Here is a 57,365-nt window from a genome sequence, read left to right on the forward strand (position 1 = left end):
GACGGTGCTGCTGGGGACGTCCGCGCAGCTCATGATGGTGATGGCGAGCTGCTTCCTCCCCGAGGAGGAGCGGCTCGCGGACTACCTCGACTCGTACTACGCCTTCTGGCACCGGCTGTTCCCGGGGACCGGCTTCATCGGGTCCACCGAGTACGAGCGCACGTACGAGCGGATGGCGCCCGCCCTCGGGGCCCGGTTCGCGCGGATCAGGGAGGCGGTGGCGGGCGGCGATCCGTCCGGGCTCCCGGTGTTCCTGCGCCGCTGGGCCGAGCACTGCCTGGAGCTGCGCGAGCGGGTGGTGGACCTCGCCGGGCGCGGCGAACTCGCCTTCCCCGCCTGGGAGGGGCCGGCCCGCGAGGACACCGGCCAGGAGCGCGCCGAGGACCCGGACGCGGCTCCCCTCGTGCCCGTCACGCACGTGCCGGCGGTGCTGCCCCGGCTCCTCTCGCCGTACATGCACATGACGAACAACCGGCTGCACGTGACGATCCGGGACGAGGCGTACCTGTCGTTCGTCCTGGGCAGGGTCCTGCGGGAGGCCGACCACGGGAAGCGGGGCGTCTCTTGAGCGCCGTCGACCGAGCGAGCGACGACCGTTCCGCCGCGCGCGCCTACCGGCCCGCGATGCGGCCGGGCGTGCTGGTCGGTCCTGCGGTGCTGCGCGGCCCGCGCACCGTCCACCTCGTCAAGCACCCGGTGAGCGGCGCCGCGTTCGAGGTCGGGCCCAGGGAGCACTTCGTCATCGGGCTGCTGGACGGCACCCGGGACGTGGACGACGTCGTGGCCGCGTACGCCGAGCGGTTCCGCCGCCGGCTCCCCGAGGAGCAGTGGACGCGGCTGCTCGGGCTGCTCGGGGCCCGGGGGCTGCTCGCCGGGTCCCCGGATCCGGACCCGCCGGAGCCGCCGCCCGCCCGTACCGGCACCTTCTGGAAGGGCAGCCGGCGGACCGTGGCCGACGCGCACGCGACCGCCGGGCGCCTGCACCGGCTGCTGTCGCCGCTGCTGCGGCCGTGGGTCCAGCTCCCCCTGGCGGCGGCGTCCCTGCTGATGACCGTCGTCGTGCTCGCGGATCCGGCGGCGCTCCTCGACGGCCTCGCGGCCCTGCTCGCCCGCCCCCCGGTCCTCGTCCCGTTCGCCGTCCTGCTCTGGTTCAGCGTCTGTCTGCACGAGCTCGCGCACGGCGTCGCGGCCCGGCACTACGGCGGGGTGGTCACCGAGATCGGGCTGCGCTGGCGGTTCCCGGCGATGATGATGTACTGCACGGTCGACAACTACCCCTTCCTGCCGGGGCGTCGGGCGAAACTGGTGGTCGCGGCGGCCGGCGCCCACGTCAACCTGCTCCTCCTGCTGCCCCTCGCGCTCTGGTGGGCGCTCCTGGACGCGGCGGACCCGGCGCGGCCGGTGCTCACCGGGATGCTCTTCGTGGGGATCGTGCAGGCGCTGGGCAATCTGGTCCCGCTGCCGCCGCTCGACGGCTACCGGATCCTCAGCCACCTCCTGGGCACCACGCACCTCGCCCCGGAGACCCGGACCTATCTGGCGCTGCGCCGGCGGGGGCGGGAGGCGGTCGCCGCCTATCCGCCGCGCGCCCGCCGCGTCCACACGGCCTACGCCGTCGCGTCGGTCGCCCTGGTGCTGCTCGCCGCCGGCGGCACCTGCGCGGTCGTCGTCCTGCTGCTGCTCCGCTGACACGCCCGCCCCTGTCCACCACGCCCCCGCTCCCGCGGAAGACCACGAGATCCACGAATGAGGTACTTGGATGAGCTCCTCCTCCCCCACCCCCGACCCCGCCGGGCCGCCCCCGGCCGTCGAGGTCACCGGCGTGACCAAGAGCTACGGCGGCCGGAAGGCCGTCGACGGGGTGTCCCTGGGCATCCGGCGCGGTGAGTTCTTCGGGTTGCTCGGGCCCAACGGGGCGGGCAAGTCCACCCTGGTGGAGATCATGGAAGGGCTGCGCAGGGCCGACTCCGGCACGGTCTCGGTGTTCGGCGAGCCGCCCTGGCCGCGCAACACCGCCCTGCTGCCGCGCATGGGCGTGCAGACCCAGTCCTCCGCGTTCTTCGTGCGGCAGACCGTCCACGAGCACCTGCGGACCGTCGCCGCGCTGTTCGGGGCGGACCGCGCGGCCGTCGACGCCACCCTGGAGTCCGTGGGGCTCGGCGGGCGGCACGGCGTCCGGGTGGACGACCTCTCCGGCGGGCAGCGGCAGCGGCTCGCCATCGCCTCGGCGCTGGTCCACGGCCCCGAGCTGATCTTCCTGGACGAGCCGACGGCCGCGCTCGACCCGGAGGGCCGGCGCGATCTGTGGGAGGTCCTGCGGGGCCTCAAGGCGGCGGGCCGGACCATCGTCTACACCACGCACCACCTGGACGAGGCGGAGGCGCTCTGCGACCGCGTCGGCATCCTGGTGGCCGGCCGGCTCGTCGTCACCGACGCGCCGCAGCACCTGATCGGCACCTTCGGCGCGAGGAGCCGGCTGCTCGTCCCGCTCGGCCGGATCGACGAGGAGCGGGCCAGGGCCCTGCCGGGCGTGGACGGCGTCGCCGTGCAGGGCGGGCACCTCGTCCTGGAGACCCGCTCCACCGGCAAGGTGCTCTCCGCCCTCGACGCCGTGACGGGCCTCGACGGCGTGCAGACCCGTACGCCCAGCCTCGAGGACGTCTACCTCGAACTCACCGCCCGGCGGGACCCCCTCGCCCCGAACACCCAGGAGCAGCAGGCATGAGCGCCTACTCCGCGCTGACCGCGGCGGGCTACCGCGCCCAGGTTCGGGACAGGACGACGGTCTTCTTCACCTTCGCCTTCCCACTGCTCTTCCTCGTCGTCTTCGGGCTCGTCTTCCGGGGGAAGGCCGTCGAGGAGAGCGGGTTCTCGTACCTCTCGTACACCGCTTCCGGGGTCCTCTCCTGGGGCGTCGCGAACGCCGCCGTGTTCGGCATCGCGTTCACCCTGATGCAGTGGCGCGCGGACGACATCCTGCGGATGATCCGGATGTCGCCCGCGCCGCTGTCCTCCGTCATCGGGTCCCGCTACGTCCTCGCGCTCGGCGTGGGGCTCGTGCAGTCGGTGCTGTTCGTCGGGGTGGCGATGCTCCCGGGGTTCGGGCTCGTGCCCGCCTCGCGGTGGCCGCTGCTGGTCCCGGTCCTGGTCCTGGGCATCACGACCTTCCTGCTGCTCGGGGTGATCATCGGCAGCATCGCCGACACCCCGGAGTCGGTCGCGGGCATCGCCAACTTCCTGATCCTGCCGATGGCGTTCCTCTCCGGGTCGTTCTTCCCGCTCGACTCCATGCCGGAGTGGCTGCAGAACGTCTCGCGGGTGCTGCCGCTGCGCTACCTCAACGACGCGGTGTCGGCCGCCCTGACCGGACGCGGCGACCTCTCCGACATCGGGGTGGGGTGTGCGGGGCTCGTGGTGTTCGGCGTGCTCTTCGGGGCCGTCGCGGTGCGCTTCTTCCGCTGGACGAAGAGCTCATGACCGCCGTCGCGCTCCCGCAGCCGCTGGCGGAGGCCCGCGACGCCCTCCAGGCCTTCCTGGACGGGCGGTTCGGCGCCGGCGCGCCCCGGGTCGTGCCGGTCGGGGCCGTCGGTGCCGGGGGCGGCCGGGCCCCGGACCCGTGGGCCGCCGAACGGCCGGCGGCCCTCGTCCACCTCAGCGCCTCGGCGGTGCTGCTCGGCCCCTGGGGCGGCGACGGGAGCGCGCCCGCCTGCGGCCGCTGCCTGGCCCTGCGGTGGCAGCGGCTGCGCAGCCGGAGCGAACGGGACGCCCTGGAGACCGGCGGCCCGGACGGGCCCCGCCCGGCCGCCGCCTGGCCGCCGCTGACCGGGCACGTGCACGACACGGTGGCCGCGCTGTGCGAGGCCCTGCTGCGCGGGCCGCTCCCGGCGCCGCCCGCCGCGCTCCCGGCGGACCGCGCCCTGCCGCAGGTGACCCGGGTCGACCTGGCGAACCTGCTCGTCAGGACGTACCCGCTGCTCGCGGACCCGCTCTGCCCGCACTGCGGTCCGGGAGGACGGGACGGCGACCCGCCGCTCGACCTCGTACCGCGTCCCAAGCCGGATCCGGACGGCTACCGGCTGCGGTCGGCCTTCTCGTACCCGCTCCCGGTCGACGCCCTGGCCAATCCGGTCTGCGGCGCGCTCGGGGCCGGGACCTGGACGGACGTCACCTCGTCCACGACCGCGCCGGTGGCCGGGAGCGTGTTCGTCCGGGGGTACGCGGGGCTCCACGACGTGACCTGGAGCGGGCAGGAGAACTCCTTCGCCACCAGCCGCCGGCTGGCCTTCCTGGAGGGGTTGGAGCGGTACGCGGGGACCCGCAGGCGCACCGGCCGGGCGCCGGTCGTCGCCGCGTACGACGCGCTGGGGGACGAGGCGGTCGACCCGGCGGTGTGCGGTCTGTACGCCCCGGAGACGTACCGGGACGATCCCATGGTCAGGCCCTTCGACCCCGGTCGGCCCATTCCCTGGGAGCGGGGCCGGTCGCTGCGGGACGGGCGTCCGGTCCTGGTGCCGTCGCGGCTGGTGTACTACAGCATCCCGACGGCCGACGACGACTTCGTCTTCGAGTGCTCCAACGGCTGCGCCATCGGCGGCTGCCTGGAGGAGGCGGTCCTGGGCGGTCTGCTCGAACTCGTCGAGCGGGACTCCTTCCTGAACGGCTGGTACGGGGCGGCCCGGCTGCCCCGGATCGACCTGGCGACGGTCGGCGGTCCCACGGTCGCCGCCATGGTGGAGCGGGCCGCGCTCCAGGGCTACGACGTGCACGCCTTCGACAACCGGATCGACCTCGCGGTCCCGGCGGTCACGGTGGTGGGCGTGCGCCGGGACGGCGGTCCGGGCACGCTGTCCTTCGCGGCGGCGGCCTCGCTGGACCCCCGGTCGGCCGTCGAGGGCGCCCTGTCGGAGGTGCTGAGCTACATCCCGCACCTGGCCCGCCAGACGGCCGAGCGCCGGTCGGAACTGGAGGCGATGGCCGACGACTTCTCCCTCGTACGGCACCTCAAGGACCATCCGCAGCTCTACGGGCTGCCCCGGATGTCCGCGTACGCGCGCGCGTACCTGGAGCCGTCGGAGGCCCGCCCGTTCGGCGAGGTCTACGGGGAGTGGGAGAGCGGCGGGCGGCCCCGCACCGGGGACCTGCGGGACGACGTGGCCGTGGTCGTGGACGAGCTGGTCGGGGCGGGCCACGACGTCGTGGTCGTCGACCAGACCACGCCCGAGCAGGAGCGGGCGGGGCTGCGGACGGTCGCCACGGTGGTGCCGGGGCTGCTGCCGATCGACTTCGGCTGGAACCGGCAGCGGGCCCTGCTGATGCCCCGGCTGCGCACGGCCCTCCGCCGGGGCGACCACCGGTCCCACGACCTCACGGACGCGGAGCTCCTGCGGGCTCCGCACCCGTTCCCCTGATCCGCCGGCCCGGTCGCCCGGCAGACCCTAGCGGGCTGTTCCGTGGGAGCGGGCCGTGGCAGTGGCGGAGGCCCGGGACAGCTTCACCGCCCTGCCCCGGGCGGTCTCGAAGGCCGCCTTCGGGTTCCCTTCCCTGCGCCAGGGCTCGGCACCGCACCACGGACCGATCAGACGGAACTGCTCCAGGGCGGGCCCGTACATCCTCGACCGGAGCATGTAGTGCGCGAGGAGGTGGCGCAGGGCGGGCAGGCGCTCGTCGTCGGGGTCGACCTCGGCGAACGAGGCCGCGACCCGCTTCAGGTGTCCCCTCACCAGGGGCGTGGAGGAGAGCGCGGTGGCCGGACGGCCGGCCAGCTCCTCCAGTGCGTGCAGGTACATGCCGGTGAGCGGGCTGCCCTGCGGGGCCTTGCGGACCGCCTCCCGGGCGAAGCGCATCATCAGCCTGTCGCTGCCGAACCACTTGGCGCACCAGTACTGAAGGGCCTGCCAGTGCCCCTCGTAGTGGTGCGGCGCCCGGGCGACGAGGCCGTCCCAGAGCGGCCGGAACCGGGCACGTCCGTACTGTGCGCCCCGGGCGGCGGTGACCATGACGACCCAGGGGCCCGGGTGGGCGGGGTCGAGCAGCGCGGCCCGCTGCGCCTCCTCGATCGCGGCCGGGAGCATGGTGCGGAAGCGGTTCATGCTGTCCGCCGAGACCTCGTGGGCGAAGCCGCTGCCCCGGATCTCCCAGGCCCGCTGGACCATGATCCGGACGTGGAGGGTCGCCGCGTCGCAGTTCCCGGGCTCGGCCGCGCGCCACGCGTCCAGCCAGGCGTCGTCCTCGCGGGCGATCTCCTGGAGGAGTTCGGTCCGTGACCAGCGCTCGTCCCAGTCGTCGCCCGCCGCCCGGACGTAGGCCTCGGCGGCCCGCCAGTCCCCGTTCCACGCGGCGTCGGCCACGGCCTGCCTTTCCTGACGCCGGTGCGGCGGCGGGGGCGGGCCGGGACGGCTGGAGTCGAGCTGTTCGCGGGGGGCGAGTCCGTAGTCGGAGGCCACGAAGTGCTTGCGGACCCAGCGGTCGGCCAGGTCGGGAACGATGACACAGGGGTAGAGCCCGCAGAGAAGCACGCCGGTCAGGACGGCGAGGGAGATCGTCACGACCGGGATCATTCCTCACCCGGTCACTCTCAGCAATAACAAAGGCCAACGATATGACGAGGTCAGGGGCGGGACGCACGGGAATCGGCACCCCGCGCCCGGCCCCGTGTTTTCCCCCGGAGACGTAGGGCAGGCGCTTTCGTGCCGGTACTTCCGCCGACATTTCCGTCAGTGCTCCTACGTGCTCCCGAGGAAGGGACCCAGGCGATTCCCATGACCACAGCACGCGAGATGATGACGCCGGACGCGACCTGCGTGAAGGCGAGCGAGACCGTGCGCGACGCCGCGCGGAAGATGGCCGAACTCGGCGTCGGCGCCCTGCCGATCTGCGGCGCCGACGAGAAGCTCAAGGGCATGCTGACGGACCGCGACATCGTCCTGAAGGTGGTGGCCAAGGGCCTCGACCCGGCGGAGTGCCGGGTGGGCGACCTCGCCCAGGACGAGATCGTCTACGTGCGGGCCGACGCCGAGGCCGACGAGGTCCTCGACGTCATGAGCGAGCACAAGGTCCGGCGCGTGCCCGTCATCGACAGCCACGTCCTCGTCGGGATCATCGCCCAGGCCGACGTGGCCCGCGCCCTGCCCGACCGCAAGGTGGGCGACCTGGTCGGGGCCGTCTCGGCGGACTGACCGAAGGCACCGCACGACCCCGTACGGCAGGCCCTGTGGCAGGCTGGCCGCGTGACCTCGGAGACCGCACAGCCCCTCGCCCCGGACGACGACGCCGACGTCTCGGCCGCCGAGTTCACCGTCCACCGGCCCAGGATGTTCGGCCTGGCCTACCGGCTGCTCGGCTCCGCCGAGGAGGCGGAGGACACGGTGCAGGACGCCTATCTCCGCTGGAGCGGAGCCGACCGCGCGGCCATCGCCCACCCGGCGGCCTGGCTCGCCACGGTCGTCACCCGCCTCAGCCTCAACCGGCTCTCCTCGGCCCGCGCGAAGCGCGAGGAGTACGCGGGACCGTGGCTGCCCGAACCGGTCTTCACCCGCGACGGCGCACTCGGCCCCCTGGAGTCCGCCGAGCGGCGCGACGCCGTCTCGACGGCCCTGCTCGTGCTGCTCGAACGGCTCACCCCGACGGAGCGGGCCGTCTACGTGCTGCGCGAGGCCTTCGCGTACACCCATCGCGAGATCGCCGGGGTCCTCGAACTGGGCGAGGCCAACTGCCGCCAGGTGTACGGCAGGGCGGTCCGGCGCCTGGAGCGGCCCGAGGCGCGTTTCGCACCGGCGGAGGAGCAGCGGCACCGGCTCGTCGAGTCCTTCGTCTCCGCCGCGCGCGAGGGCGATCTGGCCGGCCTGGAGCGACTGCTGGCCGAGGACGTCGTCTGGTGGAGCGACGGCGGCGGCAAGGTCTCGGCGGCCCGGCGCCCGATCGTCGGCCGGGACGCCGTGCTGCGCTTCCTCGCGGGCGTCGCGCGGCGGGCGGAGGAGGGCACGGAGGTCGCGCTCGCCGAGGTCAACGGGGCGCCCGCGCTCGTGAGCCACCGGGAGGGGAGGCTCCTCGCCGTCACCGCCTTCGAGGTGCGCGACGGCGCCATCAGCCGTGTGAGGGCCGTGACGAACCCGGACAAGCTCGCCTTCGCGGGCCGGCAGCTCGCCGGGGGAAGCGTCCTGGGATGAGGACGCGCGGGGCCGGCTGTCACATTTCCGGGGGCCGGCCGGTTCTCAGCTGACGACACGCGTTCCACCGGGGAGCGCGCACCCTGCGGAGGGAAGAAGCACGATGACCACGATCCTGGTGACCGGGGGTACGGGAACGCTCGGACGGCTCGTCGCCGAGCGCCTGCGCGAGGACGGCGCCGAGGTGCGGGTGCTGAGCCGCCACGCGCGGCCGTACGCGGTGGACCTGCGCGAGGGCACGGGCCTGGACGCGGCCGTCGAGGGCGTGGACACGGTGGTGCACTGCGCCAGCACACCGCGCGGGGGCGACGACCGGGCGGCGCGCCACCTGATCGAGGCCTCGCGCCGGGCCGGGGTCCGGCACCTGGTCTACATCTCGATCGTCGGCGTCGACCGGGTGCCGCTCGGCTACTACCGGACGAAGCTGGCCGTCGAGAAGATGATCGAGGGGTCCGGGCTCGGGTGGACCGTGCTGCGGACCACGCAGTTCCACGACCTGGTGGTGGAGTTCCTGCGCAACGCGGCCAGGGTGCCGGTCGTGCCGCTTCCGGCCGGCGTCTCGGACCAGCCGATCGAGGTGGCGGAGGTCGCCGCCCGCCTCGCCGAACTCGCGGCCGGGGAGCCCGCGGGCCGGGTGCCGGACATGGGCGGCCCGGAGGTGCGTACGCTCGCGGAGCTGGCCCGGACGTACCTGAACGCGATCGGCCAGCACCGCCGCCTGCTGAACGTGCCCCTGGCCGGAAAGGCCTACCGGGGGTTCCGGGCGGGCGGACACCTGACGCCGGAGCGGGCCGTGGGCAAGGTGACGTTCGAGGAGTTCCTCGCGAAGCGCCTTCCGCGACGCGGCTGACGCGCGCCCGGGGCGCACTCGGCCCCGCACACCGACAGGGCCCGGTCCACCGGGCCCTGTGGCACGACTCCGAGGGAACGGGCCGCCGGACTACCGGTGGCCCGTTCGGGCGTTCGGGCGTTCGGGCGTTCGGGCGTTCGGGGGCGAGCGTGGCCGTCACCGCAAGGCCGGCACTGCAAGGCCGGCACCACGCGGTCGGCACCACACGGTCGGCACCACACGGTCGGCACCACACGGCCGGCACCACGTGGTCGGCGTCCGGGACCGTCACCGCGAGACCGGTGACCGCTGGCGTGTTTTTGGTATGGACCTGCCAAGTCAATGCCGCTAGCGTAACGGCCGATGCTCCGTGAGAGCGCTCTCAAGCGTTCTACACCCCCACACCAGGAGGCTTCGTGAAACGCACCACTCCCCTGGGCTCCGCCCTCGCGGCCCTGTTGCTGGCACTCGGTCTCGGCGCCGCCCACGTCGGGGCCGCGAACGCCGCTCCGCTCCCCGAGCCGCCCGCCGCCCCCTCCGCCTCGGCCGGACTGCTCGACGCCCTCCAGCAGGACCTCGGCCTGACCCGGCCCCAGGCCGAGGAGCGGCTGCGCGCCGAGAAGACCGCGACGGAGGTCGAGAAGGCCGCCCGTCAGACGGCCGGAGGCGCGTACGGAGGCTCGTGGTTCGACTCCTCCTCGGGGCGGCTCGTCGTCGCCCTCACCGACCGGGCCGAGGAGGCCGAGGTGCGCGCGCTCGGCGCCGACACCCGGGTGGTCCGCCACAGCGCCGCCGCCCTCGACCGGGCCAAGGCCCGCCTCGACGGGCTCTCCGCGCCGAAGGGCGTGGCCGGCTGGCACGTCGACCCGAGGACGAACAGCGTCGCCGTCACGGTCGTCCGGGCCGAGCGGGACGTCCCCGCCGTGCGCGCCTTCGTCGAGAAGGCGCGGGCGAACGGGCCGGTCACCGTCACCGAGACGGCCACCGCGCCCCGCACCTACGCGGCGGGGACCGTCGGCGGCGACCCGTACTACACCGGCAACGTGCGCTGTTCGATCGGCTTCTCCGTGCACGGCGGGTTCGTGACGGCCGGTCACTGCGGCCGGGCGGGCGCGGCGGTGCGCGGCTGGGACGGCTCGGCCATGGGCACCTTCCAGGGCTCCTCGTTCCCCGGTGACGACTACGCGTACGTGAGCATCCACAGCGGCTGGTGGACCGTGCCGGTCGTCCTCGGCTGGGGCGTCACCCCGGACCGGCTGGTGCGCGGCTCCGCCGAGGCGCCCGTGGGCGCGTCGATCTGCCGCTCGGGCTCCACCACGAAGTGGCACTGCGGCACCGTCCTCGGCAAGAACCAGACGGTCAACTACAGCCAGGGCGCCGTGCACCAGATGACGAAGACCAGCGTCTGCGCGGAGGGCGGCGACTCCGGCGGCGCGTTCATCAGCGGCGACCAGGCCCAGGGCGTCACCTCCGGCGGCTGGGGCAACTGCTCCTCCGGCGGCGAGACCTGGTTCCAGCCCGTGAACGAGATCCTCGGCCGTTACGGCCTCACCCTGCACACCGCCTGACCCGCCCGACGGGAGCCGGTGCGCGGCCGTTCCCGGCGGCCGCGCACCGGCGCTCCCGCGTCCCTCCCCGTTCCTCACCGGTCCCGCCCCGCAACGGTTCCTCCCCGCCCCGCGCCGGTTCCTCCCCGCCCCGTGCCGGGCGGCGGTGTCCCGGTGACGCCCGTTATCCTGGAGACGCGACCGTCCCCCGGGCCGTCGCGCGGCGGTGGGGCCCGCCGTACCCGAACCGCGGCACGCGCTGTCGCCAACGGTCCCTACTCGTGACCCGTCCCCGCCCGCATCCGCGCGAGCGGGGGACCACGCGTAGGGAGAGGCATGCGTTCCGAAGAACCCCCGCAGACCACGGCCTCCGAGCCGGTCGATCCCGACGTCACTCCCGCGGACGTACGTCGGCGCCGGGCGTCCCGGCGTGCGCGCCACGGCACCCTCGCGGTGGTCGCGGTCGTCGCGGTGGGCGGCTCGCTCGGCGCCCTGGCCCGTTTCGGGGCGTCGCTGCTGTGGCCCACGCCCACGGGCGCCTTCCCCTGGACGACACTGACGGTGAACGCCGCCGGCTGTCTGGTGATCGGCGTCCTCCTCGTCGCCGTCACTGAGGTCTTCACGGCCCACCCCCTCCTGCGCCCGTTCTTCGGGACCGGGTTCCTGGGCGGGTTCACCACCTTCTCCACGTACTGCGTGGACATCGAACGCCTCGTCGACGCGGGCCGCGCCACCACGGCGCTCACGTACCTCGTGGCGACCGTCGCCGCCGCGACGGCGGCGGTGACCGCCGGTGCGTTCGGCACGCGCCGCCTCCTGTCGCACCGGAGCACGTCATGACCTTCCGTACGGATCCGGCGGTCCGCCCGACCGTCCTCGTCGTCGACACCGAGGAGCGCGTCCGGGCGTTCCTGCCACGGCTGGAGGAGCTCGGCATCGAGGGGCCGATCACCCTGGAGCCGGTCGAGACCGTCCGCTTCGACGACGCCGGGGAGGGCCCGCGGTGAACGACGTCCTCCTGGTGGCCGCCGGCGGCGCCGTCGGCGCGCCCCTGCGCTATCTGACCGACCGCGCCGTCCAGGCCCGTCACGACACCGTCTTCCCGTGGGGCACCTTCACCGTGAACGTCGTGGGCTCCCTGGTCCTCGGCCTGCTCACGGGGGCCGCGCTGTCCGGCGCGGCCGGACACGCCGTACAGCTGCTCCTCGGGACCGGGCTGTGCGGCGCGCTGACGACGTACTCGACGTTCTCCTACGAGACGCTGCGGCTGGCCGAGTCCGGCGCGCGGTTCTTCGCCGTGGCGAACGTCGTCGCCTCCGTCGTCGCCGGGCTCGGCGCCGTCTTCGTCGGCCTCGCCCTCGCCCGGGTCCTCTTCCCCTGAACCGCCGGACGGGCCCGGGCCTGTCCGGCGGATCGGGTTCCGGGGCCTGATCCGAAGGTCAGGCCCTAGCGACCCTGGAGCGCCTTGACGTTGTCGCCGAAGGTCCAGCCCCTCGAGCCGTCCCAGTTCGCCGACCAGGTCATCAGGCCCTTGAGGGCGCCCTTGTAGTGGTTCCACGCCTGGGCCACGGCCGACGGGGCCATGTGGCCGCCGCCCGCGCCGGGCTGGGCGGGCAGGCCGGGCACCTGCTTGTCGTACGGGACCTTGATCGTGGTGCCCTGGATCACCAGGCCCTTGTTCAGGCAGTCCGTCTGGGCGACGAACCCGGCGACGGTGCCGGCGGAGTAGGAGTCGCCCGAGCAGCCGTACATGCTGCCGTTGTAGTACTGCATGTTGAGCCACCACAGGCGCCCGTTGTCGGCGTACTTCTTGATGACCGGCAGGTAGGCGCCCCAGATCGAGCCGTAGACCACGCTGCCGCCGGTGACGTACGCGGTCTCCGGCGCCATCGTCAGGCCGAAGCCGGCGGGCATGCGGGCGAGGACGCCGTCGATGATGCGGATCAGGTTGGCCTGGGAGGTGGAGAGGGTGGTGATGGAGCCGCTGCCGACCAGGCCGGTCTCGATGTCGATGTCGATGCCGTCGAAGTTGTACTTCTTCAGGATCGGCACGATGGTGTCGACGAACCGGTCGGCGACGGCGGTGGAGTTCAGGTCGATGCCCGCCGTGGCGCCGCCGATCGACATCAGGATCGTCGCCCCGGCCGCCTTGGCGCGACACATCTCGGCGGGGGTGGCGACGCGGACGGTGCTGTCCATGCCGTCCTCCCACAGCACCGTGCCGTCCGAACGGATCACGGGGAAGGCGGCGTTGACGACGTTGTAGCCGTGGGCGGCGAAGCGCGGGTCGTCGATGGGGGCCCAGCCGAAGGGCGGGTGGACGCCGTTGGCCGCGCCGTCCCAGTTCTCCCAGTACCCCTGGAGCACCTTTCCGGCGGGCTTCGGCTTGAGGGCGCAGGTGTCGGCGGCGGCGCCGGTTCCGGAGGCGGGGGCAGGGGCGGACACGGCGGTCCGCGCGGGCTTCGCGCCTTCGGCGGCGGCGGGCGCGGCGAGGGCGGCGGCCGTGAGCAGGGCGGTGAGACCCGCTCCGAGGACACGGGTGATCCTGGGGCCTGGCATGCGTGCTCCTTGGGACGTGGGGGGATGGGTCCTGGGGGTGGCGCGCGCTCCAGCAGACCGTAAGTTGGTCCAGACCATTCGTCAACCATGCGTGTGCCCGGGGAAGTTGACCCCCGTCCGCCGAAGCGCCGCACGCGACCGGCTACCTCGTGAACCGCCGGCCTCCCGCACCGGCTGCCTCGTGAACCGGCTACCTCGTGAACCGTCGGCCTCCCGCACCGGCGGCTTCGTGCGCCGGCGGGTGCCGTGTACACCCGTAAGGATGAGACCCCGCCGGGCCCCGCTCCGCTTCCCCTCGTCGAAAGGGAGCGCGTAGGAAAGTGGTCGGACGATCCGCCGGCCTCTTCCAGCAGGGAACCACATGGGCAGTCGCCTGATCCTCCGATGCCGTCACGTCCTCGTCCTCGTGGTGCTCGTCGTCGCGACGGCGGTGGCGCCCGACGCGCTGTCCCCCCGGGGCGGGACCGCGTCCTCCGCCGCCGCGCCCGCCTTCGACCCGGCACCCGCGCGGGCGAGCCTGGAGCGCCTGCTGTCCTCGCGGGCCCGGCAGTTCACCCTGGTCCCCGTCGAGAGGCCGGAGTCCGGCGACTACTTCGCGGTCTCCGGCGGAGCGGGCGGGATCCAGGTGCGGGGCACCTCGCCGGCCACGCTGCTCGCCGGGGCGGGCTGGTACCTGGAGCGGGTCGCCGGGGTCGACATCGGCTGGCCGGGCGACAGCCTCGGCCGGCTGCCCGCCGTGCTCCCCGCGGTCTCCGGCACCCTCACCCGGTCGGCGAGCGTGCCCCACCGCTACGCCCTGAACGACACCGACGAGGGCTACTCGGGCGCCTACCGGGACTTCGAGACGTACCGCCGCGACATCGACCTGATGGCGCTGCACGGCGTGAACGAGGTCTTCGTGCCGACGGGGGCCGAGTACCCGTACTACCGGGCCCTCCAGGAGTTCGGCTACGACGCCGCCGAGCTGCGGAACTGGATCCCCGCCCCCGGCCACCAGGCCTGGTGGCTGCTGCAGAACATCTCCGGCTTCGCGGGCCCGGTCTCCGAGCGGCTGATCGAGGCCCGCGCCGCGCTCGGCGCCCGGATCGCGCGGCAGCTCCGCTCGCTCGGCATGACCCCCGTCCTGCCGGGCTACTTCGGCACGGTGCCGCCGGGGTTCGCCGAGCGGAACCCGGGAGCGGTCACCGTCCCGCAGGGCAAGTGGGTGGAGTTCGAGCGGCCCGACTGGCTGAACCCGACCGGTCCGGTCTTCGACCGGCTCGCCGCCACTTACTACCGGGTCCAGCGGGAGCGGTTCGGCGACAGCGACATGTTCAAGATGGACCTGCTGCACGAGGGCGGCGCGGCGGGCGGGGTCGACGTGGCCGCGGCCGCAGGGGCCGTCCAGCGGGCCCTGGAGGCCTCCCACCCCGGTGCCACCTGGGTCCTGCTCGGCTGGCAGCGGAACCCGACGCCCAAGCTCCTGAGCGGGGTGGACCGCGAGCGGGTCCTGATCGTCGACGGCGTCTCCGACCGCTACAACGGCCTCGACCGCGAGAAGCAGTGGAACAGCACGCCCTACGCCTTCGGCACGATCCCCAACTTCGGCGGCCACACCAGCATCGGCGCCAACACCGCCCTGTGGGGGGAACGCTTCCACACGTGGCTGACCAAGCCGGGCTCCAAGCTGCGCGGCATCGCCTATCTGCCGGAGGCCACCGGCGGCAACCCCGCCGTGTTCGAGCTGTTCACCGAACTCGCCTGGGAGCCGGGCCCGGTCGACCAGCGGGCCTGGTTCGCCGACTACGCCGCCCGCCGCTACGGGGGCGCCGACCCGCACGCCGCCGCCGCGTGGGAGCAGCTGCGCCTCGGCCCGTACAGCACGCCCGCGGGGACCTGGGGCGACCCGCAGGACAGCGTCTTCGCCGCCCGGCCGAGCCTCACGGCGACCACGGCCGCGCTCTGGAGCCCGCCCTTCTCCCGGTACGACGCCACCACGGTGGAGCGGGCGCTGTCGGAACTGCTCCGGGTCGCGCCCGCGCTGCGGACCACGGACGCGTACCGCCACGACCTCGTGGACGTGGCGCGCCAGGCGCTCACCAACCGCGGCCGGGTGCTGCTGCCGAGGATCAAGGCCGCTCACGACGCCGAGGACCTGGAAGGCTTCCGGACGCTGGTGCGCGAGTGGAACTCCCACATGGAACTGCTCGGCCGGCTCGTCGGCTCCGACCGGCGCTTCATGCTCGGCCCGTGGCTGGAGAGCGCCCGCTCCTGGGGCGCCGACCCGGCCGAGCGCGACCGGCTCGAGTACGACGTGCGCTCGATCCTGACCACCTGGGGCGGCCGGGGGCCGAGCGAGGGAGGGCTGCGCGACTACGCCAACCGCGAGTGGGACGGACTGGTCCGCGACCTCTACGCGCCGCGCTGGGCCGCGTACTTCGCGAGCCTCGACACCGCCCTGGCGACCGGCCGGGCGCCCGTCGCCGTCGACTGGTTCGCGAAGGACGACGCCTGGGCCCGTGACCACCGGCGCTACCCGACCGCGCCGACCGGCGACTTCCAGGCGCTGGCGGAGGAGGTGCGGACGGTCCTGACGGAGGCGCCCGCGGCCTGAGGGACGCGTCCGGGCACCGGGGCGCGGCCCGTCCGCGTAGGCTTCGACCGGTACGACGGACGGGGCAGGGGGCGAGGCGCATGTCGGAGGAGACGGCCCGGAGGTGGGAGTCGACCCTCGATTCGGTCGTGGTGTACGCGCAGGGGGCGGTCTGCCGCCGTCTGGCCCGGGGCGTCGTGCCCCGGGACGGGCGGGTGCGGGTCGCGGGACTGCCCCGCACCCTGGACCCGGGCTCGCTGCGGGCCCGCGTCCTGGGCCCCGCCGGCGTCCGGGTCACCGAGGCCCGGGTGGAGGTCGCGTCCGAGCCGCTCGACGGCGGCGCGCCCGACGAACTGCGGCGCGAGGTCGAGCGGCTGCGCGACGCGCACGCGGCGGCCGAGGGGCGCCGGGACCGGCAGCGGACCCTGATCGCTGAGGTCGAGGGCCTGCACCCGGTCCCTCCGGCCCGCAGGCGCGAGGACCCGCACCGCCGCACCGCGGTCGACGCCTGGCTGGAACTCGCCGACTTCGTCGACGGGCGGCTGGCCCGGCTGCACGCGCGCCTCGCCGAGCTCGAGGAGGAGCTGCGCCGGACCGGGCACGCGCTCTCCGTCGCCTTCGACCGGCTCGACCGGGCCTCCACCGACGCCCCCGCCGAGCACGTCGAGACCAGCGTCCGCGCCGTCCTGACCCTCGACGGCGCGGTCGGCGGGGAGGCTCCGGCGGAAGTGGAACTGGAGCTGGAGTACGGGGTGCCGGGCGCCGTCTGGGTGCCGGCCTACCGGCTCTCCCACCGCCGGGACGAGGACGGCGGGCAGTTGGTGCTGCGCGCCTCGGTCGCCCAGCGGACCGGCGAGGACTGGACCGGGGTGCGCCTCGCCCTGGCCACCGCCGACCTGCGGCGGCGCACCGACCTGCCGCGCCTGCGTTCGGTGCGGATCGGGCGCCGGCAGGCGGACCCCGCGCCGTCCGGCTGGCGCGAGCCCCCGGCGGGCCTCGCCGACCTCTTCGGCGGGTACGAGGCGGCCGGCCCCCGGCCCGTCCCGGCCTCCTCCCTGGTCGGCGGCGCCGCGGCGGGCTCCGCGGCCGTGCCGGTCGCGGCCGCTCCCGTACCGGCGCCGCCCCCGGCCCCGGCTCCGCCGGGCTTCGCCGGGCCGCCGGCCCTCACCGGAGCGCCCCCGCCGCCCGGCGCCGCGTACGGCTTCGCCCCCGAGGCCTTCGGCGGGGCGCCCGGATCCGCGCCGCAGGGCTACGGCGCCGCGCCGGGCTCCGCGCCGAGGTCCGCCCGGCGCTCCATGGCGCCCGCGGTTCCCGGCGCGCCCGCCCCGGCCGCGCCGCCCCCGTCGCCGTCCGGTCCGCCGCGGCCGGACGGCGACGAGCTGGACTACGCCTCCCTCGTCCTGTCCGGACCCGAGGACCAGGGGGCGCGCCGGGGAAGGCTGTTCCCCGGCTCCTCCTTCGACGCCGTGGCGACCGAGTACCGCCGCCGCGCCGAAGGGGTGGCGGCGCTGCCGCTGCCCCGGCACGCCGTCCGCCCCCGCGAGTCGGCGGGTTCGTTCGACCACCGCTTCGACGCGGACGCCCGCGCCGACGTCCCGTCGGACGGCACCTGGCACACCGTCACCGTCGGCGGGATCCCGGTCGGTCTGCGCACCGAGCACCTCTGCGTGCCGTCCGTGGAGGAGACCGTGTACGCGACGCTCGTGGTCTCCAACGCGACCGGCCAGGCCCTGCTCGCCGGCCCGGTGGAGGTCACCGTCGACGGCGAGTTCCTGCTGACGGCCGCGCTCCCCACGCTCGCCCCCGGCGGCGTCGGGCGGCTGGGCCTGGGCCCGGCCGAGGCGATCCGCGTGACCCGCCGCACGCACCTGCGGGAGTCGACCGCGGGCTTGCGCAACAACGTCACCGTGCTCGACCACCAGGTGCGCGTGGAGCTGGTGAACCGGCTCGCGGCGCCCGCCGTCGTGGAGGTCCGCGAGCGGGTGCCGGTCACCTCCGAGCCCGATGTGCGGATCGAGGAACGGCCCGGCTGGGCGGTGCCCGAGGACGGGCCCGAGGAGCACGCGGCGGGCACCCGCGTCCGGCGGGTCGAACTCCCCGCCGGCGGCACCGCCGTCCTCGAAGGCGGCTACGAGATCCGCGTCCCGGCCGGCAAGGCCCTGGTCGACGGCAACCGCAGGAGCTGACCCCACCATGACCACGGAAACCCGACCGATCGCCCTTCCCGTCACCGCCGTCACCTGCCTGGAGGACCGCGCCCACGTCGAGCGGACCGCCGGCCTCGATCTGGCGGCCGGTGTCCAGCGGCTGCGCCTCGGACCGGTCAGCGCGCTCGCCGTCGACCGCACCCTCCACGCCGAGCTGGTCTCCGACCGCCCGGCGACCGTGCTGGGCGCGCGGATCGTCCGCACCTGGACGCCGCGCGGCCCGGTTCCCTCCGCCGACGACGACTCCGCCCTCCGGCTGCGCGCGCACGCCCTCGAAGAGGAGCGGCACGGCGCGGAGCGGGAGCGCGACCGGCTGCGCGTCCGGCTCGACCTGCTGGGCCGGCTCGCCGCCGACCTGCTGCGGGAGATCCGCGAGGGCGTCGGCTCCGGTGAGAGCGAGGGGGAGCGCTGGGGCCGGGAACTGGACCGCGTGGACGCCGAGCGCGACACGTACGCCGAACGGCTCCGTGCCGTCGAGGTCCGGCTGACCGACCTCGACGCCGAATACGGCGCGACCCTGCGGGCCCTGGAGGAGGCCGAACAGGAGCCGCCCGAACTCGTCGCCCACGTGGAGCTGACGGTGGAGGCGGCGGAGGCGGGCCCGGCCCGGCTGCGGCTCGGCCACCTCACCCCGTGCGCGCTGTGGCGGCCCGCCTACCGGGCCGTCCTCGACGGCGGCTCGCTGACCCTGGAGACCGAGGCCGTGGTCTGGCAGCGGACCGGCGAGGACTGGTCGGACGTGCGGCTGACGCTGTCGACGGCCCGTTCGGCGCTCGCCACCGAGCCGCCGCGTCTGGTCGAGGACCGGCTGACGCTCAGGGACCGCTCCGCCGCCGAGCGCCGCACGGTCGACGTCGAGGTGCGCGAGGAGCTGATCGGTGACCTCGGGCCGGTGCCGGTGCTCGGGCTGCCGGGGGTCGACGACGGCGGCGAGGCGCGCGTCCTGAACGCCCCGGCGCCGGTCTCCGTGCCGGGCGACGGCCGCGCGCACCGGGTGCCGCTCTCCGTCTTCACGACGGACGCGAGCGGCGAGTACGCCTGCTCCCCCGAGCTGTCCCCGCTGGTGACCCAGGTGGTGCGGTTCGACAACCGGTCCGGCCACGCCCTGCTCGCGGGGCCGGTGGACCTGGTGCGCGGCAGCGGCTCCGCCGGCCGCGGCGCGCTGGACTTCACCGCTCCCGGCGCCCCCGCGGAGCTGGCCTACGGCAGCCGCGACGACATCCGGGTCGTCCGGTACGCCGAGGAGTCCCACGACACGGCCGGACTCACCCAGCGGGCCGTGACCACCCGCACGGTCCGGCTGCACCTGTCCCGGTTCTCCGCGCCCGGCGAGGACGGCGAGCGGGTGGTGGCCCTGCGGGAGCGGATCCCCGTCTCCGAGGTCTCGGCGGTGGAGGTGCGCCTGCGCAAGGAGTCCTGCTCCCCCGCGCCCGCCACGGTCGACGCGGAGGGCATCGTCCGCTGGGACGTCTCCCTGCCGCCGGGCGGCCGCCGCACGGTCACCCTGGTGTACGAGGTGTCGGCGGCCGCCAAGGTCGTGGGGATCTGAGGGCGGGGCCTCCGGGACGGGGCGGCCGGCACGGAGGCCCCGCGCCCCCGACCCGGCGTCGCGGACGGTCACGCCGAAGTGACTCGGCGTGGCCGTGGGCGTACTTGCGCAGGTTGCTTCCGCATGCCTGATGCACTGTGGCCTCTTCCGGTGCAGACTGTGCAGCAGATGGCGTCACATCCTGTCTGGAGGCCGAAAGAGTGAACGGCGGGAGCGACAGGCGGCGCCTGACCAGCCGCGCCTCGACCGGGAGCAATCCGTCGGCCCACCACCCGGCCGGCGCGGGCGCGCGGTTCCGCAGGAGCAGGGGTCTGCTGCCGCCCGACCGGTTCACCACCCGCAGTCAGCTCGCATGGCTGAATTCCGCCACCTCCAGGATCGGCACGACGCTGGATCTGGAGCGCACCGCGCAGGAACTGGCCGAGTTCACCGTGCCCCGGTTCGCCGACGGCGCCGCCGTGGACGTCCTGGAGAGCGTCCTGCGCGGCGAGGAGGGGGCCCGGTGGACGGGGGAGGGCATCCCCCTGCTGCGGGCCACGGCGCTGTGCGCCATCGAGGAGCTCTCCTCCCTGGAACCGACCCCGGTGGGCGAGACCTACGTCCAGACCGAGGAGCAGCACGAGACGCTGCTGCACCGGTACTGCCTCCGGCAGGGCAAGCCGGTCCTGCTGAGCCGGATGCGGGGCGACGACTTCTCCCGCGTCGCGCCGACGGCGAGCGCGGCGTTGCAGATGCGCGCCGCCGGGGTGCACAGCTATCTGGCCGTGCCGCTGATCGCCCGCGGGCTGCTGCTCGGGAGCGCCGACTTCGTGCGCGGTCGCGGGACGCCGCCGTTCTCGTCCACGGACCTGGCCCTGGCGGAGCAGCTCGCCTCGAAGGCCGCCGTCTTCATCGACAACGCGCGCCTGTACGGGCGCGAGCGCGAGCACGTGGTCTCGTTGCAGCGCAGCCTGCTGCCGCGCGCGACCCCGGTGACGCCGGGGCTGCGGCTGCACTCGGAGTACGTGCCCTCGACGGCCGGCCACGGGGTGGGCGGGGACTGGTACGACGTGATGGCACTGCCCGGCGGGCGGACGGCCCTGGTGGTGGGGGACGTGATGGGGCACGGGCTGCCCGCCGCCGCCACGATGGGCCGGCTGCGTGCCGTCGCCCGCACCCTGATGACCCTGGACATGGCCCCGGAGCGGGTCCTGGCACGGCTCGACCTGGCCACCCGCGACCTGGAGGACGAGCAGGTCGCCACGTGTCTGTGCGCGGTCTACGACCCGGCGGACTCCAGCTACACGCTGGCCAGCGCCGGGCACCTGCCGCCGCTGCTCCTCGACGGGCGGGGCGCGGCGGACTTCGTGGACGTGCCGGCCGGCGCGCCCCTGGGCGCGGGGGTGATCCCGTACGACCCGATCCGGCTGAAGGTCCCCGACGGCGGGCATCTGGTGATGTACACGGACGGGCTCATCAAGACCCGGACCGAGGACCTGGACGAGCAGTTGGAGCGGCTGCGGTCGGCCGCGCTGGACCTCACCCCCGGGGCTCTGGAGGCGGGCGGGCTCGTGGAACGCGCTCCGGCCGGGGCCGAGCGGTTCGACGAGGCGGTGCTCCTGGTCGCGACGGACTCGCCGTCCCCGCGCCGCGACCTGCGGGTGTGGGAGCTGCCGAAGGACGGGCGGGCGGCCTCGGTCGCGCGGAACCTGGTGACCGGTCAGCTCTCCGCGTGGGAGCTCGACGAGCTCGCGGACGTCTGCGAGCTGGTGGTCTCCGAACTCGTGGGCAACGCGCTGCGGTACGGCAACGGGCCGGGCGAGCTGCGGCTGTGGCGCGGCGAGCGGCTGGTCGTGGAGGTCTCGGACACGGGTCCCGACCTGCCGCAGATCCAGCACGCGGACCTCAGCGACGAGGGCGGGCGGGGGCTCCAGCTCATCAACATGCTCTGTCGCCGCTGGGGTTCCTGCCGCACGGTCACCGGCAAGGTGGTCTGGGCGGAGCAGAACATGCCGGGTGCGCAGGAGTTGTAGCGAACCGGGCACGATATCAGCGCGGTGCCGTTCCCGTACGAAGTACGCACACTCTCCACACACGCGCGAACACATGGGGTAGTCATGGAGGCCGGGAGGGAACACCTTGGTCTTCAGTCTGCGCCGTCGACGGAAGTCGGCCTCCGTCGACGTCTGTCCGTTCACGTCCGACGTCACCCCCGGCCCCCAGGGGCCCCCACGACCGCGCGAGGCGGAGCCGCACGCCACCGACCGGCGGGAGGCGGAGCGCTTCGTCCGGCAGTTCCACCGGGAGGAGCCGCGGGCGGGTGACGCGGAGCTCCGGGTCCGTGAGGTGCTCGCCGAGATCGACCGGACCGGCACGTACGCACACACTCCGGACGAGCTGGCGTTCGGCGCCCGTGTCGCGTGGCGCAACGCGGCCCGCTGCATCGGCAGGCTCTACTGGCGCAGCCTCGTGGTGCGCGACCTGCGGCACGTCTCCTCGGCCGACGGGATCGCCGAGGCCTGCTTCGAGCACCTGCGGCTGGCCGGCAACGGCGGGCGGATCCGTCCGGTGGTCTCGGTCTTCGCGCCGGACCGGCCCGGCCGCCCCGGGCCCCGGATCGTCAACGACCAGCTGGTGCGCTACGCGGGGCACCGCACTCCGGAGGGGCGCTGGGTCGGCGACCCGCGCGGCGCGGAGCCGACCGCGCTCGCACGCGAGCTGGGGTGGAAGCGGTCCGACGACCCCTTCCAGATACTGCCGTTGATGGTGCGGGAGCGTCCGGACGCGCGGCCGGAGTGGTACGAGCTGCCGGACGGCTGTGTCCTGGAGGTGCCGCTGCGGCATCCGGACCACCCGTGGTTCGCGGAGCTCGGGCTCCGCTGGTACGCGGTGCCGGCGATCAGCGGCATGCCGCTGGAGATCGGCGGGGTCCGCTATGCGGCGGCGCCGTTCAACGGCTGGTACATGGGGGCGGAGATCGGCGCGCGGAACCTCGGCGACACCGACCGCTACAACCTGCTGCCGGTGGTCGCCGACCGTCTGGGCCTGGACCGCTCGTCGGAGCGGACGCTGTGGCGGGACCGGGCGCTGGTCGAGCTGAACGTGGCGGTGCTGCACTCCTTCGGGGAGGCCGGGGTGACGATGGCGGACCACCACACGGAGTCCGAGCGGTTCCTCCGGCACATCGACCGGGAGACCCGCCACGGCAGGCCGACCCCCGCCGACTGGAGCTGGATCGTCCCGCCCGTCTCCGGCTCGGCCACCCCGGTGTTCCACCGCTACTACGACCCGGTCGACGACTCCCTGCGGCCCGCGTTCGTCGAGCGCGAGCGGTAGGGCGGGCGCCGGTCGTAAACCGGGGGCCGCGGCCCGGCGGTTCCGTCCAAGGTGCGGCGACGGCGGGACGAAGGGAACACGTGGAACAGCGGGTGCGGGTGCACAGGGTCGGTCTGGACGGGCGCGAGCTCCGGGTGGTGCGGTCGGCCCCCGGGCCGGACGCGACGGGGCCGGCGCTGCGCGACGACGGGCACCGGCTGTCGATGTACGCCGACCGGGACGGCGCCGACCGGCTCGCCGCCCTGTGGGCGCTGGCCGCCCGGTCCGCCCGGTCGCTGGTGTACCTGCCCCTCCGGGGCCATCCGGCGCCCCACGACGGCGCCGGCGAGACCGAACCGGTCGCCCTCGACCTGGTGCTGGTCCATCACAGCCTGCAGTTCCCGGCCTCGGCGTGGAAGGGGGTCAGGGCGCGGCTCGGTGCGGGCGTGCCCGGCACCGTGTCCCTGCCGGACGACGACCTTCCGGACGAGGACGCCGTCGACCACGAGCGGCTGTACCACCGGACGTACCGCGACCACCTCGCCTTCGACATCGCCGCGCACACGCTGTTCGTCGTCGGCAGCTCCACCGCGTTCCGCGAACAGGGCGCCGCGCTGCGCCGGTTCGTCGAGCAGGCTCCTTCTTACGCACGGCGCCACCCGGAGTCGGGGCACTTCTGCGTGGAGTTCGCTCCGGGCCCGTGGGGCCGGGGGCGGACGCGTCGGCACGTGCCCGGCAGCCTGCACATCGAGTACCTCGACGCCTGACGGCCGGCGGCCTGAGTGCTCGACAGGGCGCGGAGGCAGCGCGGTACTTCGGTGAACCCTGAGTAAATTCGATCACTCTTGATCGCATAAAAGGGACAGTTGAACCTTTACCTGCGTACCGATCCGATCAAGCCAGTTCCTAACTGATCAATAACGCCTCTATAGTGCCGTCGTTGCGACTCCCTTCCCGCGTGCCCGTTTCTGAGAGTCTGGTTGATGTCGGCGCCGTCCACCCCCTTCCGCCCCGCCCTGCTCGCCTCGTTGCTGACAGCCGCCGCAGGTGGTGCGCTCGCCGCGGCGGCGACCGCCGCGGCGCCGGCCGGGGTCCGTCCCGCGCTCGCCTGGTTCGCCGTCTGCTGCGTCCTGCTGCTCGCCGCCTCGGCCTTCGCCGTCACCTGGTACGGGCGCTCCTCGCGCGCCCTCGGCCGCAGGGTCGAGACGCTCACCGCCGAACTCGCCTCCCGTGACGCGTACGCCTCGGCGGCCGCGGCCTCGGCCGAGCGGGAGACCGCGTCCCTGAGGGAGCGGTACGCGGCGGACACCGCGGCCGCCGAGGCCGCCCGCGCCGCCCGGACCGAGGAGCTGGTCCGCGCCCACGCGGCCGAGACGGCGGAGCTGTCCCGGGCCCGGGCCGCCGACGTCGCGCGCCTGGAGGAGAGGCTGCGCCGCGCCGAGTCGGGCCGGTCCGCCGCCATGGCCGCCGCCGCCAACGCGGCCGGCCGCATGCAGGCGCTCGCCACGAGCATGCTGGCCGACCTGCGGGAGATGGAGCACCGGCACGCCGACGAGGACGTCCTGACCGACCTCCTCCACCTCGACCACCGCACCGCCCAGGCGGGCCGGCTCGCCGACTCCATCGCCGTGCTGACCGGAGCGCGCTCCGGCCGCCGCTGGGCCCGCCCGATCGTCATGGAGTCGATCCTGCGCGGCGCCATGGGACGGATCGGCGGCTACCAGCGGGTGCGGCTGCACTCCAGCAGCGACGCGGCCGTGGCGGGGCACGCCGCCGAGGGCGTCATGCACGCCCTGGCCGAACTCATGGACAACGCGGCCAACTTCTCGCCGCCCACCGCCGAGGTCCACGTCTACGTGGAGGAGGTCCCCGCCGGCGTCATCATCGCGGTGGAGGACAGCGGCCTGGTGATGAGCGACGTGCAGCTCCGCCGCGCCGAGGCCGCCGTGAGCGCGGAGACCCAGGACCTGGCCGGTCTGTCCGGCACCCGGCTCGGCCTGGCCGTCGTCGGCCGGCTGGCGCGCAAGCACGGTCTGACCGTGTCGTTCCGTCCCTCGGCCCGCGGCGGTACCGGCGCCCTGCTGATGCTGCCGCAGGAGCTGATCAGCCACGTGCCCGCCGAGACGCCGGCCGCGCCCGGCGCCGTGCTGCCCCCCGTGTCCGGCCGCGGTCTGTCCGCGCCCGCTCCCGACCGGGCACCGGCCGAAGCCCCGTCGCCCTCCCCCGCCGGCGCGCGGGTCCGGGAGCCCGAGACCGTGCACGAGCCCGACACGGCCCCGGACACCACCGGTGAGGGCACCGGCGAGCACCCGCAGTTCGGCGAGAGCGGCCTGCCGCGCCGCCGTCGCGGCCGTGCGCTCGCCGCCGCCCACCCCGAGGGGCCCGAGGCCGCCGCGAAGCCCCGCGCGGCCGGCCCGCGCAGCGGCGCGGCGGCCGGGGCGGCGTCCCGCTTCGGCACCTTCCGCCGGGCGGTCCGCGACGCCGCCGACCGGCCCGAGGCCGGCACCGAGACCTCCCCGGCGGCGGACGGCTCCCCGGCCGTCCCGCCCGTCCCGTCCGACCAGGCCGGCCGGACGTCCGCCCCCCGGACGTCGCCGTTCTCGAACTCCCCGCACCCGGAAGGCACCCCGTAAATGACCGGCACCACCACCGACGAGAAGCTGAGCTGGCTCCTGGAGGGCCTGCTGGAACGCACCCCGGGCACCCGACACGCCCTGGTGCTCTCCCGTGACGGCCTCAAGCTCTGCCGTACCCCCGAGCTCTCCGTCGACCAGGCGGACCAGCTCGCCGCGATCGCCGCCGGCATCCAGAGCCTGTCGCACGGTGCCTCCGTGGAGTTCGGCGACGGCACGGGCGGCGTCCGTTCCGCGATGGCCGAGTTCTACGGCGGCATCCTGTTCATCGTGGAGGCCGGCGAGGGCGCCCACCTCGCGCTCGTCGCCGACGAGGACGCCGACGCCGGACTCGTCGGCCACAACATGTCCGAGCTGGTCGAGCAGCTCGGCGAGTACCTGGTCGCGAGGCCCCGGGGATGAGCCGACCCAGGCCGGGCAGGGACGAGTCCCCGGACCGGCTCTACACCCTGACCGGCGGCCGCAGCCGTGCCGGGTCCGACGCCTTCGACCTGGTGACCCTCGTGGTCGCCGAGAGCGACCCGGCCCCCGGCATGCAGTCCGAGCACGCCGCGATCCTGCGCATGTGCCGCTTCCCCACGGCGGTGGTGGAGGTGGCGGCCGGACTCGGCCTGCCGGTGTCGATCACCCGGATCCTGCTGGCCGACCTCCACGACACCGGCCGGATCAGCGCACGGCACCCCCGCGCGTCGTACCGCCTTCCCGATCACGACATCCTGGAGCAGGTGCTCGTTGGACTCCGTAACCTCTGAACAGCGCCAGACCCTGCACAGCACCGCCGACAACGGACTGAAGATCGTCGTCGTCGGCGGTTTCGGCGTCGGCAAGACCACCCTGGTGCGCTCGGTCAGCGAGATCCGTCCGCTGAACACCGAGGAGACCATGACGCAGGCGGGCGAGGGCGTCGACGACACCGTCGGCGTCGCCGCGAAGACGGCCACCACCGTGGCCTTCGACTTCGGCAGGATCTCGCTGGACGCCCACAACATCCTCTATCTGTTCGGGGCGCCCGGACAGGAGCGGTTCTGGTTCCTCTGGGACCGGCTGTTCTCCGGGACGCTCGGCGCGGTCGTGCTCGTCGACACGCGCCGGCTCGCCGACTCCTGGTACGCGATCGACCGCCTGGAGCACCACGGCACGCCGTTCGTCGTCGCCTGCAACGACTTCGGCGGCCCCGCCCACACCGCCGGGCAGATCCGCGAGGCCCTCGACCTCGCCGACGAGGTGCCGCTGGTCTTCTGCGACGCCCGGTCGCGCGAGTCCAGCAAGCAGGTCCTGATCACGCTCGTCGAGCACCTGCAGTCCGTCGTCGCCCAGGACCCGACGCCGCAGCCCATTCCGGAGCCCGCCCCGTGACCTGCCCCGTGCCCCACTCCGAGCCCCGGCCCGTCCCGCTGGGCGGGCCCCGGTTCCAGACCGACCCCACCGAGCTCTACCGGCAGATGCGCCGCGAGCACGGGGCGGTCGCCCCGGTCGTCCTGGACGGGGACGTGCCCGCCTGGCTGGTCCTCGGCTACCGCGAGCTGCACCAGGTCACCAGCGACCCGGTGCTCTTCTCGCGCGACTCCGACCTGTGGAACCAGTGGGACCGCATCCCGGCGGACTGGCCCCTGCTGCCCATGATCGGCCGCAAGCAGCCGTCCATCCTCTACACCGTCGGCGAGCGGCACCGCGAGCGCGCGGACGTCGTCTCGGGCGCCCTGGAGGCGATCGACCCGTTCGTCCTGAGGCAGCGCGCCGAGCGGTTCGCCGACGAGCTGATCGACACGCTGTGCGGCAAGGGCTCCTGCGACATCATCGCCGAGTACGCGATGCTGCTGCCGGTCCGGGTGCTCGCCAGCGTCTACGGCTTCGCCGACGAGCAGGGCCCCGGGCTCGTCAAGGCCATGAACGACATGATCAACGGCCAGGAGGGCGCCCTGGAGGGCCAGCGCCACCTGGGCGAGTCCATGTTCGGGCTGCTCACCGCCAAGGCGGCGGCCCCGGGTGACGACGTCGCCTCGCGGATGCTCGGCAACACGGCCGGCTTCACGGTCGAGGAGGTCGCCCAGGACCTCATGGTGATGCTGGCCGCCGGCCACCAGCCCACCGCCGACTGGATCGGCAACTCGCTGCGCCTGATGCTCACCGACGACCGGTTCGCTGCCTCGCTGTCCGGCGGCCGGCACAGCGTCGGCGAGGCGATGAACGAGGTCCTCTGGGAGGACACGCCCACCCAGAACGTCGCCGGACGGTGGGCCTCGCGCGACACCCACCTCGGCGGGCGCCGCATCGGCGGCGGGGACCTGCTGCTGCTCGGCCTGGCCGCCGCCAACTCCGACCCGCACGTCCGGGCCGACTCCGGCGCGCTCACCGGCGGCAACAACGCCTACCTGTCCTTCGGACACGGCGAGCACCGCTGCCCGTTCCCCGCGCAGGAGGTCGCCGAGACCATCGCCCGGACGGGCATCGAGGTGCTGCTCGACCGGCTGCCGGACGTGGACCTCGCGGTGGCCCCGCAGGACCTCACCCGCCGCCCCTCCCCCTGGCTGCGCGGGCTGACCGCGCTTCCCGTGACCTACACCCCGACCCCCGCCCTTGGAGCCCTCGGATGAGCTGCCCGTACGACCACACCGCCGCGTCCGGCACCGGCGTCATCGACCTGGACCCGTTCGTCACCGACCTCGACGGCGAGAGCGCCCGGCTGCGCGCCGCCGGCCCGCTCGCCCGGGTCGTCCTGCCGGGCGGGGTGCCCTGCTTCGCCGTCACCCACCACGCGGAGGCCCGGAAGCTGCTCACGGACCCGCGCCTGGTCAAGGACATCGATGTCTGGGGCGCCTGGCAGCGCGGTGAGATACCCCTGGACTGGCCGCTGATCGGCCTGGCCAACCCCGGCAAGTCCATGCTGACCGCGGACGGCGAGGAGCACCGGCGGCTGCGCACCCTGGTCGCGCAGGCGCTGACCGCGCGCCGGGTGGAGCGGCTGCGCGCCGGCATCGAGGCCCTGACCACGGAGATGCTGGACCGGCTCGCCGCGCGCCCGGAGGGCGAGACGGTGGACCTGAAGGCGGAGTTCGCCTACCCGCTGCCGATGAACGTGGTCTGCGAGCTGATGGGCGTCGACAAGGCCGACCAGCCGCGCATGAAGGAGCTGTTCGACAAGTTCTTCTCGACGCAGACCCCGCCCGAGGAGGTGCCGCGGATGATGGCGGACCTGGGCGCCCTGTTCGGGGGGATCGTGGCGGGCAAGGAGGAGGCCCCCGGCGACGACCTCACCAGCGCGCTGATCGCGGCGTCGGAGAACGGCGACCGGCTCACCACGGAGGAGATCACCAACACCCTCCAGCTGATGGTGGCCGCCGGTCACGAGACGACCATCAGCCTGATCGTGAACGCCGTGGTCGCCCTGAGCACCCACCCCGACCAGCGCGACCTGGTGCTCAAGGGCGAGGTGCCGTGGGAGAACGTGATCGAGGAGACCCTGCGCTGGTCGACGCCCACCTCGCACGTCCTGATCCGGTTCGCCGCCGAGGACATCGAGGTCGGCGACCGGGTCCTGCCCAAGGGCGAGGGCCTGATCGTGTCGTTCGGCGCGATCGGCCGGGACGAGGCCCAGTTCGGTCCGACGGCGGGCGACTTCGACGTGACCCGCACGCCGAACCGTCACATCTCCTTCGGCCACGGTCCGCACGTCTGCCCGGGCGCGGCGCTGTCCCGTCTGGAGGCGTCGGTGGCGCTGCCCGCGCTGTACGCGCGCTTCCCGGAGCTGCGTCTGGCCGTGCCGCGCGAGGAGCTGCGCAACAAGCCGGTCGTCACCCAGAACGACCTGTTCGAACTTCCGGTGGTCCTGGCCTGACCGACGGCCGACGCACACCGACGGAAGTGTGTAGGGTAAATCCATGCGTTCTTCGTCGTGCCTGAGCTGGTGGCGCTCCTCCTAGGAGCGGCCACCCCTCACGCATGACCCAAGGGCCGTTCGGACGAACGGCCCTTCTCGCGTTTCCCGGATCGGGGGCCCTGTCGTTCGGCGGCGTCCTCGACCCACCAGGAGACCCCGTGAACACCGCAGTCCTCGCCGCCCCCGCTCCCTCCGCCGACACGACCGGCGCGCGGGCCCGCAGCGCCGCCCTGGAGGAGGAGATCCGCCGGTCCCCCGGGCGGTTCCGCGTCCTCACCGGCGACCGGCCCACCGGGCGGTTGCACCTGGGGCACTACTTCGGCACGCTCCACAACCGGGTCCGGCTCCAGGACCTCGGGGCGGAGCTCTTCGTGATCGTCGCCGACTACCAGGTCCTGACCGACCGGGACGTGGCGGACGACCTGCCCGGGCACGTCGAGGAACTGGTCCTGGACCACCTCGCGATCGGGGTGGACCCGGCGCGGAGCACGATCTTCGCCCACAGCGCCGTCCCCGCCCTCAACCAGCTGATGCTGCCCTTCCTCAGCCTGGTGTCCGTGGCCGAACTGAACCGCAACCCCACGGTCAAGGACGAGATCGCCCACTCCCGGCAGTCCGCCGTCAGCGGCCTGATGTTCACGTATCCCGTCCACCAGGCGGCCGACATCCTCTTCTGCAAGGCGAACCTGGTCCCGGTCGGCCAGGACCAGCTGCCGCACCTGGAGGTCACGCGGACGATCGCCCGCCGCTTCAACGCCCGCTACGGGGACGGGGTGTTCCCCGAACCCGAGGCGCTCCTCTCCGACGCGCCGCTGCTGCTCGGCACCGACGGCACCAAGATGAGCAAGAGCCGGGGCAACGCCGTCGCCCTGGCGGCGAGCGCAGACGAGACCGCCCGGCTGCTGCGGGGCGCGAAGACCGACTCCGAGCGCCACATCGCGTACGACCCGGTCCACCGCCCCGAGGTGTCCTCCCTGCTGCTCCTGGCGGCCCTCTGCCAGGGCCGTGCCCCCGAGGAGATCGCCGCCGGGATCGGCTCCGGCGGGGCCGCCGCGCTGAAGAGGACCGTGACGGAGGCGGTCAACGAGCACCTGGCGCCGATCAGGGCCCGCCGCGCGGCGTACGCGGAGGACCGGGCCCACCTCCGCGCGGTGCTCCGGGAGGGGAACGAGCGCGCCCGGGCGGTGGCCGACGCCACGCTCGCGGAGGTGCGCACGGTCATGAACAGCCGCTACTGAGGGGCGGGTTGCCTGCCCGGGGAGCGGGACGCCGAGGCGCGGCGGATCGCGCGCGTGATGCTGCGGGTCGCCGTCGCCGGGCACGTGGCGACGGCCGCCGCCGTGCTCGCCGTCGCCGTCGCGACCGGCCGGGAGGCGGGCTACTGGTGCGCCGGGTTCTTCCTGCTGAGCACGGCCTTCCGGCCGGCCGGGGCGTACTTCGGGCAACTGCGCGGCAGGCTCGGCACGTTGCTCAGGGAGGTGACGTACCCCCGGGACGACGTGGTGGCCCTGCGGGAGCGGGTCGCCGCGCTCGAAGCGGGCGCCTCGGTGCTCCAGGAGAAGGCGGAGGAGCAGTACCGGGCCCTGGCCGAGCTGCGCAGGACCGTGGACGCGGTCGGCCTCTCCGCGCACGAGCGCGCCGAGCGGACCGACCGGGGCGTCGCGGCCCTGGCCCGCGAGTTCGAGGCGACGGTGAACCGGCTCACCGACAACGAGGAGATCATCACCGGTCTGAAGGCGTTCCTGCGGCTCCTCCGCTCCACCGACCTCACCGCCGGCCCTGGCGACTCCCCCGTCTGAGCACGTCCGGCCTCCGTCCGGCCACCGTCCGCGACGCGCCCGGGGCGGCCCGGTCGCCGCGGGGCCGCTTCACCCGCTTGCCGGTCCCCGGGTTGCGACTAATGTCGATATATAGGCCATGTGTGCCCCCGCGTACCCGCGCTCACGAGAGCCGGGGAGAGGGGGCGTACGAAAGGAGCCTTCGATGAGCCGTACATTGCGGGGCGCGATCGCACTCGCCGGAGCCGCGGCCCTCTCCCTGGGCGCGGTGGCGACGACCGGAGCGGCGCAGCCGGCCGCGGCGCAGGACGAGGTGAGGATCGGTCTGCTGCTTCCGGAGAGCAAGACGACCCGGTACGAGAAGTTCGACCGCCCCTACATCGAGGCGAAGATCAAGGAGCTGGCGCCCGGGGCGCAGATCGACTACTACAACGCCGCCGAGAGCGCCACCACCCAGCAGCAGCAGGTGAACACCGCGCTCGCCAAGGGCGACAAGGTCCTCATCCTGGACGCCGTGGACGCCAAGTCGATCCAGTCCTCCGTGCAGAAGGCCCACGACGCGGGCGTCAAGGTCGTGGCGTACGACCGCCTCGCGCAGGGACCGGTCGACGCGTACGTCTCGTACGACAACCGCAAGGTGGGCGAGCTCCAGGGCAAGGCGCTCCTCGACGCGCTCGGCGACAAGGCGGGCAGCGGCGAGATCGTGATGCACAACGGGTCGCCGACGGACCCGAACGCCGCCGAGTTCAAGGCCGGCGCGCACGCGGTCCTGGACGGCAAGGTGAAGATCGGCAAGGAGTACGACACGCCGAACTGGGACCCGAACAACGCCAACCAGCAGATGTCCGGTGCCATCAGCGCGCTGGGCAAGGACAAGATCGTCGGGGTCTACTCGGCCAACGACGGACTGGCCGCCGGCATCGCCACCGCCCTGAAGGCGGCGGGCATGAACGTGCCGCTGACCGGCCAGGACGCCCAGCTCGACGCCATCCAGCGGATCCTGCTCGGCACGCAGACCATCACGGTCGAGAAGCCGTACAAGCCCGAGGCGGACATCGCGGCCACCATGGCCGTCAACCTGGCCGAGGGCAAGCCGATCCCGTCCGACCTGATCCCCACCACCGTCACCAGCGGCAGTGGCCAGAAGGTCCCCGCCTCGCTGCTGACCCCGGTCGTGGTCGACAGGTCCAACATCAAGGACACCGTCGTCAAGGACGGGCTCTACACGGTCCAGGAGATCTGCACCCCGACCTACGCGGCCGCCTGCAAGGAGGCCGGTCTCCAGTAGTCGCGAGTCGTTCCGTCCCGCGCGGGCGGGCGTCCCGCTCGGGCGGGCGGAGGAGGCGGTTCCCTTGCCGGAGTCACCGGTGCTCACACTGCGGGGGGTCTCCAAACGGTTCGGCGCGGTCCAGGCCCTGAAGGGCTTCGACCTGGAGGTCCACCCGGGCGAGGTCGTCGCGCTCGTCGGCGACAACGGCGCCGGCAAGTCCACCGCCGTGAAGGCGATCGCCGGGGTGAACCCGCCCGACGAGGGCGTCATCGCGTGGGAGGGGCGGCCGGTCTCCATCACCCGGCCCCACGACGCCCAGAACCTCGGGATCGCCACCGTCTACCAGGACCTCGCCCTGTGCGACAACCTCGACGTGGTCGCCAACCTGTTCCTCGGCCGCGAGCTGCGCAGGTTCGGGATCCTGGACGAGGTCCGCATGGACCAGCGGGCGCGCGAGCTGCTCGACACCCTGTCGATCCGCATCCCGAGCGTCCGCATCCCCGTGGCGTCCCTCTCCGGCGGGCAGCGCCAGACCGTGGCGATCGCCCGTTCGCTGATCGGCGACCCGAAGGTCGTGATCCTGGACGAGCCCACCGCCGCCCTGGGCGTGGAGCAGACCGCCGAGGTCCTCGACCTGGTGGAACGGCTCCGCGACCGGGGTCTCGGGACGATCCTGATCAGCCACAACATGGTGGACGTGATGGCGGTCGCCGACCGGATCGCCGTGATGCGCCTCGGCCGGAACAACGGCTTCTTCGACAAGCGCTCGACGACCACCGAGGAGATCGTCTCCGCCATCACGGGGGCCACCGACAGCGCCGTCACCCGGCGCCAGGCCCGCAAGCGGGAGGAATCGTGAAGCGGGACCGGGACCGCCTCTCCAAGGGCGCCGACGGAGCCGCCGACCGGGCCGCCCAGGAACCGGCCTCCGGCGCCGTGCCCGCCGTGGACACCCGGCTCCTGGTGCGCGAGGAGGGCGTCAGGGGATACGTCGGGGAGTTCCGGCGCAAGCTGCGCAGCGGAGAGCTGGGATCGCTGCCCGTCGTCCTCGCCGTGATCATCATCTGGACGGTGTTCGGCAGCCTGGACAGCACGTTCCTCTCCGCCCAGAACCTCTCCGACCTCAGCCAGCAGATCGTCGGCACCGGCATGATCGCGGTCGGGATCGTCTTCGTCCTGCTGCTCGGCGAGATCGACCTCTCGGTCGGTTCCGTGAGCGGTCTGTGCGCCGCGATCTTCGCCGTGCTCAACGTCCTGAACGGCATGAACGAGTGGTCGGCACTCCTGGTCGCCGTGGCGGGCGGCGCGGCCGTCGGGCTGATCCACGGGTTCTTCTTCGCCAAGGTGGGCGTGCCGGCCTTCGTCGTCACCCTGGCGGGCAACCTCGCCTGGAACGGGCTGATGCTCCAGATCCTCGGCACGAGCGGCACGGTCAACATCCCCGCCGAGAGCATCGTCGCCGAGCTGTACTCGACCGTCTACCACAGCCCGGTCGCCGCCTACGCGACCGCGGCCGTCGGGGTCGGACTCTTCCTGGCGGCCTCGCTCCTGGACGCCCGGCGGCGGCGCACGGCCGGGGTGCCGTCCCGGCCGGTCGCCGAGATCGTGCTGCGCACGCTCGTCCTCGCGGCGCCGGCGTTCGCCGCCGCGTACATCCTCAACCGGTACCAGGGGCTGCCGCTGGCGCTGCTGATCTTCCTGGTCCTGCTGGTGCTCCTGGACTTCGTGCTGCGGCGGACCACGTACGGCCGGCGGATCTTCGCGGTGGGCGGCAACATCGAGGGCGCGCGCCGGGCCGGCATCAGCGTGCCGTTCGTCCGGATGACGGTGTTCTCGATCGCCGGGACCATGGCGGCGATCGGCGGTCTCTTCCTCGCCGGGCAGATCCAGTCCGCGAGCCAGACCTCCGGCGGCGGCAACCTGCTGATGAACGTGATCGCCGCGGCCGTCATCGGCGGTACGAGCCTGTTCGGCGGGCGCGGCTCGGTCTGGTCGGCGCTGCTCGGCGCCCTGGTGATCGGGTCCATCCAGTCGGGCATGAACATCATGGGCGTCAGCAACGCCGTCCAGTTCATGATCACGGGTTCGGTGCTGCTGGCCGCCGTGGTCGTCGACTCGCTGTCCCGCAGGAGTCAGAAGGCCGCGGGCCGCGCCTGACCGGCGGCCCCCGGCTCCCGGCCCCCGGCCCCCGCCCTCCGTCAGGAACCGTCCCGGCCCGGCGTTCCGGAGCCGCCCTGGTCCGGCTCGCCGGGCCCGATCCGCAGCTCGAAGTCCCCGGAGTACTTCTCGTGTCCGGCGATCACGGCGAGTTCGACGGCCTCCTCCCCCATCTCGCCGCGCACGATGAGCGGGTCCTTGCGCAGGTCCCGCATGAGCGCCACGCACATTCCGATCATGACCAGCACGAACGGCGCCGCGACCAGGATGGTGAGGTTCTGCAGGCCCGCGAGCGCGTCGCCCTGGCCGTCGCCGATGATGAGCATGATCGCGGCGACCGCGCCGGTCACCACGCCCCAGAAGACCACCACGGGCCGGGTGGGTTCGAAGGAGCCGCGCTGCGAGAGCGTCCCCATGACGATGGAGGCGGCGTCCGCGCCGGACACGAAGAAGATGCCGACGAGGATCATCACGAGCAGGCTCATGGCGCCGGCGATCGGGAACTCCTGGAGGACGCCGAAGAGCTGCCCCTCGGGGGTGCTCTCCCCGGCCAGTTCGCCCCGCTCCCTGAGCTTCATCGCCGTGCCGCCGAAGATGGCGAACCAGACCAGGCTGACGGTGCTGGGGACCAGGATGACCCCGCCGACGAACTGGCGGACGGTCCGGCCCCGGCTGATGCGGGCGATGAACATGCCGACGAAGGGCGTCCAGGAGATCCACCACGCCCAGTAGAAGACGGTCCAGCTGCCCAGCCAGTCGTGGATGTTCTCGCCGCTGGTCGCCTCGGTGCGGCCGGCCAGCTGCGGCAGGTCGCCGATGTAGGCGGCGATCGAGGTGGGCAGCAGGTCGAGCACGATGATGGTGGGGCCCGCCACGAAGACGAAGACGGCGAGGATCGCCGCGAGCACCATGTTGATGTTGGAGAGCCACTGGATGCCCCTCTCCACGCCGGAGACGGCGGAGAGGACGAAGGCCACGGTGAGGACCGCGATGATGGCGACGAGCAGCCCCGTGCCGGTCTTCTCCATCCAGTTCAGCTCCTCGAAGCCGCTGCCGATCTGGAGCGCGCCGAGGCCGAGGGAGGCGGCGGAGCCGAAGAGGGTGGCGAAGATGGCCAGGATGTCGATGAACCGGCCGGGACCGCCGTACGCCCGCTTCTCGCCCATCAGCGGGACGAAGACGGCGCTGATGGTCTGGCGGCGTCCGCGCCGGAAGCTGGAGTAGGCGATGGCGAGGCCGACGACGGCGTAGATCGCCCACGGGTGGAGCGTCCAGTGGAAGAGCGTGGTGGCCATGGCGGTCTGCATCCGCTCGGCCGAGTCGACGGGGTGGGTGCCGGGCGGCGGGGTGCCGTAGTGGGCGAGCGGTTCGCTCACGCCGTAGAACATCAGGCCGATGCCCATGCCGGCGCTGAACATCATGGCGATCCACGACACGGTCCGGAACTCGGGGCCCTCCTCCTCCCGGCCGAGGGTGATCCGGCCGTAGCGGCTGATGGCGAGCCACAGTGCGAAGACGACGAACCCGGAGGCGGCGAGCATGAACGCCCAGCCGCCGTCGCGGATCAGCCCGTCGAGGAGGGAGCTGGAGACGTCCTGGAGGCTCTCGGTGGCCGTGGCTCCCCAGACGACGAAGGCCAGGGTGAGGACGGCGGCGACCCCGAACACGATCCGGTCGGTACGGGCGTGGTGGCGCCGGTCGGAGCGGGTGAGGAGGGTCGGCAGCACCGGCAGCCCCCGGCTCCTCGCCCGTTCGGCGCCCTTCCGGCGGCCTTCCGGCCTCTCTTCTTCCTGCGACACGGGCGGCACCTTTCACGGCATTGCGCGGCATTGCACGGCATTACGGGGCAAACGTCACTTTGCTTCCGTAAGGCAGTACCACAGGCGCGGCCCGTCCCGGCGGACCAACAGGCCCCGGCGCCCCCTCCTTTCCCGGGCCGGCGCCCTCAGGCTGCCGCGTCCTCGAACACCGTGGTCACGCTGAAGAGTTCCCCCACCCAGTGGGCACTGGCCTCGTCGCAGCCGGTGGTCGGGGTGCCGGGGAAGAGGCGGAACCAGGAGGCGGCCCGGCCGAGGGCGGCGAGGCGGGTGGCGAGCGCCGCGGCGCGGCGCAGCTCCGGGAGGGAGGGGCCGAGGTCGGTCCAGGGCTCCAGATAGGCGTCGCGCAGCCGCCCCACGTGCTCGGGTCCGTACCGTTCGAGGACGGCGCGGGCGGGGACGAGGAGGCTGCCGAAGGGGTGGCCGACGGCCGCGTCGCCCCAGTCGAAGAAGGTGAAGCGGCCGGGGGCGGGGGCGAGCACCTGTCCGTCGTGCAGGTCGCAGTGGTCGAGCGAGTCCGGGACGCCGTACGCGTCGAGCTCCGCGCACCAGTCGAGCAGGCGGGGCCGCCCGGCCATGAGGTCGCGGCGGGCGGCCGGGTCCAGGGTGGGGTTGTCCGCGACGAGGCCGTCGAAGAGGGCGGGCAGCCGGGCGGTGCGGGCGTCGGGCACGCCGAGGGCGGTCATCCGGTCCGCGTACGGGGTCAGCGCCCGCTGCATGCGCGCGTACTGGGCGAGGGCCCGCGCCCAGGAGTCCGGTCCCGCGTCGCCCGCGTCCAGGACGTGCCGGAAGAGGGGTCCGCCGTCGGGGAGCAGGGACCACGCCCGTTCGGCGTCGACCGCCAGCGGGGTCACGACGTGGCCGGGCGCCCATCGCGCGAGGGCGTCGCCGAGGGGCGCCTCGAAGGCGTTGTCGGGCGCTCCCGCCTTGAACCAGACGGCGTCGCGCTCCCCGGGCCCGGTGCGGAAGCGCACGAGGATCGACCAGGGGCGGACCCTGACCTCGCGGGTCCCGGTCTCGCGCAGGCCGTGCCGGTCGAGCGCTCGCTCCGCCCACGCGAAGGCGGCCGCGCGCCACTCCTCGTCCTCCCAGGGGGTGACCGCGTCCGCGAACCGCCCCCGGTCGACGGTCATCGGCTTCGTGGACGTCATGGGTGTCTCCTGTCGCATCGACCGATCCCATCACCGGGGCGGGCCGGGTGCACGCGAATATCAGGGCCGCTCCGGGGCCCGGCGTATCCTCGCCCCGGACGCGCCCGACGGGGGGCCGCGGAGAGGGAAGAGGCGGACAGGGTGACGGCGGACAAGGCGGCGGATCCGGGCAGGGCTGCGGATCCGGGCAGGGCAGGTTCGGGCCCCCTCAGCGCACGGGCCCGGGAGGCCGTCCTCCGGCGGATCGTCGACCGGCGGTACGAGCAGGGCGCCCGCCTGGTGGAGCGGGAGGTCGCCGAGGAGCTCGGCATGTCCCGCGTACCGGTGCGCGAGGCGCTGCGCGCCCTGGTGGCCGAAGGGCTCCTGGAACTGCTCCCGCACAGCGGCGTCCGCGTGCGCCGGCTCGAACGCGCCGACGTGGAGCACCTGTACGAGGTGTGGGAGCCGCTCGCGGTCCAGGCGTCGCGGCTCGCGGCGCGGGCCGTGGCGGCGGACGGGAGCCCCGCCGCCCTGGAGGCGGCCCTCCGCCAGGCCGAGTCGGCGGCTGCGGCCGACGAGGGGGCCCGCGAGGTGGCGGCGCACACGGCGTTCCACGAGGAGGTCGTGGCGCTGTCGGGCAACCCCCTGCTCGTCCGCACGATGGAGCAGCTGAACCGGCAGCTGCGACTGCTGTTCGGACTGCGCGAGGAGCCCGCGCACATGCGGGCCCAGCACGCCGAGATGTACCGGCACATCGCCGCGGGCGACCCGGAGGCGGCGGCGGCGAGCACGCTGCTGCACGTGCGCGACAGCAGGGCCGTCGCGCTGCGCTCGCTCTTCGGCGCCTGAAGTATTTGTATACCAGAACGACAGACCCCACCCCTCCCTCTCCTTTCACGGCTTCAATCACCTGGCTTTTCTTGACCTCTCCCCCCGTGAACCTTGCCGCCACTCTGCGCTTGGTATACAAAGCAGGGAGCTGACGTCCACCGCCGAAGGAGCCCCCCATGCAGCCGTCCCCGTCCTCCCCCGGCGCGCTCTCCCGCCGCACGATGCTGGCCGGGGCCGCCGCTCTGGCCGGGGCCACGGCCACGGCGGCCGCCACGGCCGTCCCGGCGCAGGCCGCCGTCGCGGGCGCGGCCGGGGCGGTCGGAGCCCCGGTGGCACACGCCTCGGCGTCCTCCGCGACGGGGCACCGCGCCAAGGCCGTGGTCTTCCGCGACGTGCGCCCGTTCGGCGCGGCGAGGCCCACGGACCTGGTGGTCGTCGACGGCCGGATCTCGGCCGGTCCGGCGCCGCGCGGCGCGAAGGTCGTCGACGGCGGCGGCCGCATCGCCCTCCCGTCCCTCGTCGACGCGCACATCCACCCCGACAAGACGACCTGGGGCGGCTCCTGGGTGTCGCGGAAGCCGGCGAGCGGCATCGCGGACTACGTCACCCAGGACGTGGAGCTGTTCCGTTCCCAGCGCCGTTCCGTCGCGGAGCGCGCGTACGGTCTGATGAGCCACGCCGTCGCCCGGGGCACCCGGGCGATGCGCGCCCACGCCGACGTGGCCCCGGCCTACGGCCTGAAGGGCACGGAGGGCGTCGCGGAGGCCCGCGAGCGGCTGCGCCACGCCCTCGACGTCCAGATCGTGGCCTTCCCGCAGCACGGCGTCGTCCGCACGCCGGGCACGGCGGCGCTCCTGGAGCGCGCGGCGCGCGAGGGCCTGGTGGACATGATCGGCGGCATCGACCCGATCGGCTTCGACCGCGCCCTCGACGAGCAGCTCGACCTGGTCTTCGGCATCGCGGACCGGCACGGCGTGGGCGTGGACATCCACCTCCACGACCGGGGCGAGACGGGTCTGAAGGCCATGCGCGGCATCATCGAGCGCACCCGTGCCCTCTCCCTCGCCGGCAAGGTGACCGTCAGCCACGTCTTCTGCCTGCCCGGCCTGTCGGACCGTGAGCTCGGTTCCGTCGCGGCCGGCCTGGGCGAGCAGGACATCGCCCTCACCACGGTCGCGCCGTCCGACTCCCTGGTGCTGCCGATCGCCCGGCTGCGCGAGCACGGGGTGCGGGTCGGCCTCGGTTCGGACGGCGTGCGCGACTCCTGGAGCCCGTTCGGCAACGCCGACATGCTGCACCGCGCGCACATCCTCGGCTGGGTGACGGACGTGCGGCTCGACGACGAACTGGCGGAGTGCTACCGGGTCGCGACCCACGGCGGCGCGGACGTCATGGGTCTCGCCCACGCCGACCTGGAGCCGGGCGCCCCGGCCGACTTCGTGCTCGTGCGGGGCGAGTGCCTGCCGCAGGTGGTCGTCGACATGCCCCGCCGGGACGTCGTCGTCCACGGCGGGGCGGTCGTGGCGCGGGACGGGGAGTTCCTCGACTGAGCCCGGCGGCGCGCGGTTCCTACAGGTAGGGGCGGGTGATCAGTTCCATCGCGTGGCCCGCGGGGTCCTTGAAGTAGACCCCGCGGCCGCCGTGTTCGGTGTTGGTCTCGCCGGGCCGCTTCATCTGCGGGTCGGCCCAGTGCTCGATCCCCTGCTCGCACAGGCGCCCGTAGGCCCGCTCGAACAGCTCGTCGTCGACGAGGAACGCGTAGTGCTGCATCTGGATCTCCACCGGGGGCTCGGCGAACTGGATCAGTACGCCGTCGGGGAGCTGGACGTTGACGAACGGGCCCCAGGAGGGCGCTTCGGGGAGTTCGAGCAGCTCCCGGAAGAAACGCGCCGACTCGTGCCGGTCCTCGGCCGCGATGATGGTGTGGTTGAACGTGACTGCCATGTGGATGACCTCGCTCTTGTTCGACAGGGAAGGGGACGCGCAGTGCTCGTGCACTGGGGGGTCCTCGTGTCGAACGGCGGGGGTGCGTCCCGCGCACCCGCCGAGCCGTCAGTCGTCCACCGGGTCGCCCGTCCGTGTGTGGCGTATAGCCGGTCCGGTGTTCACGTCGCAGGACGTTACGTGATCGACACGGGGCACCGCAAGGACGTTCGAGGGGATCGGGGGTTCGCGCTCAAGGGAGTCGAGCGCGCACCCGTCCTCCGCCGCCCCGGCCGCTGCCGCCGTTTCCACCGGGGCCGTCCGCTCGCGCGCGTCGGTCCCGGGCTCCTCGGGGCGGTCAGCCGTTCGGCAGGATGACCGCGCGTCCGGCGACGCGCCCCTCGTGCAGCCGCTCGTAGGCCTTCGGCGCCTCGTCCAGGGTGTACGTCTCCACGTGCACGTCGACGGAGCCGGCGCGGGCCAGGTCGAGCACCTCGATCAGCTCGGCGCGGGTGCCCCAGTACGGGGAGGCCACGGAGACCTCGTACGCCGGGGAGCCGAAGCCGACGGGCAGGGCACCGCCGCCGAGGCCGACGATCGTGACGTCGCCCTCGACCGCGGCCATCGCGCCCGCCGAGGTCACCGTGGGAGCGACCCCCACGAAGTCGAGGACGACCTCGGCGCCGCGCCCGCCGGTCAGTTCGCGGACCTCGGCTGCCGCCGACGCGTCGGAGAGCACGGCCTCGTGGGCGCCGACGGCGCGGGCGAGGGCGAGCTTCTCCTCGTTGACGTCCAGGGCGACGACCCGGGCCGCGGTCATGGCGCGCAGCAGCTGGATGGCGACGTGGCCGAGCCCGCCCGTGCCGATGACGACGGCGGTGCTCCCGGGGACGAGCTTCGGGAGGGAGCGCTTGACGGCGTGGTACGGGGTGAGACCCGCGTCCGTGAGCGGCGCGGCCCGCACGGGGTCGAGGCCGCCGAGCGGGACGAGGTGGCGGGGGCTGTCGACGACCATGTACTCGGCGATGGCGCCGGGGGCGCCGAGACCGGGCGGTCTGATGCCCAGCTCCGCGGCCCGCAGGCAGTAGTTCTCCTTGCCCTGCGCGCACATGAAGCAGGTGCCGCAGCCCCAGGGGCCGTAGACGGCGACCGGGTCGCCGACGGCGAACCCCTCGACGCCCGCGCCGAGCGCCTCGACGGTGCCGACGCCCTCGTGCCCGAGGGTCAGGGGCAGCGGGAAGGGGAGCTGGTCGGCGGGCCGGCTCATGACGGCGATGTCGGAGTGGCAGACGCCGGCGGCGGTGACCTTGAGGAGGACCTGCCCGGGGCCGGGCTCCGGGTCGGGGACGGTGACGACCTCGGGCGGGGAGCCCACCGCGCGGTACTGGAGTGCCTTCATGACGGTGTGTCCTTCGCTTTCTCGCGCTTTCCGGTGGTTCGGCGGACGACGGGGGCGTCGTGCGCCTCCCGGCCGGATCCGGCGAGGAGGGGGTGGGGGTGCGGCCGGTGCCGACGGCGTTGATACGTACCCCCGGGGAGGCGCGTTCGAGTGCCGCCGTCCCGGTGAGACCGGTGACGGGGACGGCGACGGTGCCGGTGCCGATGCCGGTGACGGTGACGGGGACGGCGACGGAGGCCGACACCGAGAGCCGGTGACGACGTTCGACGACGGTGTCCAGTGACGAGTTGTCGCCAATCGGTGACACTCCGTGGTTACTCCGTAGGGAACCGGGCAGATCGTCCGTGGGCCGACGCGTGCCCGTGCGAGAGGAGTGAGCCGTGCTCTCCGACTTCTTCGACAGACTGCTCCGCCGCGGTTCCGGCACGGGACCGCCCGCGGGGTCCGGGGCCGCGCCGGGAACGGCGCCGGGGGTGCCCGGCCAGGCGCGACCGCTCCGGAACCTCGTCCTCGACGCCGACTTCTCCTCCGCCGAGCAGTGGGTCGCCGGCCGCTCCTGGGCCTATCCCCACGGCGGTCCGACGAACCCCGGCGACAACAAGCTCGACCACCTCACGGACGATCCCGCGTACAGCAGGAGCGGGGTCTTCCGGGCGACCCCCCGGCCCGACGGCCGCTGGACCGCCGGGCTGCTCACCACCGAGGGCAGCGCCGAGGGGTTCCTCGTGCGCACGGGCGACGTCCTGGAGGCCCGGGTGCGGCTGCCCTCGGAGATCGGCGCCTGGCCGGCCATCTGGACCTGGCGCGACGGCGGGCAGGAGATCGACGTCTTCGAGTACCACCCCGACAACCCGGACCTCCTGGAGCTGTCGAACCGGGTCCGGGGCCGCCACCACTACTTCCGGGACCCGGCCGTCCGTCCGGGGGCGTGGATCGACTTCCGGATCGAGTTCGGCGCGCGCTCGGTGGTGTGGTGGGTGAACGGCGCGCGGGCCTTCGACGACCGCCGCGGGGTGGGCCGCTCCTGGCGCGCCTACCTCATCGTGAACCTGTCGGTGTGCGCGGGCCGCTACCACCCGGCGCCCGAGCCCGGCACGGCGGAGATGTCGTACGAGGTGACGGAGCTGCGCGTGTACCGCGGCTGACCCGGGCCGGGGCCGCGCACCTCTCTGCCCGCCGTCTTCTCCGTACGGCGGGAAACGGGGTGTCGACGCGCGCGACGGCGGGGGAAGCGTCGTGGGGGCAACGGGTGTTGCGTAGGCTCGAACAGAGCGTTCCGCGCACCCGCACCGTGCCGCCCGTACGACGAGGAGGACCCCATGACCACCGCCGAAGAGGGACGGCAGCGGCTCGACGCGGCCAGCGTGCTCAACGCGAAGAGGACGCTGCTCCAGCTCCTCGCCCGGGCCGGCGTCTGGTCCGGGGACGCGGAGGAGCTGATCGGGTTCGTCGAGGCGGGCGCCCTGGCCCTCGCGTACGAGGAGGTCGGCGGGGCCGGGCGGAGCGCCCCGGACGGGAAGGGCGAGGCGTACGCCGCCGGTTGGCTCGACGGCGCCCGGGCCGTGGCCGACGAGCTCGGCGGCGTCGCCGAGCGGGCCCTGCGGCAGGCCCTCGCCGCCGATCCCACGGCCGACTCCCCCGACGACCGCCCTCCCGTCGGGCGCACGGAGATGGAGCGGACCAAGGTGGCGGTCATCCCGATCTACCTCTCGTTCACCGATGTCTCCGACCTCGATCCGGAGGTCACCGAGCAGGTGCTCGGCGCCGTCCTGCGCACGATGAGCTCCCGTCAGCGCTCCCGGTACGCCGGGCGGTTGGCGGAGTTCGCCACGACCCACCGGGAGCGCCTGGAGCGCCTGTACGCGGAGTACGGGCCGGGCAGCGCCATCGCGATCCACGGCCGCTACACCCTCGTGCACTCTCCCACCAGCGTCGCCGTCCTGGAGCGGCTCGCGGCGGCGCCCTCCGCCCTGTACGAGGAGTGGGACGCCGCCGAACTGCCGCCCGCGTGGCTGGACGGCCTGACGAAGGCCTGGGGCGCACCGGCCTGATCCGCTCCGCCTGCCACCGTCACCGTCGCCGTCGGAGGACTCACAGAGGAAGGGTGAACGTTTCTTCCCGGGCTGTCATCGGCTGTCGCCGACCGCCGCTAGTCGCGGAAGGGATCCGGGTACGGGGCGGGAAAAGGCTCTTCCGAGCGGTCGGACCGCCCTTCCCGTCCCCGGCGGGCGTCGGTCCAGATGGCCTCGATGCCGAGGGGCCGGGTCGTCTCGTCGGACCGCCAGGAGGGCGGGAAGCCGGTCGCCTCCTGCGCGCGTGCGGAGTGCGGGGACTTCGGCGGGACAGCGCGCTCGATGCCGCCGAGACGCCGCTCGAAATCGGCCTGCAAACGGTTCATCGTGTCGAGGAAGTCCTCGAGAGGAATGGTTCCTTCGTACATAAGTTCCTCCTGTGGCACACGGCGAAGGTCATCACATTCGAATAAAAAGGGCACTGCTGATGACACATCCCCTCAACGACACCTTCCCTCGGAGGGGAACGCGGCATTCGGGTGACTCACCGGGCGGGAAGAACCGGTCCTTCGCAGATCGGAGGCGTTTTCACGTGTCTCGGAGGACCGTTTCCGCACGGAAGGCGATCATGGCGGTGTCGTCGCGGTGGTCGGAGAGGTCCTGGAGGAGACGGAGCAGGTCGGGCAGGGCCTCGTCGCGGTGGAGCGCGGCCGCCCGCAGGAGGCGGCGCTGCCCGGTGTCGAGGGAGGTGCCGGGGGTCTCGATCAGTCCGTCGGTGTACTGCAGGAGCGTGTCGCCGGGGGCGAGGGCGTGCGTGTGGGTGGTCCTGGGGAGTTCGGGGGCGACGCAGAGCGGCGGGTCCTCGCCGCCGCCTTCGAGGAAGCGGGGCTCTCCCCGCGCGGGGATCAGCAGGGGCGGCGGGTGTCCGGCGTTGGACCAGGTCATCCGCCAGGCGCCGTCGGGGCACCGGTGCAGATGGGTGTGGACGACGGTGGCGAAGGAGCCGACGTCGAGCCCTTCGGCGGCGTCGTCGAGCATGGCGAGGACGGCCGCGGGCGTGCAGTCGGGGCCCTTGTTCCAGGCGAGGGCGCGGAGCATGCTGCGCATCTGGCCCATGACGGTGGCGGCACCGAGGTCGTGCCCCGCGACGTCCCCGATGTCGAGGACGAGGGTGCCGTTGGGGAGCGTGATGGCGTCGTACCAGTCGCCGCCGATCTCGTTGGCCGGGCTGGCCGGCTGGTAGCGGGCGGCCAGGACCGCCCCGGGCACGGCGGGCGGGCGGGTGAGCTGGGCGCGCTGGAGGCGCAGCGCGGTGCGGCGGGCCTGCTGGAGGTCGAGGACCTTGCGGATGGGCCGCTGCGCGTGGTGCAGGACCTCGCGCAGCAGCTCGACGTCGGCGGGTTCGGGGACGGGGGTGTCCCCGCTGGTGGCGGCGGTGGCGTATCCGAGGACGATGTCGTCGACGACCAGGGGGACGAGGATCATGCTCGTGGCGCCGGACGCGGCGAGCCACCGCTCGGTGACCTCCGGCACCAGGCCGGGCGGGATCCGGCCGTCCGCCGGCAGCCGGAACGTCCTCGGCTCGCGGCTCTCAAGCACCTCCCGCATGACCGGGGTGACCGTGACGCTCTGCCCCATCGGCGCGGGCGCGGGCGGGAGTCCGGGGCGGGTGGCGGAGGCGACCCGCCGGGCCGTGACCGTCGCGTGCTCCGGGAGCGGCCACTCCTCGTGGGAGAGGAGCAGGATCACGCAGGCGTCGGCGAGTTCGGGGACGACCGACTCCACCACCGCGGCGAACGCCGTGTCCAGGCCGCCGCCCGACGCCTGCGCCACCCGGGCGAGGAGGTGCTCGCGCAGCTCCGCGCCCCAGGTGTCCTCGATGTCGACGGTGGCGGCGATCCACTCGTCGGCGCGCCCGTCCCGCACGATGGGGACGCAGCGCGTGGCCATGTGGCGGTAGGAGCCGTCGGCCGTCCGGAGCCGGAAGGTGTTCTGGTGGATCTCGGGGGGCCGCCGGGCGAGCGCGCTCCGCCGGGCGTCGACGAGCGCCTGCCGGTCCCGGGGGTGGACGTGGGCGTACATGTCCCCGCCCTCCCGGACGGGCAGGGGGACGCCGGTCAGCTTCTCCCAGCCGGGGACGATCTCCTCGACGTGCCCGTTCGCGCGCACCACCCACACCATCTGGGAGACGGCCGTCACCAGGGCCTCGAAGCGCTGGAGCGCGCGGGTCTCGGCGGTGGTCTCCAGGGTCACGACCAGGACCCCGTCGCCGACCGGGGTGGCGACGGGGGTGCAGGAGGAGACGAAGTGGCGGACCTCCTCCGGGCCGCCGGGGACGGGCAGCAGGGATTCGGTGAGCTGGCGGGGCCGTCCGGTGGTGAGGACGTCGTCCAGGACGGACAGGAACCGCTCGGCGGCCGGTTCCGGGTAGGCCTCCCGGGCGGGCCGGCGGAGGGGGCGGGCGCCGAGCATCCTCTTGTACGCCGCGTTGACGTAGATCAGCAGGTGGTCGGGGCCCGCGAAGAGGGCGACCGCCGCCACGGTGGCGTCGAACAGCTTCGGGTCGAGGGCCCTCGCCGGGCTCATCGCCCGTCCGCCCCTGTCCGGGCCGGCGGGAGGTCCGGCCGTCCGCCGGTCCGCCGGCGATCCGGTGCGATCATCCTGTGAGCCTTTCGTCCTACCGGCGCATGAATCCCTGCATCCTCCAGGGGACCCTGCCGCGGGGGTCCGCGCCACGCGGGCGGCTACCCCGTTCGTGTGCGCCCCGAACGCCGTCCGCACCGCTTCCGGCCCTCCCTCCCCGGACGCTCCTCCGGCCCCCTTCCGGCCCCCTTCCTGCTCCCTTCCGGAGATCGGCACCCCCTGGCGTTCGAGCCCGAGGGCGAATAGGTTAGGCTCACCTAACAAGCGTTCGCGACGGCCGCCGCCTCTACGTGATCACGTCCGGAGAGGCGTGGGCGCGGCCTCGCACACCTCTGCCCGGAGACAAGGAACCGTCATGCCTTCTGTGTTCACCCCTCTTCGCCGCCGCGTCCTCGCGGCGGGGGCCGCCGCGGTCTCGCTCGGCCTCATGGTGACCGGATGCGGTTCGGACGAGAAAAAGGACGACGCGGCGGGCCCGGCGTCCAAGGCTCCGGCGGGCGCGTTCCCCGTCACCATCAAGAGCGCCCTCGGCGAGGCGGTCATCAAGGAGAAGCCCAAGCGCGTCGTCACCCTCGGCCAGGGTTCCGCCGAGACCGCGATCGCCCTCGGCAACGTCCCGGTCGGCATCGAGGAGTACCCCTGGGGCAGTGACAAGACCGGCTACCTCCCCTGGATCCACGAGGCCGTGACGAAGTCCGGCGCCACGCTCCCCAAGCAGTTCAAGGGCGGCGAGGAGCTCGACATCGAGGCCATCACCGAGCTCGAACCCGACGTCATCCTCGCCCCGTGGTCCGGTCTCACGCAGAAGCAGTACGACGTCCTCAAGGACATCGCGCCGACCGTCGCCTACCCCGAGAAGGCGTGGAGCACGAACTGGGACCAGCAGATCGAGATCGTCGCCAAGGCGCTCGGTCAGCCGGAGAAGGCCAAGGAGCTGGAGTCGAAGATCGACAAGCAGCTCGCCGACGCGGCCGCCTCCCGCCCCCACTACAAGAACGTCACGTTCTCGTACATCTACAACACCGGCCCCGGCACCCTCGGCGTCTTCAAGCCCGAGGAGCAGCGCGTCGCGATGGTCTCCAAGCTGGGCCTCAAGGTCGACCCGGTGGTGAACACCTTCAAGGAGACCGAGGGCACCGACTCCGCCCTGATCGGCCTGGAGAACGCCAACAAGCTCTCGAACAGCGACATCGCCTTCACGTTCTACATGGACGAGAAGTCCCGCAAGACGGTCGAGGCCCAGCCGCTGTACGCGGCCATCCCGGCGGTGAAGAAGAACGCGCTCGTCTACAGCCACGACACCCCGTTCGTCACCGCCTCCTCGATGATCAACCCGCTGACGGTGCCGTACAGCATCGAGCGCTACCTGCCGATGATCGACAAGGCCGTCGCCAAGGCCGGGAAGTAACAGCGGATTCCGGCGTGACCACACTCTCCCGGACCGTCCAGGGCCCCGCCGTCGTACGGCGGGGCCCTGCCCGGTACCTAGCAGCAGCCGTCCTGTGCCTGGTCCTGCTCGCCCTGGCCCTGCTCGCCAGCGTGATGTTCGGCAGCAAGCCGACGTCCCTCTCCGACGTCCTGCGGGTCGTCACCGGCGGCGGGGACGAGTACCTCCGCACCGTCGTCGAGAGCCGCTACCCGCGCACCGCGCTCGGCGTGCTCGCGGGTCTCTGCCTCGGGATCGCCGGCACGCTGATGCAGGGCATCACCCGCAACCCGCTCGCCGAGCCGGGGCTCCTCGGCATCAACGCGGGCGCGTCGGCGAGCATCGTCGCCGCCACCGCGTTCCTCGGCGCGTCCGGGCAGCGGGAGACCATCTGGTGGGCCCTCGCCGGCGCCCTGGCGACCGGCGTCCTCGTCCATCTCGTCGGCACGGCCGGCGGGGGCGGCAGTCCGGTGCGGCTCGTGCTGGCCGGCGCGGTGCTCTCCGCGATCCTCGCCGCCTTCATCCAGGCCGTCGCGCTGTCCCGGCCGAAGGTCTTCGACACGTACCGCTACTGGGTGGTGGGGTCGCTCGGCGGGCGCGGTTTCGACGTCCTGTGGGACGTGCTGCCGTTCGCCGCGGCCGGTCTCCTCCTCGCCGTCGTCCTCGCCCCCGGGCTCAACGCCATGGCGATGGGGGACGACAAGGCCGCCTCGCTCGGCATCAGCCCCGCCCGCGTCAAGGGCGCCGGGCTGCTCGCCGCGACGCTGCTCAGCGCGGCGGCCACGGCGGCGGTGGGCCCCATCGCCTTCGTCGGGCTCGCCGTCCCGCACCTGGTCCGGGCCCTGGTGGGCGCCGACTTCCGGATGCAGATCCTGTTCACCGCGCTCGCGGGCCCCACGCTGCTGCTCTTCGCGGACGTCGTCGGCCGGGTCCTGCTGCGTCCCGAGGAGCTGATGGTCGGCGTCGTCACCGCGTTCGTGGGCGCGCCCGCGCTGCTCTTCGCCGTCCGTCGCATGAGGGGAGCGGCATGAAGACCGCCGACCGGACCGAGATCCGGACCGGGGGCCCGGCCGTGGCGCCGTCGCGTCCCGCGGGGCGCGTCCTCGTGCGGATCGGCCCCCGGGTCGCGATCCCCGTGCGCCGCTCCTCCCTGATCGCCGCCGTGCTGTCGGTGCTGCTCCTCCTGGGGGCGGGCGTGGCGACGCTCTCGATGGGCAGGCTGGGCATCGACCTCGCCGACCTGCCGTCGGCGCTCATGGGCGAGGCGACGGGCAAGAACGCCTTCGTCCTGAACCGGCTGCGCGGCCCCCGGCTCGTGGTGGCCGTCGCCACCGGCGCGGCCCTCGGCCTGTCCGGGGCCCTGTTCCAGTCGGTCACCCGCAACCCGCTGGGCAGCCCCGACGTGATCGGGCTCAGCGCCGGTTCCGGAGCGGGGGCCGCGGCCGCCGCGCTCTTCTTCCCCGACACCGTCCCGGTCTCCGTCGGCTCCCTGGTCGGCGCGGTCGCCGCCATGGGGCTCGTGTACGTCTCCACCGGGACCGGGTTCCGCAACCCGGGACGCCTGGTCGTGGCGGGCATCGGCGTGGCCGCCATGTCGACGGCCCTGACCCAGTACGTGGTCTACGCCGTCGAGCGCGACAAGGCGAGCGCCCTGACCGCGTACATCAACGGCAGCCTCTCCGCCCGTTCCTGGGACGACGCGACGGTCATCTGGGGGGTGCTGCTCGTCTGCCTGCCGCTCGCGGCGCTGCTCTCGCGGCCGCTGAACATCGGCGAGATGGGCGACGACCTCTCCACCGGTCTGGGCGCCCGCCCGGACCGGACCGCGACGGCGGCGGTCGCCCTGTCGATCGTGCTGTCCGCGGGCGCGGTCGGCGTGGCCGGCCCGATCGCCTTCATCTCCCTGACGGCGCCGCAGATCGCCAAGCGGGTCACCCGCAGCGGCGGGCCGCAGCTCGTCATGTCGACCCTGCTGGGCGCCCTGCTCCTGGTGCTCGCGGACCTCGCGGCCCAGCAGCTGCCGCTCTTCGACGACCTGCCGGTCGGCCTCTACACGATGGCCGTCGGAGGGGCGTACCTGGGCTATCTGCTGCTGAGGGAGTGGAAGCGGACCGTCTGAGGCGCGCGTACGACGAGAAGGGGAGGGGCCACCGGTGGCCCCTCCCCTTCTCGTTCCGTCACCCGGTGAGCGGTTCGCCGACGCGCAGGTTCCAGCGGCCGCCGCGCCCGCTGAGGTGAACGGCCGTCAGCGGGCGGACGTCCAGGCGCCGGGCGGTCCCGTCCGGCACCCCGAGGGCGTGGACCGTGGCGGCGCGGACGACGTCCGGTTCGACGACGGCCGTGACGCGCCCCGATCCCTCCTGGAGCGCGTCGAGCCAGGCCCCGACCCGGACGCGCAGGTCGCGGAGGGACTCCCCGCCGTGCGGCGCGGTCTCCGGGTCGGACAGCCAGGCGGCGAGCGCGGCCTCCTCGGTGGCGGCGACGTCCTCCAGGGTCCTCCCCCGCCACCGCCCCATGGCGCAGCCGGCCAGGCCGTCCGCCGGCTCGGCCCGCAGGCCGAGGGCCCGGGCGGTGCCGAGGCAGCGTACGGACGGCGAGGCGTACGCGCGCGCGGCGGGGCCGAAGGCGGTCGCGAGGGCCTCGGCGCGGGCGAGTCCGGCCGGGTCGAGGGGGCGGTCGTCGTCGAACCGGACCTCGCGCAGCGCGTCGTTCGTGGCGGGCGGGACGAGCGTCAGCCGGACTGTCATCGGGGTCCTTCGCGGTCGGCGCCGGCACGGGGCGGCGGGATGGTCCCCCGTACGGTACGGGCCACGGGGGAAGCGGGCGCTCCGGCCGGGGGCGCACGGAACGTGATCCGGGCCTCACGCCCTTAACAATGTCCACGTCACGCGGTACGGTCAGGCGACATTTGAACAGCGTGACGACGGCGAGACGGAAGTCCGGTGGGAACCCGGCACGGTCGCGCCACTGTGTGCCGAGGTCTCCCCGGGTGAGGGGGTCGCGGCGAGTCAGACCCGTGGACCGTCGTCCTGCACCACCGTTTGGGACGCGCGTTCCCGCAGGAGGTTTCATCATGGCCGAGGCTGCCGTCTCCGCTGCCGTTTCCACCCCGTCCGTGGCCGTACCGGCTCCACTGCCCGTGCGGGCCGTGCTGCCCTGGGCCTTCTTCGTCGGCCTTCTCGCGCTGATCGCGCTGTACTTCGTGGGCGCGGAGCAGGGTGCCACCTCCCTCTTCGCGGGCTCCGACGTGCACGAGTGGGTGCACGACGGGCGCCACCTGCTCGGCTTCCCGTGCCACTGAGAGGCGACGAACACATGCACGCCTCGACTGTGAGAACCCTGCTGATCCGCGGCATGCTCGCGGGTCTGATCGCCGGTCTGTTCGCCTTCGCCGTGGCCTACGTGGGCGGTGAGCCCTCCGTGGACGGCTCCATCGCCGTGGAGGAGGCCCAGGCCGCCCAGGAGGCGGCCCACGCCGGACACGGCGGCGGCGCCGGCGAGGAGGCCGAAGAGGAGGAGGTGGTCAGCCGCTCCGCGCAGTCCACCTTCGGCCTGGCCACCGGCGTCCTGGTCTACGGGGTGGCGCTGGGCGGCGTCGCCGCGCTCGCCTTCTCGTTCGCGCTCGGCCGCATCGGCCGGTTCAGCCCGCGGGCCACCGCGGCGCTGACCGCGGCGGCGGCCTTCACCACCGTCTACCTGGTGCCGTTCCTGAAGTACCCGGCGACCCCGCCGGCCGTCGGCAACCCCGACACCATCGGGAAGCGCACCACCCTGTTCTTCCTGATGATCCTGCTCAGCGTGCTGCTCGGCGTCGCCGCGGTGATTCTCGGTCGCCGTCTGGCGCCGCGCCTGGGCAACTGGAACGCGAGCCTGGTGGCCGGCTTCGGCTTCGTCGTCGTGACGGGCATCGCCTTCGCGGTCCTGCCGGCGAACGACGACGCGGTCAAGGCGGGCTTCCCGGCGAAGCTGCTGTGGGAGTTCCGCCTGGCCTCGCTCGGCGTGCAGGTCGTGCTGTGGGTGGTGTTCGCCGTGGTCTTCGGCTTCCTCGCCCAGAAGGCGCTGGCCGCCCGTACGTCCGACGCGGAGGCCCCGGCCCGGACCGAGGTCCCGGCCGCGGGCTGACCGACCGACGTGTACGACACCGCCCCCGCGTGCCAGGAGCACGCGGGGGCGGTGTCGTGTCACGGACCGACGTCCCTCTCACCCCAGTGCCAGGAGTGCTCGTGGAAGACGAGCCGGCGGTACGGCTCGCTCTTCCGTCCGGTGTCACGTCCCCACCGTGGAAGGCCCGGTGGTCATGCCGGTGCGGGCCGGTCCCGCGCCCTCCGGGTCCCGGGCCCGGCGCTCTGCCGCTGAGCCACACGTCGTGGGCCCAGATCCGCCGGACGGGCCCCGGGACCCCGACGGTGGCGGGGGCTCGGGAAAGGGGGCGACGGGGTTTCCGGGAGGCGGTGTCCGCGGGAGGCGTTCCTCTTGGGAGCGCTCTCAGAAGGTGGGGGTTACAGATATCCTGGACCGGACGAGAACGCGCATCCTACCCGTGCGCGCCCCGTACGACCCGGTACACCGCCCAGCCGACGCAGTCGAGGAGCGCCCGCCTTGTCCGAGCAGACCACGGGGTCCCGCCCCACGCTGGAAGCCGTCGCCGCGCGGGCCGGCGTGTCCCGCGCCACGGCCTCCCGGGTCGTCAACGGGGGCGCCGGCGTGCGCGCCCCCCTGGTCGAGAAGGTGCGCAGGGCCGTCGAGGAGCTCGGTTACGTCCCCAACCACGCGGCCCGCACCCTGGTGACCCGGCGCAACGGCGCCGTGGCCGTGATCATCGCGGAGCCCGAGTTCAGGATCTTCTCGGACCCGTTCTTCGAGCAGCAGGTGCGCGGCATCAGCCGGGAACTGACGGCGCACGACTCCCAGTTGGTGCTGCTGTGGGTGGAGGGTCCGGGGGACCACGAGCGGATCGCCCGCTATCTCGGCGGGGGGCACGTCGACGGCGCGCTCGCGTTCTCGCTGCACAGCGACGACGCCCTGCCGGCCGTGATCGAGGGGGCGCGGATCCCGGTGGTCGTCGGCGGGCGGCCCGCCCCCGGCACCGATCCGGCCGTGCCCTTCGTCGACTGCGACAACCGGGGCGGCGCCCGGGAGGCGGTGCGGCACCTGGTGGGCCTCGGGCGCCGGAACATCGCCCACATCTCCGGCCCCGCCGACCAGACCTCGGCGGTCGACCGGCTGCACGGCTACCGGGACGTCCTCCACGACGCCGATCCGGAGCTGCTGTGCGCGGGCGCCTTCACCGAGGAGAGCGGCGCGCGGGCCATGGCGGAGCTGCTCGACCGGCGGCCGGACGTGGACGGGGTGTTCGTCGCCAACGACCTGATGGCGTCGGGCGCGCTGCGCACCCTGCGGGAGCGCGGGGTGCGGGTGCCGGAGGACGTGGCGGTCGTCGGCTTCGACGACATGGCCTCGGTGGTCGGCCGGACCTCCCCCGCCCTGACCACCGTGCACCAGGACATCGAGGGCATGGGCCGGCTGATGGTGAAGCTGCTGATGCGGCTGCTGGACGGGACCGGGCCCGAGATCCCGGGCTCCGTGATCACCCCGACCTCGCTGGTCCGCCGCGCCTCCGCCTGACCACGTACGGAGGGTCCGTACGGGAGAGGGCGGCGGGCCCGGGTGCGTCACCCGGGCCCGCCGCCCCGTTCCCCGCTCCCCACGGGGTCAGTCGTACGGGATGACCACCACGGAGCGGTCCGTGCCCGTCTGGAGCCGCGCGTCAGCGTTGCCGATCGCGCTCCAGACCTCCAGGCGGACCGTTCCGCCGCGCAGGTTGCCGAGCGTGCCGGTGGCGGACTTCAGCCCTCGGGACTGGGCGTACTCCTCCCAGCCCGTCACCGGGTCCGTGGCGAAGTACTGGTACGTCTCCGTGCGGTCGAAGGTGCCGTCGCCGGTGAGGTCGTAGCTGATCCGGGCCTGCTGGCCGAGGCCGACCGACGCGCCGGCGTCGACCTGGAGCCGGAAGGCGGTCGAACCGCCCGCCCGGAGCGTGCCGTTGACGTTCTTGGCGACGTAGACGAGCGGCTTGTTCGGGGTGCCGTCGTGGTTGCCGCCCTGCGCCGAGGCGAGGGTGTCGCTGCCCGCCGTGGCCCCGGTGGCCGTGGTGAGCGTGCCGCCGGTGCGGAGCTGGAAGGTGTTGCCGGTGCCCGGCTCCGGGTCGGGGTCGGGTCCGGGGCCCGCCGTGCCGTTGCCGGAGGCGGTGGAACGGGCCGGTACGGAGAGGGACTTGCCGTCGGAGAAGGTGACGGTGCGGGCGGTCGAGCCGTGGTTGTGGGCCACGTAGGTCCGCGTGGTGCCCTTGGTGAAGACGGCGGAGGTGGGGATTGATCCGGTGACGGTGGTGTCGGGGGCGCCGAGCGTGTCGAGCGCGGTGAGCCAGTGGTAGGTGTGGGCCTTGGACTCGCCGGCCTCCGGGGTGTATCCGGCGTGCCCGGCGTCCCACTTGGCCTTGGCGGCGCCGGGGTCGGCGAGGGACTGGAACTCCCAGAGGATGTCGCGCCATTCGACGGCGGGGCCGCCGTTCTCGCGCTCCATCTCGGCGATGTTGCGCCGGATCGCGTCCTTGCGGCCGCCGAGGTGGAGCGAGCCGCCGCTGGTCACGGGCAGGACGTTGATGCCGTGGATCTCCTCCGGGTTGGCGGTCCACCAGGTGGAGTAGGCGCCGCCGCTGCCCCAGACCATGCCGACGGTGTCGTGCTGGAAGGAGCCGGGGAAGACCTGCTGGTCGGCGTCGAACCAGTACTGGGCGATGGCCTCGCCCTCGGTGGTCAGGAGGTACGTGCCGAGGTCGCGCAGGGAGGTGTCGCCGGTGGCCGCGCCCCAGAGGACGAGGGCGGCGCTGAGGTTGGTCGACTCGGAGGACGACTCCTGGTTGTTGCCGGCGGCGAAGCCCTGGTGGCCGCTGGCCCAGCTGTGTCCGGCGTAGACGTCGAAGCCGCGCAGGAAGGGGAAGGCGCTGTCGGTGCGGCTGGGGTTGGCGGTGTCGCGGACCAGGGTCTTGACCATGGTCCCCCAGGCGGAGTCGGCGGCCCAGTTCGGGTCGTACTGGGCGACGATCGCGGCGGCGTACACGTAGTAGCCGTAGTGGAAGTGGTGGTCGTTGAGCTCGGTGTCGCTGCCGTAGGAGGCCGGGTAGCCGGTGAGGGTCTTCCAGGCCTTGTCGTACGAGAACTCGGTGGCGCCGCCGGCCGTGAACCACTCCTGGAGGCGGCCCTTGATCAGGCCGAGGAGCTTGTCGCGGACCGCGCCCTCGCCGATCTGGTCGGCGAGCGGCACGAGCTGGGCGAGCTTGCCGAGCGCCTTGCCGGTCCAGTAGGTGTCGACGGCTCCGGAGAACGGGTCGGAGGAGTTCGCGACCTCGTTCAGGTAGCCGCGCAGACGGGCCGTGTCGATCCCGCTGCCGGGCAGGCCCGGGAGGGTGGCGGCGGCCTTCTGGGCGGTGGTGAAGGAGGCCGCCTCGCGGACCTTCATGGTGCCCCGGGGCGAGACGTAGGTGTACGGGGTCAGCGGGTCGGTGGTGTGCAGCCACTGGTGGCGGTAGAGCGCCTGGAGGGTGCCGCGCTCGGTGCCCTCCCTGGCCTCGGTGGTGAGGCTGTAGGTGGCGCGGACGGTTCCGGCGTCATAGCTCCAGTTCACCGCGGAGCCGGTGACGAAGCTGTAGGCGTACTTGCGGTACGTGGCGAGCGCGTCGGTGGAGGGCAGGACGGCGACGGAGAAGTAGTCCTTGCCGCCGAGGCCCGCGGTGATGGTGGAGCCGGAGACGTTCCAGTCGGTGCCGCTCGGCGAGAAGAGGGCGTAGTGGTGGCCGCCGACGGTGATGCCGAGGACGTTGCCCTGGTCGGAGAAGACGGTCGGCGCGGTGGCGGTGGTGACGCGGGCGTCGCCGCCGGTGCCCCGGGCGTACACGAAGGGCAGGCCGTGGCCGATGGTGGTGCGCAGGGTGCGGGCGCCGTCGGACCAGTAGGGGGTGACGGTCCAGTCGGACCAGGCGTCGGCCTTGGTGTCGGGCGAGTTCAGGCCGGTGAGGCCGAGGGTGAGGTCGCGCTTGTGGGCGAACTCGTACTGGCGCCCGTCGCCGACGATCGCGGGGCTGGTGGGGTAGCCGACCTCCAGGCCGCCGGAGACGGCCTGGTAGGTGAGCGGGTGGCCGTACATGGGGGTGGAGTACGGGTTGTCCCCGTAGCGCTGGAAGGCGAGCGAGGACCACCAGTCGTTGGTGGGGACGGGCTTGCCCTGGGCGGCGGCGGTGACCTTGGGGGTGACGGGGGCGCCGGTGTTGGTGGTGGGGCCGGAGGTACCGGCGGGGCGGGTGTCGGAGTAGCTTCCGGCGCCCGCCGGGACGGTGGCCGCGGCCGCCGGGGCGGCGGCCGGGCCGAGTCCCACGGCGGCGAGGGCGGAGACCAGGACCAGCGCTGCGGCGGGCCGGGTGCGGGGGGATGGCATGAAGGGGCACCTCATGTCGTCTGCGGCGGATGGAGCTCGGGAGGGGCGGGCGGGGCCCGCCCCGGTGGGAGCGGATGGAGCTCGGAAGGGGCGCGGAGCCCGGGAGGCGGGGACTCGGGAGGGACTCGGACGAGGACGCGGGTGGGGGACGCGGGAGCGGGGAGGTCCGTGTTCGAGAGTCCGGAAGCCCGGCCTCCAAAATGGCTGAGAGCGCTCTCAGAGTGACGGAAACGTAAAACCCTGGAAACGAGCGTGTCAAGAGGTTGAACACGGGAGGGAGTTGGGGTCTCTTCTCGTCCGTTACGCCTTCGAGCCTTGACGGATGCACCGTGGCACGGGCACGCTCCCCACGCACGCTTGAGAGCGCTCTCAACCGCTCTCGCTCGTTCCGGAGCCAAGGGAGGCTTCCCATGCCCATCGCCCGAGCCGCCAAGAGAGCCGTCGTCCGCCTGGGCGCGGTCACGCTCGCCGGGGCCCTGCTCGCCGCCTGCGGCGGGTCGTCGGACGACTCGTCCTCGGACAGCGCGGGAGGGAAGGTCACGATCACCGTCGACCTCTTCGGCTCCTTCGGATACAAGGAGGCCGGGCTCTACGCGGAGTACGAGAAGCTCCACCCCGGCGTGACCGTCAAGCAGACCGACACCGAGGACGAGGCCGACTACTGGAAGTCCCTCCAGACCCGGCTCGCCGGCGGCGCCGGCCTCGCCGACGTGCAGGGCATCGAGGTGGGCCGCATCGCCTCCGTCACCCAGCAGCAGGCCGACCGGTTCGAGGACCTGAAGAAGTACGGGGCGGACTCCCTGAAGGACCAGTTCGCCCCGGCCAAGTGGGCCGCCGCCACCGGCAAGGGCGGCGAGGTCCTCGGCCTCGGCACGGACGTCGGCCCGGAGGCCATGTGCTACCGCACCGACCTCTTCGAGCAGGCCGGGCTGCCCACCGACCGCGAGGAGCTCGCGAAGAAGTGGTCCACCTGGGACGGCTACCTGGACCTCGGCAAGCAGTACAAGGCGAAGGCCCCCGCCAAGAGCGCCTGGCTCGACAGCGTCGGCAGCCTCTACTCGATCATGATCGGCCAGGAGAAGGAGCGCTACTACGACGCCTCCGGGAAGCTGATCTGGGAGCAGAACCCCGCCCTGCGCTCCGCCTGGGACCACGCCGTCCAGGCCGCGGACGCCGGTCTGAGCGCCAAGCTCGACCAGTGGTCCCCGCAGTGGAACCAGGCCTTCTCCGCCGGTTCCTTCGCCACCATGCCGTGCC

Annotated in this window: 49 protein-coding genes, 1 tRNA gene and 1 pseudogene (2 of these 51 only partly in view); 40 read left to right on the plus strand and 11 right to left on the minus strand. The window is 73.8% G+C overall.

Annotated features, from left to right (window positions below):
* The 5 genes from ACWGSR_RS17900 to ACWGSR_RS17920 form a co-directional block, all read left to right on the plus strand.
* Positions 1-568 carry the 3' portion of a lantibiotic dehydratase C-terminal domain-containing protein gene (locus tag ACWGSR_RS17900; RefSeq protein WP_376244105.1) on the plus strand. 566 nt of this gene lie to the left of the window's left edge, so the window shows 568 of its 1,134 coding nt (coding positions 567-1,134); its start codon lies beyond the left edge, outside the window; it ends in the stop codon at positions 566-568.
* 56 nt (positions 569-624) lie between these two features.
* Positions 625-1,689 carry a metalloprotease gene (locus tag ACWGSR_RS17905; RefSeq protein WP_453567469.1) on the plus strand — a complete coding sequence of 355 codons (1,065 nt, stop codon included), beginning with the start codon at positions 625-627 and terminating at the stop codon, positions 1,687-1,689.
* A gap of 70 nt (positions 1,690-1,759) precedes the next feature.
* Entirely contained in the window at positions 1,760-2,725 is a 966-nt protein-coding gene (locus tag ACWGSR_RS17910) for an ATP-binding cassette domain-containing protein (RefSeq protein ID WP_453567383.1), read from the plus strand.
* The gene (locus ACWGSR_RS17915; RefSeq protein WP_376244099.1) at positions 2,722-3,477 is read left to right on the plus strand and encodes an ABC transporter permease; all 756 of its coding nucleotides are present in this window, start codon (positions 2,722-2,724) and stop codon (positions 3,475-3,477) included. Before ACWGSR_RS17910 ends, ACWGSR_RS17915 begins: the two co-directional genes overlap by 4 nt.
* Entirely contained in the window at positions 3,474-5,408 is a 1,935-nt protein-coding gene (locus tag ACWGSR_RS17920; protein WP_453567386.1) for a TOMM precursor leader peptide-binding protein, read from the plus strand. Before ACWGSR_RS17915 ends, ACWGSR_RS17920 begins: the two co-directional genes overlap by 4 nt.
* A gap of 27 nt (positions 5,409-5,435) precedes the next feature.
* On the opposite strand, the gene ACWGSR_RS17925 is transcribed toward ACWGSR_RS17920, so the two are convergent.
* Positions 5,436-6,545: a hypothetical protein gene (locus tag ACWGSR_RS17925; protein ID WP_453567388.1), complete on the minus strand. Its 1,110-nt coding sequence runs from the start codon at positions 6,543-6,545 to the stop codon at positions 5,436-5,438.
* Between the two features lie 213 nt (positions 6,546-6,758).
* On the opposite strand from ACWGSR_RS17925, the gene ACWGSR_RS17930 reads away from it, so the two are divergent.
* From ACWGSR_RS17930 to crcB (ACWGSR_RS17960), 7 genes and pseudogenes are all read left to right on the plus strand, one after another.
* On the plus strand, positions 6,759-7,175 hold the full coding sequence (locus ACWGSR_RS17930) for a CBS domain-containing protein (protein WP_376244090.1): 417 nt from the start codon (positions 6,759-6,761) through the stop codon (positions 7,173-7,175).
* Positions 7,176-7,226: 51 nt separating this feature from the next.
* Entirely contained in the window at positions 7,227-8,165 is a 939-nt protein-coding gene (locus ACWGSR_RS17935) for an RNA polymerase sigma-70 factor (RefSeq protein ID WP_453567390.1), read from the plus strand.
* 103 nt (positions 8,166-8,268) lie between these two features.
* On the plus strand, positions 8,269-9,015 hold the full coding sequence (locus ACWGSR_RS17940; protein WP_453567392.1) for an SDR family oxidoreductase: 747 nt from the start codon (positions 8,269-8,271) through the stop codon (positions 9,013-9,015).
* A 395-nt stretch (positions 9,016-9,410) separates the two neighbouring features.
* Positions 9,411-10,562 carry a S1 family peptidase gene (locus ACWGSR_RS17945; RefSeq protein ID WP_453567394.1) on the plus strand — a complete coding sequence of 384 codons (1,152 nt, stop codon included), beginning with the start codon at positions 9,411-9,413 and terminating at the stop codon, positions 10,560-10,562.
* A 315-nt stretch (positions 10,563-10,877) separates the two neighbouring features.
* The gene (gene crcB / locus ACWGSR_RS17950) at positions 10,878-11,381 is read left to right on the plus strand and encodes a fluoride efflux transporter CrcB (protein ID WP_453567396.1); all 504 of its coding nucleotides are present in this window, start codon (positions 10,878-10,880) and stop codon (positions 11,379-11,381) included.
* Between the two features lie 32 nt (positions 11,382-11,413).
* Positions 11,414-11,548, plus strand: a pseudogene (locus tag ACWGSR_RS17955) (DUF190 domain-containing protein); the annotation flags it as partial.
* Positions 11,545-11,922 (plus strand): fluoride efflux transporter CrcB, encoded by a 378-nt coding sequence (gene crcB, locus ACWGSR_RS17960; RefSeq protein ID WP_376240733.1) that lies wholly within the window; start codon positions 11,545-11,547, stop codon positions 11,920-11,922. The pseudogene ACWGSR_RS17955 and the gene crcB (ACWGSR_RS17960), both read left to right, overlap by 4 nt.
* A gap of 65 nt (positions 11,923-11,987) precedes the next feature.
* On the opposite strand, the gene ACWGSR_RS17965 is transcribed toward crcB (ACWGSR_RS17960), so the two are convergent.
* Complete coding sequence (locus tag ACWGSR_RS17965) at positions 11,988-13,100, minus strand: chitinase (RefSeq protein WP_453567398.1); 1,113 nt, start codon at positions 13,098-13,100, stop codon at positions 11,988-11,990.
* Positions 13,101-13,461: 361 nt separating this feature from the next.
* Here ACWGSR_RS17965 and ACWGSR_RS17970 point away from each other — a divergent pair, with 361 nt between their 5' ends.
* From ACWGSR_RS17970 to ACWGSR_RS18050, 17 genes are all read left to right on the plus strand, one after another.
* The gene (locus tag ACWGSR_RS17970) at positions 13,462-15,693 is read left to right on the plus strand and encodes an alpha-N-acetylglucosaminidase (RefSeq protein ID WP_453567400.1); all 2,232 of its coding nucleotides are present in this window, start codon (positions 13,462-13,464) and stop codon (positions 15,691-15,693) included.
* Between the two features lie 80 nt (positions 15,694-15,773).
* Positions 15,774-17,858: a DUF4139 domain-containing protein gene (locus ACWGSR_RS17975; protein WP_453567402.1), complete on the plus strand. Its 2,085-nt coding sequence runs from the start codon at positions 15,774-15,776 to the stop codon at positions 17,856-17,858.
* Between the two features lie 7 nt (positions 17,859-17,865).
* Positions 17,866-19,428: a DUF4139 domain-containing protein gene (locus tag ACWGSR_RS17980; RefSeq protein WP_453567404.1), complete on the plus strand. Its 1,563-nt coding sequence runs from the start codon at positions 17,866-17,868 to the stop codon at positions 19,426-19,428.
* A 200-nt stretch (positions 19,429-19,628) separates the two neighbouring features.
* On the plus strand, positions 19,629-21,440 hold the full coding sequence (locus ACWGSR_RS17985) for an ATP-binding SpoIIE family protein phosphatase (RefSeq protein ID WP_453567406.1): 1,812 nt from the start codon (positions 19,629-19,631) through the stop codon (positions 21,438-21,440).
* A 106-nt stretch (positions 21,441-21,546) separates the two neighbouring features.
* Positions 21,547-22,743 carry a nitric oxide synthase oxygenase gene (locus ACWGSR_RS17990; protein WP_376240745.1) on the plus strand — a complete coding sequence of 399 codons (1,197 nt, stop codon included), beginning with the start codon at positions 21,547-21,549 and terminating at the stop codon, positions 22,741-22,743.
* An 80-nt stretch (positions 22,744-22,823) separates the two neighbouring features.
* Positions 22,824-23,489 carry a hypothetical protein gene (locus tag ACWGSR_RS17995; protein ID WP_453567408.1) on the plus strand — a complete coding sequence of 222 codons (666 nt, stop codon included), beginning with the start codon at positions 22,824-22,826 and terminating at the stop codon, positions 23,487-23,489.
* A 216-nt stretch (positions 23,490-23,705) separates the two neighbouring features.
* A complete protein-coding gene (locus ACWGSR_RS18000) occupies positions 23,706-25,355 on the plus strand; it encodes an ATP-binding protein (protein WP_453567410.1) in 1,650 nt (549 codons plus the stop codon).
* A complete protein-coding gene (locus tag ACWGSR_RS18005) occupies positions 25,356-25,757 on the plus strand; it encodes a roadblock/LC7 domain-containing protein (protein ID WP_030690508.1) in 402 nt (133 codons plus the stop codon).
* Positions 25,754-26,107 carry a DUF742 domain-containing protein gene (locus tag ACWGSR_RS18010; protein WP_383361633.1) on the plus strand — a complete coding sequence of 118 codons (354 nt, stop codon included), beginning with the start codon at positions 25,754-25,756 and terminating at the stop codon, positions 26,105-26,107. Before ACWGSR_RS18005 ends, ACWGSR_RS18010 begins: the two co-directional genes overlap by 4 nt.
* Positions 26,088-26,711, plus strand: a complete 624-nt coding sequence (locus ACWGSR_RS18015; protein ID WP_376240754.1) for a GTP-binding protein — start codon at positions 26,088-26,090, stop codon at positions 26,709-26,711. Before ACWGSR_RS18010 ends, ACWGSR_RS18015 begins: the two co-directional genes overlap by 20 nt.
* The gene (locus ACWGSR_RS18020; RefSeq protein ID WP_376240756.1) at positions 26,708-27,949 is read left to right on the plus strand and encodes a cytochrome P450; all 1,242 of its coding nucleotides are present in this window, start codon (positions 26,708-26,710) and stop codon (positions 27,947-27,949) included. The genes ACWGSR_RS18015 and ACWGSR_RS18020 overlap by 4 nt, the downstream gene beginning before the upstream one ends.
* The gene (locus ACWGSR_RS18025; protein WP_453567413.1) at positions 27,946-29,190 is read left to right on the plus strand and encodes a cytochrome P450 family protein; all 1,245 of its coding nucleotides are present in this window, start codon (positions 27,946-27,948) and stop codon (positions 29,188-29,190) included. Before ACWGSR_RS18020 ends, ACWGSR_RS18025 begins: the two co-directional genes overlap by 4 nt.
* Before the next feature lie 200 nt (positions 29,191-29,390).
* Positions 29,391-30,470, plus strand: coding sequence for a tryptophan--tRNA ligase (trpS, locus tag ACWGSR_RS18030; RefSeq protein WP_376240760.1), 1,080 nt, complete (start codon positions 29,391-29,393; stop codon positions 30,468-30,470).
* Positions 30,471-30,524: 54 nt separating this feature from the next.
* Complete coding sequence (locus ACWGSR_RS18035; RefSeq protein ID WP_453567415.1) at positions 30,525-31,031, plus strand: hypothetical protein; 507 nt, start codon at positions 30,525-30,527, stop codon at positions 31,029-31,031.
* 184 nt (positions 31,032-31,215) lie between these two features.
* Positions 31,216-32,298 (plus strand): substrate-binding domain-containing protein, encoded by a 1,083-nt coding sequence (locus ACWGSR_RS18040; RefSeq protein ID WP_453567417.1) that lies wholly within the window; start codon positions 31,216-31,218, stop codon positions 32,296-32,298.
* Between the two features lie 64 nt (positions 32,299-32,362).
* Complete coding sequence (locus ACWGSR_RS18045) at positions 32,363-33,139, plus strand: ATP-binding cassette domain-containing protein (RefSeq protein ID WP_376240766.1); 777 nt, start codon at positions 32,363-32,365, stop codon at positions 33,137-33,139.
* Positions 33,136-34,437 (plus strand): sugar ABC transporter permease, encoded by a 1,302-nt coding sequence (locus ACWGSR_RS18050; RefSeq protein WP_376240768.1) that lies wholly within the window; start codon positions 33,136-33,138, stop codon positions 34,435-34,437. The genes ACWGSR_RS18045 and ACWGSR_RS18050 overlap by 4 nt, the downstream gene beginning before the upstream one ends.
* A gap of 41 nt (positions 34,438-34,478) precedes the next feature.
* Here the strand turns inward: ACWGSR_RS18050 and ACWGSR_RS18055 are convergent, their stop codons facing one another.
* Positions 34,479-36,164 (minus strand): BCCT family transporter, encoded by a 1,686-nt coding sequence (locus tag ACWGSR_RS18055; RefSeq protein ID WP_453567471.1) that lies wholly within the window; start codon positions 36,162-36,164, stop codon positions 34,479-34,481.
* 218 nt (positions 36,165-36,382) lie between these two features.
* Positions 36,383-37,405, minus strand: a complete 1,023-nt coding sequence (locus ACWGSR_RS18060) for an aminoglycoside phosphotransferase family protein (RefSeq protein WP_453567420.1) — start codon at positions 37,403-37,405, stop codon at positions 36,383-36,385.
* Positions 37,406-37,546: 141 nt separating this feature from the next.
* Between ACWGSR_RS18060 and ACWGSR_RS18065 the strand changes: the two genes are divergently transcribed.
* Both ACWGSR_RS18065 and ACWGSR_RS18070 read left to right on the plus strand, forming a co-directional pair.
* A complete protein-coding gene (locus tag ACWGSR_RS18065; RefSeq protein ID WP_453567422.1) occupies positions 37,547-38,233 on the plus strand; it encodes a GntR family transcriptional regulator in 687 nt (228 codons plus the stop codon).
* A 158-nt stretch (positions 38,234-38,391) separates the two neighbouring features.
* Positions 38,392-39,765, plus strand: coding sequence for an amidohydrolase (locus ACWGSR_RS18070; RefSeq protein ID WP_453567424.1), 1,374 nt, complete (start codon positions 38,392-38,394; stop codon positions 39,763-39,765).
* 19 nt (positions 39,766-39,784) lie between these two features.
* On the opposite strand, the gene ACWGSR_RS18075 is transcribed toward ACWGSR_RS18070, so the two are convergent.
* A complete protein-coding gene (locus ACWGSR_RS18075; RefSeq protein WP_376240776.1) occupies positions 39,785-40,159 on the minus strand; it encodes a VOC family protein in 375 nt (124 codons plus the stop codon).
* 337 nt (positions 40,160-40,496) lie between these two features.
* Entirely contained in the window at positions 40,497-41,537 is a 1,041-nt protein-coding gene (locus ACWGSR_RS18080; RefSeq protein ID WP_376240778.1) for an NAD(P)-dependent alcohol dehydrogenase, read from the minus strand.
* A 473-nt stretch (positions 41,538-42,010) separates the two neighbouring features.
* Here ACWGSR_RS18080 and ACWGSR_RS18085 point away from each other — a divergent pair, with 473 nt between their 5' ends.
* Together ACWGSR_RS18085 and ACWGSR_RS18090 are read left to right on the plus strand one after the other, a co-directional pair.
* Positions 42,011-42,682, plus strand: coding sequence for a LamG domain-containing protein (locus ACWGSR_RS18085; RefSeq protein ID WP_376240803.1), 672 nt, complete (start codon positions 42,011-42,013; stop codon positions 42,680-42,682).
* 174 nt (positions 42,683-42,856) lie between these two features.
* On the plus strand, positions 42,857-43,588 hold the full coding sequence (locus ACWGSR_RS18090; RefSeq protein WP_376240780.1) for a hypothetical protein: 732 nt from the start codon (positions 42,857-42,859) through the stop codon (positions 43,586-43,588).
* A gap of 98 nt (positions 43,589-43,686) precedes the next feature.
* Here the strand turns inward: ACWGSR_RS18090 and ACWGSR_RS18095 are convergent, their stop codons facing one another.
* Both ACWGSR_RS18095 and ACWGSR_RS18100 read right to left on the minus strand, forming a co-directional pair.
* Entirely contained in the window at positions 43,687-43,977 is a 291-nt protein-coding gene (locus ACWGSR_RS18095) for a hypothetical protein (RefSeq protein ID WP_453567426.1), read from the minus strand.
* A 160-nt stretch (positions 43,978-44,137) separates the two neighbouring features.
* Complete coding sequence (locus ACWGSR_RS18100) at positions 44,138-46,135, minus strand: SpoIIE family protein phosphatase (protein ID WP_453567428.1); 1,998 nt, start codon at positions 46,133-46,135, stop codon at positions 44,138-44,140.
* Positions 46,136-46,547: 412 nt separating this feature from the next.
* On the opposite strand from ACWGSR_RS18100, the gene ACWGSR_RS18105 reads away from it, so the two are divergent.
* From ACWGSR_RS18105 to ACWGSR_RS18115, 3 genes are read left to right on the plus strand one after another with little or no spacing between them, the layout of a single operon-like run.
* Entirely contained in the window at positions 46,548-47,600 is a 1,053-nt protein-coding gene (locus tag ACWGSR_RS18105; protein WP_376240786.1) for an iron-siderophore ABC transporter substrate-binding protein, read from the plus strand.
* A gap of 14 nt (positions 47,601-47,614) precedes the next feature.
* Positions 47,615-48,649 carry a FecCD family ABC transporter permease gene (locus ACWGSR_RS18110; protein ID WP_453567430.1) on the plus strand — a complete coding sequence of 345 codons (1,035 nt, stop codon included), beginning with the start codon at positions 47,615-47,617 and terminating at the stop codon, positions 48,647-48,649.
* Positions 48,646-49,737, plus strand: coding sequence for a FecCD family ABC transporter permease (locus ACWGSR_RS18115; RefSeq protein WP_453567432.1), 1,092 nt, complete (start codon positions 48,646-48,648; stop codon positions 49,735-49,737). Before ACWGSR_RS18110 ends, ACWGSR_RS18115 begins: the two co-directional genes overlap by 4 nt.
* 58 nt (positions 49,738-49,795) lie before the next feature.
* On the opposite strand, the gene ACWGSR_RS18120 is transcribed toward ACWGSR_RS18115, so the two are convergent.
* Entirely contained in the window at positions 49,796-50,365 is a 570-nt protein-coding gene (locus ACWGSR_RS18120; RefSeq protein WP_453567434.1) for a histidine phosphatase family protein, read from the minus strand.
* Positions 50,366-50,691: 326 nt separating this feature from the next.
* On the opposite strand from ACWGSR_RS18120, the gene ACWGSR_RS18125 reads away from it, so the two are divergent.
* Together ACWGSR_RS18125 and ACWGSR_RS18130 are read left to right on the plus strand one after the other, a co-directional pair.
* Complete coding sequence (locus ACWGSR_RS18125) at positions 50,692-50,919, plus strand: CbtB domain-containing protein (RefSeq protein ID WP_053640609.1); 228 nt, start codon at positions 50,692-50,694, stop codon at positions 50,917-50,919.
* 14 nt (positions 50,920-50,933) lie between these two features.
* On the plus strand, positions 50,934-51,740 hold the full coding sequence (locus ACWGSR_RS18130; RefSeq protein WP_453567437.1) for a CbtA family protein: 807 nt from the start codon (positions 50,934-50,936) through the stop codon (positions 51,738-51,740).
* Between the two features lie 170 nt (positions 51,741-51,910).
* On the opposite strand, the gene ACWGSR_RS18135 is transcribed toward ACWGSR_RS18130, so the two are convergent.
* Positions 51,911-51,982: transfer RNA gene (locus ACWGSR_RS18135), tRNA-Pro, on the minus strand.
* 235 nt (positions 51,983-52,217) lie between these two features.
* Between ACWGSR_RS18135 and ACWGSR_RS18140 the strand changes: the two genes are divergently transcribed.
* Positions 52,218-53,243, plus strand: coding sequence for a LacI family DNA-binding transcriptional regulator (locus ACWGSR_RS18140; RefSeq protein WP_376240799.1), 1,026 nt, complete (start codon positions 52,218-52,220; stop codon positions 53,241-53,243).
* 87 nt (positions 53,244-53,330) lie between these two features.
* Here the strand turns inward: ACWGSR_RS18140 and ACWGSR_RS18145 are convergent, their stop codons facing one another.
* Positions 53,331-56,108 carry a glycosyl hydrolase gene (locus ACWGSR_RS18145; protein WP_453567439.1) on the minus strand — a complete coding sequence of 926 codons (2,778 nt, stop codon included), beginning with the start codon at positions 56,106-56,108 and terminating at the stop codon, positions 53,331-53,333.
* A 410-nt stretch (positions 56,109-56,518) separates the two neighbouring features.
* On the opposite strand from ACWGSR_RS18145, the gene ACWGSR_RS18150 reads away from it, so the two are divergent.
* Positions 56,519-57,365: the 5' portion of an ABC transporter substrate-binding protein gene (locus tag ACWGSR_RS18150; RefSeq protein ID WP_376242346.1), read on the plus strand. Its footprint extends 458 nt past the window's final position; 847 of the gene's 1,305 nt are visible here — the first part of the coding sequence; it begins with the start codon at positions 56,519-56,521; the stop codon falls past the right edge of the window.

The sequence above is a fragment of the Streptomyces sp. NPDC055632 genome (assembly GCF_053618675.1).

Coding starts and splice junctions, on each gene's coding strand:
- ACWGSR_RS17905 (WP_453567469.1), top strand. CDS start 625: ATGCGGCCGGGCGTGCTGGTCGGTCCTGCGGTGCTGCGCGGCCCGCGC.
- ACWGSR_RS17910 (WP_453567383.1), top strand. CDS start 1,760: ATGAGCTCCTCCTCCCCCACCCCCGACCCCGCCGGGCCGCCCCCGGCC.
- ACWGSR_RS17915 (WP_376244099.1), top strand. CDS start 2,722: ATGAGCGCCTACTCCGCGCTGACCGCGGCGGGCTACCGCGCCCAGGTT.
- ACWGSR_RS17920 (WP_453567386.1), top strand. CDS start 3,474: ATGACCGCCGTCGCGCTCCCGCAGCCGCTGGCGGAGGCCCGCGACGCC.
- ACWGSR_RS17930 (WP_376244090.1), top strand. CDS start 6,759: ATGACCACAGCACGCGAGATGATGACGCCGGACGCGACCTGCGTGAAG.
- ACWGSR_RS17940 (WP_453567392.1), top strand. CDS start 8,269: ATGACCACGATCCTGGTGACCGGGGGTACGGGAACGCTCGGACGGCTC.
- crcB (WP_453567396.1), top strand. CDS start 10,878: ATGCGTTCCGAAGAACCCCCGCAGACCACGGCCTCCGAGCCGGTCGAT.
- ACWGSR_RS17965 (WP_453567398.1), bottom strand. CDS start 13,100: ATGCCAGGCCCCAGGATCACCCGTGTCCTCGGAGCGGGTCTCACCGCC.
- ACWGSR_RS17970 (WP_453567400.1), top strand. CDS start 13,462: ATGGGCAGTCGCCTGATCCTCCGATGCCGTCACGTCCTCGTCCTCGTG.
- ACWGSR_RS17975 (WP_453567402.1), top strand. CDS start 15,774: ATGTCGGAGGAGACGGCCCGGAGGTGGGAGTCGACCCTCGATTCGGTC.
- ACWGSR_RS17980 (WP_453567404.1), top strand. CDS start 17,866: ATGACCACGGAAACCCGACCGATCGCCCTTCCCGTCACCGCCGTCACC.
- ACWGSR_RS18000 (WP_453567410.1), top strand. CDS start 23,706: ATGTCGGCGCCGTCCACCCCCTTCCGCCCCGCCCTGCTCGCCTCGTTG.
- ACWGSR_RS18005 (WP_030690508.1), top strand. CDS start 25,356: ATGACCGGCACCACCACCGACGAGAAGCTGAGCTGGCTCCTGGAGGGC.
- ACWGSR_RS18010 (WP_383361633.1), top strand. CDS start 25,754: ATGAGCCGACCCAGGCCGGGCAGGGACGAGTCCCCGGACCGGCTCTAC.
- ACWGSR_RS18025 (WP_453567413.1), top strand. CDS start 27,946: ATGAGCTGCCCGTACGACCACACCGCCGCGTCCGGCACCGGCGTCATC.
- ACWGSR_RS18040 (WP_453567417.1), top strand. CDS start 31,216: ATGAGCCGTACATTGCGGGGCGCGATCGCACTCGCCGGAGCCGCGGCC.
- ACWGSR_RS18060 (WP_453567420.1), bottom strand. CDS start 37,405: ATGACGTCCACGAAGCCGATGACCGTCGACCGGGGGCGGTTCGCGGAC.
- ACWGSR_RS18070 (WP_453567424.1), top strand. CDS start 38,392: ATGCAGCCGTCCCCGTCCTCCCCCGGCGCGCTCTCCCGCCGCACGATG.
- ACWGSR_RS18075 (WP_376240776.1), bottom strand. CDS start 40,159: ATGGCAGTCACGTTCAACCACACCATCATCGCGGCCGAGGACCGGCAC.
- ACWGSR_RS18080 (WP_376240778.1), bottom strand. CDS start 41,537: ATGAAGGCACTCCAGTACCGCGCGGTGGGCTCCCCGCCCGAGGTCGTC.
- ACWGSR_RS18090 (WP_376240780.1), top strand. CDS start 42,857: ATGACCACCGCCGAAGAGGGACGGCAGCGGCTCGACGCGGCCAGCGTG.
- ACWGSR_RS18095 (WP_453567426.1), bottom strand. CDS start 43,977: ATGTACGAAGGAACCATTCCTCTCGAGGACTTCCTCGACACGATGAAC.
- ACWGSR_RS18100 (WP_453567428.1), bottom strand. CDS start 46,135: ATGAGCCCGGCGAGGGCCCTCGACCCGAAGCTGTTCGACGCCACCGTG.
- ACWGSR_RS18105 (WP_376240786.1), top strand. CDS start 46,548: ATGCCTTCTGTGTTCACCCCTCTTCGCCGCCGCGTCCTCGCGGCGGGG.
- ACWGSR_RS18115 (WP_453567432.1), top strand. CDS start 48,646: ATGAAGACCGCCGACCGGACCGAGATCCGGACCGGGGGCCCGGCCGTG.
- ACWGSR_RS18120 (WP_453567434.1), bottom strand. CDS start 50,365: ATGACAGTCCGGCTGACGCTCGTCCCGCCCGCCACGAACGACGCGCTG.
- ACWGSR_RS18125 (WP_053640609.1), top strand. CDS start 50,692: ATGGCCGAGGCTGCCGTCTCCGCTGCCGTTTCCACCCCGTCCGTGGCC.
- ACWGSR_RS18130 (WP_453567437.1), top strand. CDS start 50,934: ATGCACGCCTCGACTGTGAGAACCCTGCTGATCCGCGGCATGCTCGCG.
- ACWGSR_RS18145 (WP_453567439.1), bottom strand. CDS start 56,108: ATGCCATCCCCCCGCACCCGGCCCGCCGCAGCGCTGGTCCTGGTCTCC.